Origin of the sequence: Paenibacillus sp. 4624 (assembly GCF_050435065.1) — a bacterium.
Taxonomy (GTDB): Bacteria; Bacillota; Bacilli; order Paenibacillales; family Paenibacillaceae; genus Paenibacillus; species Paenibacillus amylolyticus_D.
Genome location: NZ_JBNDJR010000023.1, coordinates 1 through 49,983 on the forward strand (window position 1 = coordinate 1; position 49,983 = coordinate 49,983).

The window sequence follows — 49,983 nt, forward strand, 5'->3', positions numbered from 1 at the left end:
CTAGCGCCGATGGTACTTGGACCGCAGGGTCCTGGGAGAGTAGGACGCCGCCAAGCAAAGAACCACTGCCGATGATGTTCGGTGGTGGTTTTTATATTTTTAATAAATTAGTGAAGAACATAAAAACCTTCAATCAAGGAATACTTAAACTACATTAACAAAAAAAGCAGGCGTACCGATCTAAATGAAAGGGCGCTTTTTTGTTATATTATCAAGACTTGTCCACGTAAGGAACACAGTTGTGTACAAGGGGAAGCACAACTAATTGTTCCAAGGAGTTTCCCTTGACATTCTAAATATCGCTTTGCTAAGATGGACAATAATATATTTTCAGAAAACGAATTTTCGGCATACAATACAGCCTGGAATCTTCGGGTTTTGGTCGGTAAAGCTGAGCAAACTTAAGGAGGAACACTTGCGTGTGGGAAGATAAATTTGGTAAGGAAGGCTTCACCTTTGATGATGTATTGCTAGTGCCACGGAAATCCGAGACACTGCCTAAAGAAGTAGACGTATCCGTTCGTTTGAGCGATAACGTCAAATTGAACATTCCTCTGATTAGTGCAGGGATGGATACTGTTACTGAAGCGACATTGGCGATTGCGATTGCGCGTGAAGGCGGTATTGGTATTATTCATAAAAATATGTCTGTCGAGCAACAAGCTGAAGAAGTGGATCGGGTTAAACGCTCGGAGAGCGGTGTTATCACCAATCCTTTCTCACTCACAGCTGAACATCTGGTATCTGATGCTGAGGCAGTTATGGCAAAATACCGGATTTCTGGTGTGCCTATCGTTGAAGGAGATCAGAAGCTCGTAGGGATTCTGACAAACCGTGACTTGCGATTTATCCATGATTTCAACATCAAGATTAGTGAAGTCATGACCCGTGAGAATTTGGTTACAGCTCCTGTCGGTACAACACTGCAAGAGGCAGAAGGCATCTTACAGAAGCATAAAATTGAAAAACTCCCATTGGTGGACGAGTCCAACACATTGAAGGGACTTATCACGATTAAAGATATCGAGAAGGCAATTCAGTTCCCGCAAGCTGCGAAGGATGCGCAAGGTCGTCTTTTAGTTGGTGCAGCCATTGGCATCTCGAAAGATACTTTTGAACGTGCAGACGCTCTGGTCAAAGCGGGAGTCGATCTGATTACAGTGGATTCAGCTCACGGTCATCATATTAACATTATTGAAGCGGTTCGCAAGCTGCGCGAACGTTTCCCTGAGCTCACCATCATTGCAGGCAACGTTGCCACAGGTGAAGCCACACGTGATCTGATTGAAGCAGGGGCTTCCGTTGTTAAAGTAGGGATCGGACCTGGTTCCATCTGTACAACTCGTGTTATCGCAGGTATTGGTGTCCCTCAAGTTACAGCAGTATATGATTGTGCAAGCGTGGCGCGTGAATACGGCGTACCTATTATTGCTGACGGCGGTATTAAATACTCTGGCGAGATCACCAAAGCTCTTGCTGCGGGTGCTCATGCCGTAATGCTGGGAAGCCTGTTTGCAGGAACAGCAGAGAGTCCAGGAGAAACGGAAATTTTCCAAGGACGCAGTTATAAAGTATATCGTGGTATGGGTTCGATGGCTGCAATGAAACAAGGCAGTAAAGACCGTTACTTCCAGGATGATGACAAAAAACTGGTTCCTGAAGGCATTGAGGGCCGCGTAGCTTACAAAGGTCCTTTGTCTGATACCATTCATCAGTTGATCGGTGGATTGCGTTCGGGTATGGGATACTGTGGAACGAGCAATCTGGATCAATTGCGGAATGACACAAGTTTTATCCGTATTACAGGCGCTGGTCTTCGTGAGAGCCACCCGCATGATGTACAGATTACGAAAGAAGCACCTAACTACTCGTTGTAATCCGAAGAGAGTTAATGATTTCCAAGGCAAGCTCGGCGATTTTCGCCGGGCTTGTCTTTTTTTGCGGATACCCCTGTGATAGAATAGAACAAGCGGTGGCCGTCCAAGGATGGATCTGGGCGTTGCGGCGATTTTTTGACGTGATCCATGAACTTTTTTATACGATTCAAGGTAAGCTTGTTATGACTTATCCTACTAGAGAATGTTTATTATGTTTTACATAAGATAAGCATTCAGCAAGATGCGAGCGAAGTGACATTTGATCTGAACATTAGAGCAACGAACTTGCTCATTTCGATATAGCGCATTCAGCAGAGAACCACATATCCATTGACACATTGACGGGGATTTATGAAAATAGCAGCTTGAGCTGCACTGAGGCATCATTCAGAAGCTTCAGATCGAAGGGAGTATTCATCATTGAAAGTCAAACACATGAATAAAAAGAAACGTCAGATCCTCAAAAAGAGCGTAGCCTCTGTTATGCTCATTAACATGCTATGCATGTCCGCAGTGATGCCTGTTATGGCAGCAGCAAGCGATTCTGGTCAGGTTTTGACCGCGGCAGCTACAACAACGAAAACGCCGGCAAAGGCCGTCAGTATCCCTTCAGTAGACTCGCTTGGTCTTGATGTAAGATCAGCAGTCCTGATGGAAGCTTCCACAGGCCAGATTTTACTGTCAGTTGATGCGGATAAGGCAATGCCGCCAGCGAGTATGACGAAGATGATGACAGAGTATATTGTTGCAGAACAGGTGAAACAGGGGAAGTTTGGCTGGGATACAGTAGTCACGGTGGGTAAGAACGCAGCTAAAAGTATCGGATCACGCATTTTCCTGGCCGAAGGTGACCAGCATACGGTTAAAGACCTGTATATCGCCATGGCTGTTGGATCGGCCAATGATGCGACAGTTGCCTTGGCTGAATATGTTGCGGGTTCGGAAGCCGAATTTGTGAAATTGATGAATGAAGAAGCGAAACGGATGGGTATGAAGGATACCCATTTCATAAACTCTACTGGTCTTGATCGTGCAGACATGCCAGCTGAATTCCGTCCAGCAGAAGACAAGGAAACGGTAATGTCCGCTTTAGACGCTGCTATTTTGTGCAGATATATCGTCAGAGATCATCCCGACTACAAAGATTTTACAACGATTCAATCCTACAAGTTCCGTCCTAATGACAAAGCACCTATTATCAACTATAACTGGATGCTGGAAGCGAATAAAAATATAACCAACTTCAAAAGCTACGCTTACGAAGGTCTGGATGGGATGAAAACAGGCCATACGAGCAATGCAGGCAATAACTTTACGGGTACGGCTGAACGTAACGGCATGCGTTTGATCAGCGTGGTGATGGGCACGGATTCCGAATCGGCACGTTTTAGAGAAACGAAAAAAGTGCTGGACTATGGCTTTGATAATTTTGAAGTGAAACAGGCTGTTGCAGGAAAAAGTAAAGTGACTGGCTGGGAAACGGTACCTCTGAAAAAAGGGAAAGAGACGACAGTTCCTGTCGTAACTGATAATGCAGTGAGTTTTGTTGTGCCTAAAGGAACTCAAAACCTGAATGTGACATTCAAAGCAAGTGTAACGCAAGCGGATAAACTGGTCGCACCAATCAAAGCGGGTACTAAGGTTGGTACGGTTACTTACACCTATAAAGCAGAGGGAATGGAACCTCAGGAAAAAACGGTAAACCTGATTACAGCCGAAGAAGCTGAGAAGGGCGGTTGGTTCCGCCTATTCTTCCGTGCAATCAAAGACTTCTTCGTGGATCTGTTTGATGGAATCAAAAACTTGTTTTAATCGAAAAATACAAACTAATACTGCATGAGTGGATTGTATATTTGCGCTTTTTCCGGTAAAATATCAAGTTAGAATTCTACGTATTACAGTATAAAAGTCTAAGGTTCTTTCATCTGAATAGAAGCGTTGTTATGCTTATTGAAAAATGGGAGACAACACATACACTACGGGGGGCTTGGAATATGGAAACGGGAACATCACGCGTTAAAAGAGGTATGGCTGAAATGCAAAAAGGCGGCGTAATCATGGATGTCATGAACGCTGAGCAAGCGAAAATTGCGGAAGCAGCAGGTGCAACAGCGGTAATGGCACTTGAGCGTGTTCCTTCCGATATTCGCGCAGCAGGCGGAGTGGCTCGTATGGCTGATCCAACGATTGTGGAAGAAGTAATGAAGGTTGTGACGATCCCTGTTATGGCCAAAGCACGTATTGGTCACTATGTAGAAGCTAAAGTACTTGAGTCATTGGGTGTGGATTACCTGGATGAGAGTGAAGTACTGACTCCTGCGGATGAAGTATTCCATATTGATAAACATGAGTTTACTGTACCGTTTGTATGTGGAGCGAAAGACTTGGGTGAAGCACTTCGCCGGATCGGTGAAGGAGCATCTATGATCCGTACAAAAGGTGAGCCGGGAACTGGTAACATTGTTGAGGCGGTACGTCATATGCGTTTCATCAACGGCCAAATTCGAAAAGTAACCAATATGTCAAAAGACGAGCTGTATGCTGAAGCTAAAAACCTGGGCGTTGCCTATGAGCTTTTGCTTGATGTGCATGAGAACGGGAAATTGCCAGTGGTTAACTTTGCAGCAGGCGGCGTAGCCACTCCAGCAGATGCTGCACTTATGATGCACCTTGGAGCAGACGGCGTATTTGTAGGTTCCGGTATTTTCAAATCGGACAGCCCGGAGAAGTTCGCACGTGCAATCGTTGAAGCAACAACACATTATACCGATTATAAATTGATTGCCGAAGTTTCCAAAAACCTCGGAGCACCAATGAAAGGCATCGAAATTTCCAAACTCGCACCTTCCGAGCGCATGCAGGATCGCGGCTGGTAAGAGAAGGGGAATTCAGACATGAAGATAGGCGTCTTGGCACTTCAGGGTGCTGTTACAGAACATATGCGCAGTATTGAACGTGCTGGAGCTGAAGGCGTAGCCATTAAGCAGGTTCAGCAGTTAGAGGAGCTGGATGGCTTGATTCTGCCGGGTGGAGAGAGCACAACCATCGGAAAGCTCATGCGCAAGTATGGGTTCATGGAAGCCATTCGCGCCTTCGCCGCAGCTGGAAAGCCGGTATTCGGTACCTGTGCAGGTCTGATTGTTATGGCCAAGCATATTCAAGGTCAAGAAGAAGCCCATCTCGAGCTTATGGATATGACCGTTTCCCGTAATGCATTTGGGAGACAGAAAGAGAGCTTTGAGACAGACCTGCCTGTAAAAGGGATTGAAGAGACGGTACGGGCTGTATTTATACGTGCTCCGTTAATTGAGAGCGTTGGCGAACAGGTCGAGGTTCTTTCTACGTATAAAGATGAGATTGTGACAGCACGCCAGGGTCATTTACTGGCTTGTTCCTACCATCCGGAGTTGACGGATGACTACCGTCTACATGCTTACTTTGTAGACATGGCAAGGACATATAAACAATCGGTAGAAGCAAAATAAAGTACGATGTACAACCTATGATCTCCCGGTCATCGGAGCACTCCTCAGTTGTCTGTTCTAGGCTGCTGTGGTAGCTGCATCTGGACGGATGCCTCATGTTGCTTGTAACTGCTGCATAGCGGAATCGCAGCGGAGGTGGCAACCGGGGACATAGGTTGTTTTTTCGGTTATTGGCACATTGTAGGTTATAATAGATATTATTGTGTTTTTAATTGAAAGTATCGAGAACGAGCCTGAGGTGAGGCTCTATAATGTAGGTTTATTAGGAGGGGTACGCAGTGCTTGATGTGAAAATATTGCGGAATGAATATGCACGTGTAGAAGAGGCATTAAATAATCGTGGCAAATCGCTCGATCTGATTGCTGGGTTTACGGAGCTCGATGCAAAGCGACGGGAATTGCTTCAGGAGAGTGAGAATCTGAAGAGCCGTCGTAACACCGTTTCCGCAGAAGTAGCTAGACTGAAGAAGAACCGTGAGAACGCCGATGATTTGATTGTCGAGATGCGTGAGGTCTCCGATCGAATCAAAGCGATGGATGAGGAAGTACGCGAGCTTGAGGTTAAAATTAACGACCTCACGATGGCGATTCCTAACATTCCAAATGAAAGTGTGCCTGTGGGTACATCCGAAGAGGATAATGTTGAAATTCGCCGTTGGGAAGAGCCCAATTCATTCTCTTTCACGCCCAAAGCGCACTGGGAGATTGCACAGGAGCTGGACATCCTTGATTTCGAAGCAGCAGCCAAAGTGACAGGTTCCCGTTTTACCTTTTATAAAGGACTTGGAGCGCGTCTGGAGCGTGCGCTGATTAACTTTATGATGGATTTGCACAGTGATCAGCACGGATACGAAGAAATTCTGCCCCCATATATCGTGAATCGGGACAGCTTGTTTGGAACAGGCCAGTTGCCGAAGTTCGAGGAAGATCTGTTCAAGCTTAGAGATACCGAGTATTATCTAATCCCAACAGCAGAAGTACCTGTAACGAACTACCACCGTGAAGAGATTTTGAATGCCGATGATCTGCCGAAGCATTTTGTCGCGTATAGTTCCTGTTTTCGCTCAGAGGCTGGTTCGGCTGGACGGGATACTCGCGGCTTGATCCGTCAGCATCAGTTCAACAAGGTGGAGTTGCTCAAGCTATCTTCACCAGAGACATCGTATGATGAGCTGGAGAAAATGACACAAAACGCAGAGCGTGTACTGCAACTTCTAGGCTTGCCTTACCGCGTGTTGACGCTCTGTACGGCTGATATGGGTTTCACTTCGGCTAAAACATATGATATTGAAGTGTGGCTGCCTGAGAGCAACACCTACCGTGAGATTTCATCATGCTCTAACTGCGAAGACTTCCAGGCACGTCGTGCCAATATCCGTTTCCGCAGAGAGCCTAAGGCAAAACCTGAATTCGTACACACACTTAACGGTTCTGGACTGGCAGTAGGACGTACGGTAGCAGCCATTCTGGAGAACTACCAGCAGGAAGACGGTACAGTAGTCATTCCTGAAGCATTGCGTTCTTATATGGGCGGAATTGAAGTCATTGCTCGCCGTAAATAGTGTGATGTTTGAGATAGCATAATGAACAAATCATCTTAACTCCATTCGCCATTTGAGGATGGCGGGTGGGATGGATGATGTGTTAAAGTGCTGTAGGTTGTTAAAATCCGGTTTTAGCATAAAATTTAAATAAAAAAAACTTGCATTCAATCATTAATCTATGGTATGATAATTTTCGTGGCAAGTTTATAAAATATTTTTTGGAGAGGTACCGAAGCGGTCATAACGGGGCGGTCTTGAAAACCGTTAGGGTGCAAGCCCACGTGGGTTCGAATCCCACCCTCTCCGCCATAACTTTCAAATGACACGCCGTATAAGGCTTTACGGCGCTTATGATTGAAACGTACTAGACTGTTGAACAGCGGTCTGGTGCGTTTTTTTGTGTTCGTGACCGTTAGAGATAAATCTAACGGGAGGACTCGTAGGCGCATGTTATAAAGATAATAAAAGGCATACCTAGAAAGGTATGCCTTTTAACGAAACCTATGTAGTTTTGGCTTGCTTTTTAGACACTGCTATTTTCTTCTGCAACTCTTTATGTGCAGCAAAACTCATAATAAGGAAGATTAGGTTAACGACCGCAAGGACCGAATAGCCCGGTTCATATGTTATTGCTAATAACAAAGCTATCACTTCTACTATGACTAGAATTGAAAAGGTTGTGAATGGTAGCGTGAAAATAAAAGCCCATGCAATGAACTGAACGAAGATTAGTCCTCCGCTTAAAATACGTCTAGTCTCTCCATCATAATCTAAAGGTTGTGTTGTCAAAAACTTAAAGAATATGAATACAAGCCAAAATGCGAAGATGATACCTGTGGCAACTCTCAATAGATGATTCCCCCCTAACTCTACAATAATGAAATGATTGTACCATGCACAATTAAATTTGTAATCATTTTTCAATGAAATTTATGGGATATGGGTAGAGTTATTCATGCATAAAAACAACGTCTTCTCCGCACGTTATAGAAGTGGAGGTGGTAAAGATGAACCGCGAACTAAACATTGATCAGAACGAACTTGTAGGTGCTTGGCAGGAGCGTTTGCCTCAAGTCTTGAATGTGGGTGACCAGGCACAGGTTATGGCAGACGAAGCAGATCATCAGGCGATTCGAATACACATTGCAACAGCAGGCCACGAAATGTACTCTTTTGATTTTAAATGCCACTATGTTGATTCCCGTGAGGTCAGTGTAGAGCTAGTTGACGTGGAACGAGATGGACGGGCAACGGATGAGCGTACAGAGCCGATTCAGGAACTTGCGCATGATTACACTCGGCACATTCACGAGTGTGCTCAGTCACTGCAATCGATAACGAAATCTTAACACGAACCAAAAGGGGTCGAATGGAATGACTAAAGCCAAATCAGACGTGGATAAAAACCTGCAAAATGTTGTTGAAGATCTCGAACAGACTGTAGTTAACAGCCATCATGCGCAGCAACTACAGCAAGATTCCAATGATCGCCGCCATCAGGATGCATTAAATCATGACAAAACGGAAGATAGAGATCCATCTCATTCCTAACTTATGATGAGGAGGCACTTATATGAGTAAACCAAAAGCAATTCCTGTACCCGAAGCTCAGGATAACCATCAGCAACGTCATTCATCCAAGCGTTCTTCCATGCAGGAACCATTGTCTGGCTCTAAAAAAGTGAAGAATCAGAACCATGTGGATCATCTAAATCCGGAGGGGTAACCTGTAATGTAATGTTATCGTGCATAAAATAAGTATGAAACATAAAAAAATCACTTCATTTCAAAAGTCCCTTGTTACCTAACAGGGGGCTTTTGCGTATTCATACATATGGAAAGACTAGCAGTCAGATCATCCCGTACCTGACATAGGTCTTTCTAGCCATTTTAAAGAGGAAAAATCACAATTTTCCCAAATTAGGTTTCAGTATCGGTCGAGATGGTATATCATTGGTATTGAATTATTTTTTTGGGGTTATCACGAGAGGAGAGAAACAAATGACTAAACGCATGGGGGCGCTTCTTCTTACGTTGTTGTTAACCGTATCTTTGGCTTTAACAGCATGTAGTAGCAAGCAAGAACCAAAAGAGGCATTGAAGACAGCTGCAGCAAATGCTTCTAAATTAACTTCGTACGAAATGAGTTCCAACTTTACGATTAATGAGTTGAGCTATAAACCTGGTGATGCATCGCAGACAGATCCAAGCATCACCCAGTTTATGAGCATGCTGAAAGACGCACAACTGAATGTCACAGGTGTATACCAAAGCGAGCCAATGCAGACAGAGATGACCGTTGGCATCGAGCTTAAAGGCGATATGGGGATGACTTTTAACATTCCTATGGTGATGACGAAAGAGAAATTGTATGTAAAAGTTCCAAACATCCCATTCTTCCCGATTCCGGAAAATATGGTGAACAAATTTATTGAATTTGACTTGAAAAAATTGGCGGAGCAAGAGGGTACTGAATTTAACCCTGATGCACTGGACGCTGCCAAAACACAAAAGCTGAGCAACGAAATCATGGATGCGGTACTGGGTGAGTATGATGAAGCCAAGTTCTTCAAAAACCTCGATACCAAAGATGCAAAGTTGCCTGAAGGTGTAGATGCGAAGCAGGTCGTACAGTTCACTGTAAACAATGACAATGTGAAAGAAGCTGTTACTGTACTGGTAACCAAAGCGCTTCCTAAAGTGATGGATATTGTCTCCAAAGAAGAGTACAGAGATATGTTGCAACTGAGCCAAGCAGATATCGACAAAGCCAAAGAAGATTTGAAAATCTCTGAAACAGATCAAGCTGAAATGGCTAAAGATCTGGATAAATTGAAAGACGTTCTGACAATCAACACATTCAACATCGATTTTGCGTTGGATAAAAACGACTTCCCAGTTTATCAAAAAATGGTCGCTGACATGCTGATCAAACCGGAAGATACCAAAGACGAAATGAAATTGGCCTTCACTGGTTCGAACACATACACTAAGATTAACGAAAAGCCTGAATTCAAAATCAACATCCCGACGGGTGACGATGTAATTACAATGGAAGAGTTTGAGCAACTGATGAACTCCTCTTACGGATATTAAGATCTAAACCTGATCTATGAATAAAACCCGCCTGATACTCAAGCAGAGAATGCTCTTTTCCTGCTAGTATCCAGGCGGGTTTTATTTGTATAAATACCGTACTACTGAGGTTCATAAGGAATGGTGTGGTGTTTATTATTTAGAACAATAACTGAGGCAAGGCAAATGGGCTTAGCGCTGCGATTCATCGTGCAAATCTTCGGCAAGCACAGCGTAGATTTGATGATCCTGGTAGATTCCATTAATTTTCAAATATTTACGAGCGATCCCTTCAGGCTGGAATCCGTTTTTCTCCAGTACCCGCTTAGAACCTCCGTTTGATGGCAGTACAGCGGCCTGCACCCGATTTAACTTCAGAGCACGAAACCCGTAGGCTACAGCCAGCTTCACCGCTGCAGTCATTCGGCCACCGCCTTGATAGTCCGGATGGATGAAGTAACCCATATCTGCATAGTTAGCAACGCCGAGTACGACATTGTTCAGACTAACCTGCCCGATGAGAAGGTCATCCTTAATCGCGAAGATGCCAAACTGGTAACCGGTACCCTCGTCAGCGGCTCGCATGCGATCCTCAATCCTCCGGGTTTGAGCTTCAAGTGTGTAAAAATCATTTTCGCGAACCGGTTCAACCGCTTGGTAAGGGATGCGGGTAAGTTCAATCAGTTCAAGATAGGTTTGTGCATCTTGGGTGGTGATTAAACGAAGACTTATGCCATGAGCTGTATCATATAGTGTGAGTGCCATTGTAGTAAACATCCTTTCTTATACTTTTTTTTATTATTTTTTACGTAAACGTCTAAAAAATTGCGTCAGCATGGAAGAACACTCCGGCCGGAGAACATCAGGGATAACCTCGGTTCTATGGTTGAAGCGTGGTTCTTGGAGTAAATTCATTAGTGTCCCTGCACAGCCTGCTTTGGGATCAGCGGTACCGAAGATCACGCGTGGAACTCTGGATTGCACAATCGCACCGGCACACATTGGACAAGGCTCAAGAGTAACGTACAGTGAACAGTCAAGTAAGCGCCAAGCTCCAATAACCGCACTTGCCTCACGAATGGCTACCATCTCCGCATGGGCAGTAGAATCGAGCGTGGTTTCCCGCAGATTATACCCACGACCGATAATCTCATTGTTACGTACAATTACGGCTCCGATGGGTACCTCACCAAGTGCCTCTGCTTTGTGGGCTTCTGCAATAGCCTGCCTCATCCAATATTCATGCAGTTCTTCCTCAGTCAATGCCGTAAAATCAGGCTGGTGAAAATCATCATTCATAGGTGTAAAACTCCCTTCATTAACGTTTATTCAGCGAACAGACATTCGGGTTGTTAACACGTTGTGTACAGAAATGTGGATAACTATTAGTTAATCACATAGTTATGAACATACTATCCACAACCCTGTGGATTTGTGGACAAATTAAGTGATACATTTCATGTAAAAGTGAACAAACAACAATATTCGATCTATTTAGCCAGAGTGGTAACTTTCGGGCAAAGGGCGATTATCCTTTTCAAATAGTCATACAAGCGTTATGATGGGTATAGGTTTTGCCATATATCGCCAGAGGGCATAAGCCGAGAGGTGAAGAACAAATTTGTCTATTAAAACGAAATTATCCATGATTATGTCGTGCTCGGTGCTTGTTATTTTGGTATTAAATATCGCACTGAGTTATTATACTACAGAAGAGAATCTGAGGCAGGATAGTGAGAACAAGATGGTACTCACAGCGAAGCAAATCGCAATTTCTGTCGAACAGAATCAGTACAGTGCAGATTATGTAAAAAGACAGATCGGAAACAATCTGTGGCTTGCTTCTATTATGGCAGCAGAAGAATTAGATCCAGACATCAAGAACATTACCAATGAAGAACTGGTTCGTTTGAGTAAAAAAGTAGGTGTATCTCATATCTCACTCCTGGAACAGACAGATGATGACATCGTGGTTAACCGGTCCTCTGATCCAAGGGAGATTGGGCTCTCCACGAAATCAATGACGTACTGGTATCAGGCGTTTAAGCAGTTATTTGAGAAGCATCAGGTAACAATTCCCGAAGGGCAGAAGCTGGATCATTTCTGGTCAGATGGTTTCGAGTATTCGACCTCCAGTCCTACAGATATTGATATCTGGGGTTATTACCATGATGGAAAGAGAAATTACATAATCAACCCCTTCTATAATAATACTGAAGTAGATGACTATGTGAAGATCTCTAGCCCGGATGAAATCTTAACTAAAATCCGTGAAGTCAATCCCTCCATTTTGGAGATTACAGGTATTAATCCATTGACGTTTGCGAGCCCGGATATGAGCGATGATGGAAGAGATATCAACTTTAGCAAACTGAACAACAGACCGATCCGTTTTGGTACATATCAGTATGGCTCGGTAGATGAAGACCATCGTGCTGTGGTACGAGCTGTTCGCACAGGGCAGAATGTGTCCTTTGTGAGCGAAACACATGATCAGAAGGTTTTGAAAAGTTTTATTCCAATTTTCACACCGAATGAATCTTCCTATGTGATCAGTATTGTCATGGATTACAAACAAATATCCTCGATGGTATCTGAACAATTGGTCAGCCATGCTTCGATATCTCTGGTTTTGCTGGAGATTGTGATCTTTGGCAGTTACTTGCTTGCTGGTTACATTACACGTCCCATCCAATCAATCTTGGGTAAGGTGAATGATGTGGCGGATGGGCATTTTGATTTCCGTCTGAAGATTAAGCGCAAGGATGAGCTGGGACAGCTTGCCAACCGGATTAATGCGATGATTCGCAATCTCGGTCACTATACAAGTCGTCTGAAACAGATGTATGAAGAGAACCGGGCAGTGAAGGAGCATCTGGAGTCTATCATTAATCAAACAGCAGATGCAATTCATATAACAGACCTTGAAGGAAAAGTGCTACGGGTTAACCGTGCATTTGAGCAATTATATGGTTTCCGCAGCCGTGAGGTGCAAGGACGCTTGCTGAAGATTATTCCTCCTGAGGCGGAAGAGGAAATGAAGCAACAGCATGCACAGCTTATTGAAGGCATGTCGATTACATCTAACGAAACGATCTGGATGAAAAAAGACGGAACCCGTGTTGAAGTCAGTGTGAGTACAGCACCTGTACGCGACGAAGCTGGTGAGATTACAGCGCTCATCAGTGTCTCAAGAGATATTACAAGCCGTAATCGAATGGAAGAGCTACTTAGACGGTCGGAGAAACTGACGACAGTTGGACAGCTGGCCGCCGGAGTAGCCCATGAGATCCGTAATCCACTGACGACACTGCGTGGTTTCTTGCAGTTGCAACAGGAAAGCAACAAGCTAAACCATCGTCATCTCGATCTGATGTTATCCGAGTTAGACCGAATCAACTTAATTGTTGGAGAGTTTCTGATCTTGGCCAAGCCGCAAGCGGTTCATTTTCAAGAACGAGATATTCGTTTCATTCTTGGAGATGTTATTTCACTGCTGGATAGTCAGGCTCATCTGCACGGGGTTGAGTTTGTCCTGCATGCATCATCAGATTCAGCTATGGTACACTGTGAAGAGAATCAGTTAAAGCAAGTATTCATCAATGTCCTCAAAAACGGTATGGAAGCTATGCCGAATGGAGGAAGCATCCATATCAAGCTGAAGGTTAATGAGCAGGCCAACCGGGTTAGAATTGAAATTAAGGATGAAGGCATCGGCATCCCAGAAGAAATGATGCCAAAGCTTGGGGAGCCGTTCTTCACGAATAAAGAATCCGGCACAGGACTCGGCCTCATGGTAAGTCAGCGCATTATTCAATCCCATAAGGGCATGATGGATATTAAGAGTGTTATGAATAGGGGAACCACTGTCATTATTGAACTGCCGGCTTCTGAAGTGCAGACACAGTTACAGGAGGCAGATCCATCAGCGGAAGAACAACAACCAGATGAAGAGAACTAGATGAGGTGAGATGACCTTTTGCGTATTAATAAGTTTATTAGTGAGACAGGTTATTGCTCCCGCCGAGCAGCCGACAAATTGATTGAAAGTGGTCAGGTGACCATTAATGGCATCAAGGCGGAACTCGGCAGTCAAGCAGAAGAAGGCGATGATGTTCGAATTAACGGGAAGCCGATTAGCGAGAAGAAAAAGCATGTGTACATCGCGCTGAACAAACCCGTGGGAATCACAAGTACAACAGAGCAACATATTCAGGGAAATATCGTTGATTTTGTAAATCATCATGAACGAATCTTCCCGATCGGACGTCTAGACAAGGATTCGGAAGGTTTGATTCTGATGACGAATGATGGGGATATCGTGAATCGGATTTTGAGAGCAGAAAATCGTCATGAAAAGGAATATATTGTGACGGTGGATCGCACCATCACACCGAGCTTCCTTAAGGGAATGAGTACGGGTGTTAAAATTCTAGGGGAAATGACGTTGCCTTGCACCGTAACTAGAATGACAGACCGTGTGTTCCGTATTATTCTGACGGAAGGCAAGAACCGTCAGATCCGGCGGATGTGCAGTGCATTCGGATATGAGGTTCGCAAGCTGAAACGGATTCGTATCATGAACATTCATCTTGGAGAGCAAGCAACAGGAACATGGCGGGAGCTTACATCTGCTGAAAAAGCAGAACTGGGCAGTTTACTGGACTATTCGCTGGAATAAGGGATGCTGAGTATGAATGGGGCAAAGGCTTGCCTTAGCGTTGGCGTGAATGAAAAGCATTGTTTCCTTGTAAGAGGAGGCAATGCTTTTTTAGTTTAAATACAGAAGGATACCCGTATGCCCGCGTCTCAAAAAAGAGAAAAACCGCTCTCCTTCAGTTTCATGGAGAACGGTCTTACACTCATTCCGTGCTGAGGACTGCTAGTTGCCGCCACTCACGGATTTTACATTCGTATTGTTACTTTGATACTTCCGGATAATCGACACTTCTACACGCCGATTCTGTGCTCTTCCGATGTTTGTATCATTGCTGGCGATTGGATGATACTCCCCGTATCCGCTAGGTGTGAACTTGGAAGGATCAAGCTGAGGATTCAGCAACAGGATTTTCAGAAAGTTCAGAGCACGATCTGCACTCAAATCCCAGTTATCCTTATATTGGTTATTGGAAATGGGAACATTATCTGTATGACCGGATACGACAACTTCGTACTCAGGGAACTCTTGCAGCATGCTGGAGATCGCCTTGGCCAGTGAACGTGATTCAGGCTTCACGTCTGCTCGCCCAGAGGAGAACAGCGCTTTATCACTGATGGTGATCTTGAGCTCAGACTGGTTAAGCTTCGTGTTTAGCTGGTCTGATAGTCCATTATGAGCAATATACTTGTCGAGTCGCTTCTTGAGCTTCTCTAGATCTTCCTGTTCTTTTTGGGCCATCTGGGCATCTGTAATCTGCGCAGGAGTTTTCTTTGTGATTTCCTTCGGTATATCCTTGTTTTTGCCTAGATCTGTGCTGGAGTCTGTTGGATTCATTGAAGAGTGATCCAGAACGCCGGACCCTCCGTTGAGTGCACTGCTTAGTGCGGAGGCCATTTGCTCGAATTTGGCTGCATCCAGTGAACTCATAGAGAACAGGGTGATAAACAAGGCGAGCAACAAGGTCATTAAGTCGGAATAGGGAAGCAACCAACTCTCATCGATATGCTCTTCGTGCGGTTCGTGTTTTTTACCCTTTTTCACCTGATGATCCCTCCTTCTCCTCCAGTTGTTTACGTTCGGAAGGTGTCAGGAATACAGATAACTTTTGGTTGATGGCAATAGTAGATACGCCAGATTGAATCGACAAGAGTCCTTCAACCATCATCAACTTGATCTCCATCTCTTTTTTGGACATCCGCTTCAGCTTGTTGGACATCGGGTGCCACAACACGTAACCACTGAAGATACCAAGAAGGGTTGCAATAAATGCCGCTGCAATCGCATGAGAGAGCTTCTCCATGTCACTAAGGTCGGCGAGTGCCGCAATCAGACCTACAACGGCCCCGAGAACCCCGAGTGTTGGTGCATACATCCCCGCTTGAGCGAAGATCAGTGCGCCGCCGCGATGTCGTTCTTCGGTTGCATGAATATCTTCCATCAGTACATCACTGACGAATTCCTGATCGTTACCGTCAATAATCATCCGCATGCCGCTGCGAAGGAACTGATCATCGATCTCTTCTACTTTTGATTCCAGAGCGAGCAAACCTTCACGACGGGTAGTGGAAGCCCAGTCCATAAATGTGCCAATCAGAGAAACGCGGTCAATCAGTTGTTGCTTTTTGAAAAGGATACCGAATAACTTCGGAATCTTCTTAACTTCAGACATAGGAAACGCCATAAAGATGGTTCCTGCCGTACCAACGAAGATAATAACGTATGCTGCCGGGTTATTAACGAGGTTGACCAGCGGAGCACCCTTCAGAAACATACCAAGTACAAGGGAGACTAAACCTAAAACTAGTCCGATAATCGTTGAAATTTCCATCATACACCTCATCCATGAGATAAAATTGAATCCTTTCAAGCGGCAGAATTCGGGCTTCCGGACGAACATTGTGCCGCAATCCGTTGCATGTTTGGCAACCTCCATGGTTGCTGAAAACGAATGAAACGGTCATGTATAGTATTTATCGACCAGAGGGGCTTTTTTTTTAAGGGTTATTTTCAGGTATAATAAGATCAAATCCGCCTTTTACAAGGTGAGTGGGAGTGAAAAGTCAATGGGCGTAAAGCATGGACGTGATTATGAAGGAATATTGACAGATTTAACGGTGGCTATTGGACGCATCCCGGATCGCTATGTTTTCTTTGAAATGGATGCAGAAGAGTGGGGGAGACTAGGGGAGCCGGAACAGCTGGAGGTGGACGAAGCGCTGGCTGAGGATTTGTTCTACGCGCTTGGAGAGGAATCCGTCATTCCGGTTGGAAGCGGTGTGGTGATCCATGATAAAGACCAACACCGGATTCATATTTTGATCGGAGAAGAAGAGCTAACCTTTGTACCTCTAATTTAAAAAAAATGTAGCGACGATAAAACCTTGCGCTTCAAGGCACTGAGCCGTCTGTTCTATGGATTTTGGTGCTTTGACGTGGTAAGATGATACTCATGAAAAAGGCGCCGCTGGGCGGTGGCCTGCCTTTAAGGCTGTATGGGCAGCATGCAAAGGTGCCGATGGTCATGTGGATGTAAGTCCGCGATGTCTCATCATATGGGGAGGAAGATAACGCATGGTTTTTACGCAAGAGGAAGTCGAAGCTCATCTGGGAAGGCTGGAAGGCTGGGAACTGGAAGAGGGACGGTGGATTGTCCGCAAATTTGTGTTTTCTAACTATATGAAAGGGATTGCTTTTGTAGATGAAGTCGCTGCGATTTCGGAAGCATTCAATCATCACCCTTTTATTACTATTGATTATACAACGGTTACATTGCGTCTTACGTCTTGGGATGAAGGCGGCATTACATCGGTAGACATCAAAGAAGCTGAGCAGTACAACGAAGCTTTTGAGAAAATGAGAACGTAATAATCTGCTGCAACGTCGTCTGCAGGATGATGTTTGTAATGCATACCAAAAGAGGCTTTTGTCTCCCCAACGGGAGGACAAGAGCCTCTTTGATACATTGGATACCTTACGCGCAGAAATGCTTATTTCTTCTCTGCAAGCCACATTGCAATGTGGGCGATTTCCTCGTCTTGCAGTCTGCCTTTGAATGAAGGCATGCCGCCTTTACCTTTGACAATGGTGGAATAGATTTTCTCCACATCGTCCTTACTGCCAATGTTTGCAAGAGCTGGGCCTACGCCACCTTGAAGCTGATCACCGTGACAGGAGATACAATTGGCTTTCACTAGTGTCTCAGCCTGTCCAGCGTCCATAGCTACTTCAGGCATGGTTGGTTTGGCTTCCTGAGCCACTTCTTCTTTGCCTGGAAGCGTAAACATTAAAACAATAGCTAAAGCACATGCTGCAAAAAATACCCCGCTCATGATCCATTTGTGCATCCCTTATGTCCCCTCCAGAATGAAAGATCATCTAACTCAAACTATCCCTATCATTATAACGGAAGCTGTCGCTACATCATAGCATTTTGTGGTAATTTTTTAAACTAATCACAAAAGAGAGACAAATTGAAGCCGATTAATCGGGGGTTTACTATCTTGGGCCTTCATACACCATGCAATGGAAGGGCTTTAAACCACTTGGGGTTTGACGCTCATATGTATCCTGAATGACGAATCCGCTCTTTAGATATACCTGAATGGCGCGGTTATTCCAAGTCAAAACTTCAAGATCAATCTCATTGGATGGATTCCGGCGGATGGCCTCTTGTACGATCGCAGTAACGAATGCTTTGCCGTGACCTTGACCACAGAGATCAGGGTGCATCCCTAGACCAATACGTGTGACATGCTGGAGCGGAAAATATTGTGCGAATCCATAAACCTGTTCATGTTGATCCAGGATAATGGCATATTGTTCTTGTCTGAGCTGCGCATCGCCAAACTCGACTTCTAGTGCTTTCATTTGTTCCCAAGGCAGCCAGCTGTAGATATTGTATGGCGGATCATATTGCCAGCTACATATGAGTTCAGCTTGATCCTCCTGCATAGGCACCACATGAAACGTCAAAGGGGCTTCATTCTTCATATAACAGTGCATGCTCCTTTCTCCGTTACCCGTTCTTTGTTCACTCTACAAAAGAGCTGTTCATTTGGCAAGTCTGCCAATGGTCAGAAAAAAATTGAAACAAAAGTCTGGATCATTCCGTTTATATTATAACGGTCTGGGTAAAAACATGATAAGGGCACGGACAAACGAAAGAAGACGAATCTGTTGGTTCACATATACACCATGACTTACAGCATGAGGAACCACACAGATTCAGAATGCATTAAAAAAACCGCCGGATACATTCCTGCGGAGAATGTACCGGGCGGTTCTGTTTATACTTCGTATTTCGTTACAGTATAGTTACATGGTTCCAACATCATGTTGATTACAGCTTGTACCTATTCAAGGGCCAGTGACTCATAATCGTCCGTGCTCATGATCCGTTTAGCGCCAACGTAGCGGTTAGCCCAGTAGTTCTCACTCAAAGAGCTGATCGTTACACCTTTGGAAGAAGAAGAATGTGCAAACTTGCCACTTCCTACAAAAATGCCTACGTGTGATACACCTTTACCGGTTGTGTTGAAGAACACCAGATCTCCAGGTCTCATCTCCATGCGAGATACGGAATCCCCCATGTCGTATTGGGAGCTAGATTGACGAGCCAAATCAATACCTAATTTGTCGAATACATACCGTGTGAATCCGGAGCAGTCAAAACCGTCAAGCGTTGTTCCTCCGCTTTTGTATGTAGTTCCCATTGCTGAATCGATAACTTTATCCATCTTAGAATCTGCAAATGCGCTGCCTGCTCCAAGTGATAATGCAAATGTGATACTAAGTACTGCTGCGGTCAGTTTCTTCTTAAACAAGTGATATACCCCTTCCAACGCCTGCGAGGTTAGCTTAAGGATTCGGTTGAAGGTCCCCTATGATCCCTCTGTTTCAAGATCAATTCACCCATAACTGGTTCCCCCGCTTCCCAGGTGCCAGGAATTTGGCTATGCTAGTTATGCACCTGAAAAATGAAAAGAAAATTTAATTTTAAGGATTTAATTTTAAGTTGTTACAAATAAGAATTTAAAGATTACAAAGTTGTTACTAAAAACTCACTGCGCTTATTGTACCAGAGGCTTAGTGCTTTGGCAACGTTTAGCAGTAAAATTAGCAAAAAAAACCTCGACCTTTGACGGGGAAAGGTCGAGGTTTGCGTATTTATACGCAATAACGAATGAAATGTTTCACATGAGATGGTAACATTTTTTTATTTTTGAAAGCGATCTCAGCTTGTGTGTAACATCTTAGTTCAACGTATATGATTTTCATTTCGGGTGGATGTGGACTGCCATAAACGGAAATGACTACATACTTTCCACATACTAAGTACGCTTCGGGCAAGCGGGTACGATTGCTGCAGGATCAGTCCGGATAGTCCTGTCAGGAACCATGAGGCAGAAGTGAATGCACCAAAGACAAACAAATGAACAACTCCCAACACCACCGTAATGCCGATGACAGCGAAGATGCGGCGTACAGCAATCCATAGTCCCTTGAGCGTTCCGTGGATTCGCCCTTCTGCTTCCGGGTCAGAAATGCCAAACTGCATGTAGAGCACTGCATGGTGTACAACCCAGCCATAGATAACCCAGCCTACTGCATACGGAAGACCGGGAAGTAATAAATGGAGAGAATGGAAGCTGTCCATTATTGTAGAATACAATTTGGGTAGGAGCCAGTACGCAGGCAAGAACATGAGAACGGTGCGTATGGTGTGCAGCAGCAGCATCGGTTTCCATAACTTTTTGATGCCCCGAACAAAAGGAATGCGTTCTTCTGTAGAATGATAATGTTGCAGGGAGTAGAGCAACCCAGCCTGAATAAGTGGACTGATCAGCAGGCGAAGCAATAACATGCCACCCAGAATCCACAGATAGCGCTGGACCTCCGGACCAGACAGGCTGAGCTGGCTTTCCATTTTGAATAAAAGTGTGCTTAGCTCGCCGACATCATCCGTTGGATAACGTAGCAATAGAGGAACGACGGCGGATTGAACCAATCGATAGATGAAGTAACCCCAAATTAATTGATAGATAAACAAGAGTGCCGCAATAAACATATGCTGACGGACGAGAAACCAACCTTCACGAATTTTTGCTTTCACTGTCTCCACCTCACCATGACAGACCTCCGAATACGGCTTCAATTAGTTTCGTAGCACTCATGTTCCAGCGGGATTTGACTTGCTCGTCCAGTCCGGTTCTCAGGAAATTGTTCATATGGCGATTTTCGAGCACGATGTCATACAAAGGGTCGGTCATGGCCCAGGTGACAGGAGATGTATACGTGAGCTTGTAGGTGATGCGCTCCTCGCGGCCATCCCAGTGTTTGGTTACGGTATGGCCGTCCTCAAACGCAATCCGAACAGGGACCTTGGGGAAGTCACTCCCTTTTTTGGCAATGGTGACAGAGGACTCGTACATTTTTTTGCCGTCCTTCTCTATAGTAGAAACGTTGATCTTCTCCACAGCAAAATCGGCCATGCCATTGCGGTAGACGTACTGGTCAAAGTAATCCGCCCAGGAGGTGCGGGTGACTTGTTCAACCACCTTTTGAAAATCACCGGTTGCGGGATGTTTAAAACGATATTTTTTTACATACGTCGAAAGGATTCGTTCCATGGTCTTTGCTCCGACTTGCTGTTCAATGCCGAGCAGCACCAGTTTGCCCCTCGTGTATACGTTGGAAGCATATTGATTCTGCGAATCAAACTTCCACGAGGGCTGTGTCAGAGGAGCTGGAGATGTGATCAGACCTGATTGTACCGGCAGGTTCGGAATCAATCCGTATTCTTGCTCCATCAGCTTATCTTCTGCGTAAGAGGTGAACCCTTCATCCAGCCAGGCCTCCTCAAATTCATTGCTCGCAACCATACCGTAGAAGTATTGATGTCCAATTTCATGTACAATGGTGCGCTCCAGATCGTAACCGGGCGTTGTATCATCGGCTCCAAAAGCCGTAATGAGTGTCGGGTACTCCATACCGCCAGCGCCATTTGCAGCTTTTGGCGGGACAACGATAGATAAGGTGGCATAAGGATAAGGACCAAACCACTTGCTGTAGTTCGTTAATGCGGCTTTGGCAGCAAAGAGATAACGTTCCTTCAAATCTTGATGTGCGGGATCAAGGTAGAGTTTGATGCGTACGCCGGGTACGTTGGGGGCAGAAAAGGGTTCCTCCGCATACACAAAATCAGGTGATGCTGCCCAAGCGAAATCATGCACATCATCGGCATAAAATTGATATACCTTCTCACCGTTCTTCAAGGCCGCCTGCTGCGTTGGGAATCCAGTTGCTGCCACCTTGTATGTTTCGGGCACTCGAATACGCACACTGTAGATACCGAAGTCAGCATAGAACTCGGAGTTTCCGTGATACTGATGCAGGTTCCAGCCTTCTATGGTACGGCCCCGTCTTCCAACAGGCTCGTAAGCACTGAGTTTAGGGAACCACTGGCCTGCCATGACAAAATCATCCGTTTTGCCCATCCTTGCGAAAATTTTAGGCAAACTGACTTCAAACGTTGTGCGGATGGTGATGCTTTCACCACCCTTGACGGGTTTGGGCAGACGAACCTTGATCAGCGTTTTGTCTTTGATGTTCCCGTCATCCGGCTGTACATACTGCATCCGGTGTAGCAGAGAGAGCCCATCCTCCGTCTGCATGTCAGTAAATTTCATGGAGCCATAACCATCTGTGGGCATGACATCGCCGCGAAGCTTACCGCCCGATTCTTTCATAAATGTGGTATCCGCAGAGGAGAATGCATTAGGGTACATATGAAAATAAAGTTCGTTCACCGTTTTTTTGCCCGGATGAGTCCATGTTATGGTCTGTGTGCCTTGCAGTTTGTTCCCCTCGTTCAGCTTCACATCCATGTGGTATTCAACCACACGTTTGCTGTAGACCTCGGCTGTAGGAGATTGTACACTTTCCGGGGGAGCAGGGGCTCCTGTTTTGGCTGGAGGTTTGCCCGATTCTGGAGCGAGTACGGGTAACTCAGATGAAATGGAGCGATTGTAACCGAGTGTGATCCATACCCCTCCGGCAAACAGGCATAGGGCCAGGGATATTATGAGCCAGCTCTTGGCGCGTCGTGGAATCATCGTTAAATACCTCCCGTTGACAAGCATCTACAGCATGTATATGTTTGCAATGGGCCGATTATTAGTTAAAATATTTATATCAACTCTTGGAGGCTATGAACATGGACCAAAATGAGCAAAACGGCAAGAAACAGATTGCCTTGAATATCGTGAGTGCTAAAAGCAAACATAAAGGTTTCGGTGCAGGTTCCATTGACCTGAACAACCTTTCACCGGTCATCATTGATCAGGGCGAAGCCAAAATCGACGTTGGTGCCATGCACGCGAAGAGTAAAGTGGAACGAGGCATTAAATTTTCAACGAATCGAGAAGACGTTCCGAATGGACGTCAGGTATGGCTGGTATGGGTTGCTGTGGATCGTACAGAGCAAGGGCAGTTGTATGGCGGGGCAACGGCATGTGAGATGTGGATTGACACGGAAGCCAAACGGGGGTGGAAGCTGCTCGCAGATCACGTTAACCGGATGGATTATGCGATGAAACGCCGATTTATGCTGGATGAGCTGGGACCGGAAGACAAAGCGGCACTGAAGACTCTTCTGATCTCTCATAATGAAGAATGGTGGAATGCTTCCCCGGATGAATTGAAAGAGGCACTTGCCTGAGGATAAAAAAACAAAAGCAAGAAGCCTCGAACCGGAATATCCGGTTTCGGGGCTTCTTGCTTTATTTCTGTGATGAAGATGTAGCGAAGGCTCCATACAGTCATCTGCATATTTATGAAGACTCCATGAAAGAATGCAGTCTGTTAAATCGGCAATCTTCGTGACGCAATCAAGTCATTACGGATATGCGTCATTCTACCCACCAGCGTTTAAAATCACTCCACCAGGAATGCTTCTGCTCTTGGATTCCTTTTTGATTTTCTGCCGCACGTTCTTTTTCATCCTGTGAAGCATCCATTTTCTCCGCATCGCCAAGGCAGACCTCTGTAGGTTCTGTTCCTTGAATAAACACTTCCAGCCGCTTCTCCTCACAGCCATTGCCTGCAAGTTTCCCGGTCTCCGGATTAATGTATACACTCACAACCTGATCAGGTACGGAGAAGATTTTGGGTGGTACACTTGCAAGGGCTTGTTCCGTAAACTGAGCAAAGATCGGGGCTGCGCGGCGGCCATCAGATGTCGAGATCGCTTTGCCTTGATCATAGCCCACCCATACAGCGGTTGACAGCTCTGGGGTAAACCCAACCAACCAGGCATCCGTATTTGTTGTTCCTGTTTTGCCAGCTACCGGACGTTTGATGGTGGCGGATACCCGATTGCCTGTGCCTCCGTTCTCAAAGACACTCTCCATCAGACGTGTCAATACGTAGGCGGCTGCCGGTTCAACCACTGTTTCTGCTTTGGTCTGCGGAGATTCGTACAACACCCGTCCTGCCGCATCCGTCACTTGTAAAATAGCTACGGGTGGTGTCCGTTGTCCTCCGGCAGCAATAACGGAGAAGGCGGAGGCCATCTCGAGTGGGCTGACAGGTGAAGTACCCAGTGCCAGTGATGGCACAGGGCTCAGCTTGCTTGTGATACCCAGATTCTGAGCCATGCTTACGACCTTCTCAGGGCCAACCTTCATGATGGTGTTCACGGCATAGATATTATCGGACGCAGCAATGGCTTGGCGAAGATCAATCTCGCCCAGATATTTATCGCCGAAGTTGCCCGGTTTGTAGGTTTTGCGATCATTGTCATAATGGAACAGGGTAGGCTGACTGTTGAAAATGGATGCACTGGTAAGTTGCTTCGATTCGAGGGCAGCGAGATACATAATCGGCTTAAAGGCTGATCCCGGCTGGCGTGTTGTCGTCAGCACATGGTTGATCTGATTGGTACGATAGTTTTTGCCACCAACCATAGCTTTAATGTAACCGGTGCGCGGGTCAATGGACACGAGTGCCGTTTCCAGCTCGCTTTTCGCATCCATTCCTTTGGCAACCGCCATTTCCGCAGCCTTCTGCACACGTAAATCCAGTGTTGTGTAGATGTTCAGCCCGCCGTGATCCAGCATCGCTTCACTGATGCCGAGCTCCTTCACGGCGAGATTTCGGATATAGTCACGGAAATAAGGCGCGTTCTCTACCGTTTTGCGCTCGCTCTCCGGTTTAAATTTCAACATTTCTTCGTAGGCGGAGTCCGCTTGTTTTTGTGTAATCTTACCCGTTTCGATCATGGCTTTCAGCACGATCTTCTGTCGATCCTTGGCATTCTTCATATGATTGTAGGGGGAATAATAAGTCGGCCCCTTCGGAATACCCGCAAGCATAGCGCTCTCGGCCAGATCAAGTTTCTTTGCAGATTTGCCGAAATACATCTGGGCAGCCGCTTCAATGCCATAAGCACCGTGCCCGTAATAGATTTCATTCAGGTACATCTGCAAAATTTCATCTTTGCTATATTTCATCTCAAGCTGAGCGGTGTACATTGCTTCCTTGGCTTTGCGTGTCCAGGTTTTCTCATGGGATAGGTAGAGGTTACGCGCAAGCTGCTGTGTTAACGTACTGGCTCCCTGAGACATTCGCATATGCTGGATGTTGACAAGGACTGCTCTTCCCATGCCTTGAATGTCGAATCCGAAATGCTGCCTGAATTTACGATCCTCTACGGCTAGCGTAGCATTCACCAAATCAGGAGCAATATCCTGAAGTTGAACGGGAATCGAATCTTTGCCGCCAGCAGAGAAGGTGGCGATGACCTCACCCTGACTGTCGAGTAATCTGGAGTTGCGATCCGAGTCAGCCAGCGGCAGGCTGGTTGCGTATAGATATACCAGAATAGCAGCTGAGGCAATCAGGCCAAGCGCCATCAATATGGATACATATTTGATAAATTGGAGTACACGGAACCCGCGTTTGCGGGTCTTGACATTCGGCTTGTTCATGGAACGGGCTCCTCTCTTTTCTTTCCAGTATGGGACGGGAATAACCGGGATATTCAATTCGTCTGTGAAGTGCATAAATTATAAGTCAATTTCGGCCTGAAAACCGTTTTACAGTTGAATCATCTATCGCGTATAATGCAAAAGGGTAATGAAAAGGTAGGGTTCGGCACAACATACTACAGTGTGTTTGGGCGAACAGACCAGTGATTATGTATTTAAAGTGATCACTCATTACTTTTATAGAAAGAAGGTAACGATCATGGAATTGTGGTTTACAGAGAAGCAGACCCCTGTGTTCGGCATTACCGCAAAGATTAAACAGACTTACGTCACAGAACAAACGGATTTTCAAGACCTCGCAATGGTTGAAACTGAAGAGTTCGGTAACATGCTAGTATTGGACGGCATGGTGATGACGACGGTTAAGGACGAGTTTGTCTATCATGAGATGGCTGCACATCCGGCCTTGAACACTCACCCTAATCCGAAAAAAGTACTGGTGGTTGGCGGTGGTGATGGTGGTGTGATCCGTGAAGTCATCAAACATGCGTCTGTAGAAAAAGCGGTTCTCGTCGAAATTGACAGTAAAGTGATCGAATATTCCAAAACGTATCTACCTGAAATCGCTGGCAAGTTGGATGAGCCGAACGTTGAAGTGCTCGTTAACGATGGTTACATGCATATTATTGAACATAAAAATGAGTACGACGTCATTATCGTAGACTCTACAGAACCTGTAGGCCCAGCCGCTCCGCTCTTTGAGCGCGGTTTCTACCAGGGGATCTATGAAGCGCTCAAAGAAGACGGAATCTTCGTCGCCCAGACGGACAACCCTTGGTTCAAGGCAGACCTGATCCAGAAGGTGAACAAAGACGTCAAAGAAATCTTCCCGATCGTACATGTGTACGGCTGTAATATTCCAACCTACCCAAGTGGTCTATGGACATTTACTATGGGTAGCAAAACGCATAACCCACTTGCGGTGGACGAGACTCAAATCCCGGAGATGGATACGAAGTATTATTCTCCGCGTCTGCACAAAGCAGCATTTGTACTTCCAAAATTCGTGGAAGATTTAACGAAATAAAGGGGAAATGAAGAATGAAACTGGATCAAGCTTATTCAGGAAACGTATTTATTTGCAGTTCTGAGGATTATGAAAACTCCAAAGCGGTCATCTATGGTATGCCGATGGACTATACTGTCAGCTTCCGTCCCGGTTCCCGTTTCGGCCCGGCTCATATCCGTCAGGCTTCGGTTGGACTCGAAGAGTACAGCCCGTATCTCGATAAAAGTATCGTGGACATGACCTATTTTGATGCGGGAGATTTGTTGTTGCCATTCGGTAACGCAGGACGCAGTCTTGAGGTTATCCATGAGTACATTGGCAGCCTGCTGGCAGATGACAAGTTCCCGATTGGCCTGGGCGGCGAGCATTTGGTGACATGGCCTGTCATCCAACAGATGTACAAGAAATACCCGGATCTCATTCTGATCCATATTGATGCACACGCAGACCTTCGTGAACACTATGAAGGCGAGCCCCTGTCTCACTCCACACCTGTACGTAAAGCTGCTGAATTGATGGGCGGTCAAAATATATATCAATTCGGTATCCGTTCTGGCTCCCGTGAGGAGTTCCAGTATGGCCGTGAGAATATTAACTTCTACCCGTTTGAAGTAGCGGCTCCAATGAAGGAAGCTTTGCCGAAAATGGGCAACCGTCCAGTCTATGTGACGATCGACATCGACGTGCTTGATCCTTCTGCTGCACCAGGAACTGGAACAGCAGAAGCTGGCGGAATTACATCCAAAGAACTGCTTGAAGCAGTTCACATGATCGCTGGATCGGATGTGAATGTCGTGGGCTGTGACTTGGTTGAAGTAGCCCCAATCTATGATCCGACACAACAGACACAGATCGTAGCTGCCAAGTTGATTCGTGAAATGTTGCTTGGGTTCGTGAAGTAAGTGAACTTAACTTCTGTTTCGGCCTATGTTATACTGGACACATAAGAGTTTAGTAATATATTAATCGATATATTACAGTCGTGAAGTATAGGGTGTGCGGGTTCGACCATATACTAAATAAAGAGCCATTACCGCGCCAACGGTAATGACTCTTAGGACCCGAAAGGCTGTGGATTGCCACGGCGTGCAAGAATTAAATAGTGCTATTCAAGCAAAACCCACCGTAGGCGGCTAACCTTATGAGGTGGGTTTTCGCTTGTTCCGAAGCTTTTTGCGTAACCAACGATACAGCTTTCGTCCGCTCAGCACAATACTGAGGATCGCAGCAATCCACCGGATTACATCAAGCCACGCCACAAGTTTGACCATCGACGTCACCCTCTCTCGGAAAGCAGCGCCGTGATCAGAAAACATCCACACTCAATCATAAGTCCATACCTCTAATTATAGCACATATGTTCCTGTTGCTCTATGATTTGTTAATTGATTTAAGATTTTGGACCATCCATTTTCATCATAGATGGTAAATTAATAATGAGAGTTTTACTTTTTGAATAAAAATGAATGCACCACTTTTAACCAGATGGACACCGTCATGGGTAAAGGTGGTTTTTTTCTTGCAAAATTGTCATCTGCTTTCACCCGATTTGTTACGTTATATTGTGCGATTTGGGGTAAAACGATAGAAGGAGGTGTTACCAATGAGAATCAAGACAACTAAGAACACCAAGACATGGAAACGAGCAAGCGTGATAACTTTAGCGCTCACACTATTATGGGGAATTGGACAGGCGCATACATTACCTAATGCGAGTGCAGCGCCTTCAACCGCAACATGCGGCACAGGAGATCATGGACTGACACCAGAATTGAAAAAAGGCAGTGGTGTCGAAGGGCAGCAGTTGCAATTTACGGATATTGATTTTCTGAATCAAACTACAGGACGGGCGGCAGGTAAAGGTTTCTTGATTGGAACTTCGAATGCAGGCTGTACTTGGCAATCCATATACAGGGGGCAGTGGCAGTTTGAACAATTAAACTTCCCCAATAACGTTACAGGGTATGCCCTGGCAGGCGTGAAGGGCCCCTCACTAACGTATCTCATCCGTACTGACGATGGGGGTTCACACTGGAAGAGGCTTGACACGCCGGGTGTTCCGCAATTTAAGCGGATTGATTTCAGTGATAAAAATAACGGCTACGGATACAGCTATAACGGTGCATATCGAACGTCCAATGGCGGTGTAACGTGGAGTAAAATGAATACGCCAGCCAACACCAGAGCCACTAGTTTTACTACAGATAAGCAGGGATATGCTGTTGTAGTTGTACCGGGAACAGGCTATAAGCTTGAGAAGACAAGTGATGGAGGTAAGAGTTGGAGTACAGCTCTTCGGGTGAAATCAGATACATGGAATGGAGCAGACCTGTATGCGCATGGATCTCAGGTGTGGGCTATCCTATATGGAGATGCGGGCATGTCCCAGCAATCCTACTCACTCTATGCGAGTAGTGATCAAGGAGAGAACTGGAGACAGGTTTTCGCTCAATCGACAGCAGGCGCAGGGCCAGCACCTGGTTCCAATCAAGAAGGCAAAGGAAGCGGCCCGGCTAATCCTGGTGGACATCCAGGCAATATGGCACTGGTTGGTAACCAGACTGCATATCTCTCTGCTGGATCACCGGCAACGGACAAGGTTGGAATCGGACGATCCTTTGATGCAGGTTCCACGTGGAAAAACGTTGATCTGAAAACGGAAGGTTATAGTTCGCGTATCTCGTTCCCGACAACGAAGATCGGCTGGCTTGTTGTCACAAGCGAGAACAGACCTGCCGTCTATGAGACAACGGACGGTGGAATAACCTGGTCTGAAAAAATTTCAGTCCGCTCAGAACAGAATTAACAAGCTTTGAAATGAATTTATGTATTAGCTAATTCAAACTAAAGCTAATCTATATGAAATTTTGGTTGGGTTGAATAGATGTCATATCAAATATGCTCTTTTCCTGAAAATTAACTTGGGAAAGGGCTTTTTGTTTAGGCAATAAAAGGGTTGAAACCTGTCTCCAAACAGGTTATTGTAAGCGTTGACAATACATTTCAAGGGGGTTGAAATAATGGTTAATGTTATTTTAAAGTCTGATTCAGATAAAGGATTAATAAATCGCAATATATATGGTCACTTTTCCGAGCACTTGGGACGCTGTATTTATGAAGGTCTTTGGGTGGGGGAAGATTCACCTATTCCGAATACTGAAGGCATTCGGAACGATGTACTTGCGGCACTTCAGAAGTTGAACATTCCGGTGCTTCGCTGGCCAGGTGGTTGTTTTGCTGATGAATATCACTGGAAGGATGGTGTAGGGCCAAAAAGTGAACGAGCACGCATGATTAATACCCACTGGGGCGGCGTGGAGGAGAATAACCATTTTGGTACACATGAATTCATGAGGCTGTGTGAGCTGCTTGGTGCAGAACCTTATATCAGCGGTAACCTGGGTAGCGGAACGGTACAGGAAATGCAGGAATGGGTAGAATACATTACGTTTGACGGTGAGTCTCCTATGGCGAACTGGCGGAAGCAAAACGGTCGTGACGAGCCGTGGAAGCTGAAATATTTTGGTGTGGGCAATGAGAACTGGGGCTGCGGCGGCAACATGCGTCCAGAGTATTATGCAGATGAATATCGTCGTTACGCTACATATGTACGTAATTATTCCGGAAATCAGATCTATAAAATTGCTTGTGGACCGAACGACAGCAACTATGAGTGGATGGAAGTGTTGATGCGGGAAGCGGCCCGTTTCATGGATGGCATTAGCCTTCATTACTACACGATTCCGACAGGCGTATGGGAAGACAAAGGGAATGCTACCGGTTTTGGAGAGGCTGAATGGTTCACTACATTGAAGAAAACGCTGTTTATGGATGAATTGCTTATAAAGCACTCCGAAATTATGGATAAATATGATCCGGAAGGCCGAGTAGGGATCATCGTAGATGAGTGGGGAACGTGGTACAACGTTGAGCCAGGAACCAATCCGGGATTCCTTTACCAACAGAATACAATGCGGGATGCAGTGCTTGCAGCGGTGAACCTGAACATCTTCAATCAGCATAACAAACGGGTGCATATGGCGAATCTGGCTCAGATCGTTAATGTACTGCAATCACTCGTACTCACTGAAGGGGATAAAATGCTCCTGACGCCAACGTATCACGTGTTCGACATGTATCAAGTCCATATGGATGCACAACGTCTGGATCTTAACTATGAGAGCCCGGGATATACATTTGGTGAGGAGACGATTCCGCAGCTTAGCCTGTCTGCATCACGGAACAAAGATGGCGTTATTCATGCGACAGCATGTAATCTCAGTCATACGGATGAGCTTGAAGTAGTCGTGCAACTGGAGGCAGGTCAAGCGGCAAGCGTATCGGGGCAGTTGCTCCATAACACTGACTTTGGATCGTTTAATACGTTCGAGCAGCCAGATCTGGTGAAACCTGTAGCTTGGGAAGGGCTTGTTTTGGAGAATAATACATTGCGTTTTGTGTTGCCTCCGGCTTCCGTTGGTCTGGTCGCTGTTCAGGGTTAAAGTATGAAGGCCAGCAATCACCAATACCAACACCAGTCCCGTGAGGGAAGAAACGAACCCTGTAAAGGGTGTGACAGCCAGTATGATATTCATATCAGTGATGCCAAAATGGCCCGTCTGGTGGAGATCGCTTCACGCTCACGCGTAGCGGTAGAAGATGAGGAGTATGAGCGTCGCCTTGCGATCTGCTCAGGCTGCCCTGATCTGCAATATGGAACAACGTGCCGGCATTGCGGCTGCCTTGTACAAGTACGTGCGAAACTGGCTGATTCCACCTGTCCTTATCCGTATGCATCGCAGTGGTTATGAATGGAGTACAATGCACCATTTCCACTGTGAAAACGGGTAAGTTACGTATTTCCTTGAATATTGCCTAAACACGTTTCATTATAATGAAGTAAGAGAGCAAGCTTAGGGAATCAAGATAACAGAATGTATGAAGTATGATGGCCAAATAAATGAATTGAGATAACGGGATAGATGTGAACTGAGGGAGGGGCTGCACGGTACGGTGCGGCTCTTCTTTTTGATGTATAACAAAAAAACTCTGAATTTGGATTTGAATTGAGCGGGTGAACTGGATATAGTTATACAGTAGAGTGTAGGAGAGCAAGTTATTCGGAATATGAGCGTGTATAGCGACACATCCATTCAGGAAGGGCTGTTCTCACCAGCTGTCCTGATTTTGCGTCGCCTCGAATATAATGGAGGTTAACATTCATGTCGAAGATGCGACCGGTTCAGATCCGGCTGCACAGCCGTTATGAAGGGGAAGATGTACTGCAGGAAATGCAGGGAGAAGCTGTGGTCAAGGGGGCATACTTGTATGTCCGTTACGAAGAGCCACAGGCTGGGCCCGAGGGAGGCATAACCCGTACAACATTAAAGCTGGGCGGACAATCCATTAAGATTATACGTCATGGTGAGGTGGAGTCGGAGCAGGCGTTCGAATTGAACCGTAAGATTCCGGGTTTCTACCGTTCACCATATATGTCGTTTGCCCTGTCTACGCATACACAGAAGCTGGAACTTTCCATTCAGGGATTGAGCGCACGCGCAGCGTGGAGCTACGACTTTTACCACTTTGATGAAGAAGCCGGACATTTTGCGATTAGTTTGCATATACAGGAGGAACCAAATTCATGACACGTAATCCACTAGATACGATTAACGAACGGGTAAGTACAGCCATCGGCAATGCGATTGTTGCTGCTGGCATCGTAACACAGGAAGAGCTTCCAGCTATTACGCTTGAAGTGCCTCGCGAGAAGTCCCACGGTGATCTGGCTACCAATGCAGCGATGCAGTTGACCAAGATTGCTAAACGGAACCCTCGTCAGATTGCCGAGGAGATCATTGCCAACCTGAATCTTGAAGATGCAGGTATTGAGAAGGCAGAGATTGCAGGGCCGGGATTCATCAACTTCAAATTGGACAAGAGTTACCTCTATCCTGTGCTTAACTTGGTGCATGAGCAAGGCGAAAACTACGGAAGAATCGATGTTGGAGCGGGGAAAAAGGTGGAGATGGAATTTGTCAGCGCCAACCCGACAGGCAGTCTGCATCTGGGTCATGCCCGCGGAGCGGCTGTAGGGGATGCGCTGTGCAATATTCTCGATTACGCAGGTTACGATGTAACTCGTGAGTATTACATTAATGATGCGGGTAACCAGGTATTTAATCTGGCCCGTTCTATTGAAGCGCGTTACTTGCAAGAGTTGGGTCAAGATGCTGAAATGCCGGAAGATGGGTACCATGGTGAAGACATCAAAGGTTTTGCGAAGGAACTGGTTGCGGAAAAAGGAGACAGCTTGCTGTCCATGCATCCGGGAGATCGCGCAGCATACTTCCGTGATTATGGACTGGAGAAAGAACTCGACAAGATCAAACGTGACCTGAACCGCTTCCGTGTCAATTTTGATATCTGGTTCAGCGAAACGTCACTGTATGATAACGGTGAAGTGCTTCGCGTACTGGACGAGCTGCGTGACCGTAACGAAATTTATGAAAAAGATGGCGCAACCTGGCTCAAAACGATGCAATATGGTGACGACAAGGAACGGGTGCTGATCAAAAATGACGGTACGTACACCTACCTGACGCCGGATATTGCATATCACCGTGATAAGTATTCCCGTGGTTATGACACAATGATCAACATTTGGGGAGCCGATCACCATGGATACATTCCTCGGATGAAAGCAGCTATGCAGGCACTGGGCAACGATCCGGATAAGCTGGTTGTTTTGATTGCACAGATGGTTAGCTTGTTCCAGAATGGCGAGAAAGTAAAAATGTCCAAACGTACAGGTAAAGCTGTAACGATGGAAGACCTGATGGATGAGGTTGGCATTGATGCTATTCGTTATTTCTTCACGATGCGCAGCATGGATTCCCATCTGGACTTTGACATGGATTTGGCGATTTCGACATCCAATGAAAATCCGGTATTCTACGTACAATATGCACACGCGCGTGTGTGCAGTGTGTATCGTCAAGCCGAAGAGCAAGGTATCGAGTTGTTGCCACTGGCGCAGATCGATCTCTCCAAGCTGAACACCGAGCACGAGTATGACCTTCTTCGTAAAATGGGAGAATTGCCTGAAGAGATCGCTGCAGCGGCTACAGGTTATGCGCCGCATCGCATCATTCGTTATGTGTACGAACTGGCATCCCTGTTCCACAGTTACTACCGGGCTGATCGCGTCATTACCGAAGACGCGCAGCAGACCCAGGCGCGCCTGGCGCTGATCGGTGCCGTTCGCACCGTCATCGCGACAGCGCTCCGTCTGGTGGGCGTATCCGCACCAGACAAAATGTAGTCTCTTCGGCCAAGCGGCGAGCAGCATCCTGCCGCTCGGCCGAAGGCAAAGTCTCCATGCCCCGCGCGAGCAGTTGCTAACGCGCGGGGCGTGGAGACTTTTTTGTGCCCGTGGCTGGCGGTGGCCAGCACCTGGCTCTTGCGGGTACTGGCGATGCTCGCCAAGTACCCGCAAGGGCACAGGTTTGCCGCCAGCCGCGGGCACCCAGCAGTGCCCTGCCATCGGCACAGCCGCAGGGCACTGCTTCAAGAGCAGGCTCGGTTGTGCCTGCTCTCGCTCTTGCCTGCTGCGCAAGGCGTGCCCGGCAGTGGCCGGCATCCGTTGCTGCGCAGCACAGGTGCGGCGGCTCGCAGCATGCGCCGCCGGGTTACCCATCGCCCTCTTGCATCAGCTTGAGGGCGTCTAGCTCGCCACCGCGGATTTTACTCTTCGCGGTGGTGCTTTTGCGCGCGCGCAGCGGAACCGTCGCGCGCTTCACAAGCGTCTTGATCTCGGCTGGAGACAGGCCGGGATGTTTGGCGAGCAGCAGCGCGATTGCGCCGCTTACATGGGAGGTTGCCATGGATGTACCGCTCATCTCGTGATGCTTGCCATGCACCCAGGAGGACACAATTTTATCCCCGGGGGCATAGACATCTACATAAGCACCACGATTGCTGAATGAAGCAATACGTCTGTTTTTGTCGGTAGCACCAACCGAGATGGTCTGCGGATATCGGGCAGGATAATCGATGCTGCGACGCTTGCCGTCATTTCCTGACGAAGCCACAATGACGATTCCTGCATGATACGCTCGGTTGACCACATCAAGCAAAGATTTACTTCGTGTTTTCATACCAAAACTCATATTGATAATATCCACCTTGTTGCGTACACACCAGTCGATGCCGAGTACAATGTCCGAGACATAAGCAGAGCCGTTGTGATCGAAGGCTTTGACGGGGTAGATTAATGAACGCGGGGCAACGCCGATCATGCCTTCGGTACTGTTCGCTGCGGCAATAGTTCCTGCAATATGGGTACCGTGACCGTTGTCATCATGGGGAAGCAAGCTTCGGTTCAACAGATTAATGCCACGGGCAAGGGAGTATCGTAGATCAGGATGGTGGTAATCTGCTCCTGTATCAATAACACCAATTTTGATCCGGTGTCCTGTCGAAACAGACCATACTTTAGGGGCTCGAATCTGTTTCACACCCCACGGTATACCTTGAGGAGTGCTTGGTTTGTTGTGGAGTGCAGTAGAGTGAAGCGAGATAGGAGTATCCTCCTCTATCGTAATGTCGTCCCCGTATCGATATAACACGTCCGGGCTCTGAACAGGAGCGATGAGAGTTCTGGCAAGCCTTGAGGTTCGAACGCCTCCCAGATCGGTGAATTCATTGCGCATTCGGGATAATTCAACGAGACAGGCCTCGTACTGCTGCGGTTTGGCGAATCGAATCAGATAACGTCCCCCGTGTTCAGGCTCGGGGCATCTCATTCCGTCAATCAACTGATGCAATAAACCGGTATAGTCCATTATGGGCTGCCCCCTTCGGGATGAACATGCTGAGGTATTCTATGAATGCGTTCATCCCGGCGCATGGGGAACTTGCCCTTTTTTTATAAAAACACATTCTCTCCGTGTCAAAACGGGCGCAGGTACATATGATGGATGGAGGGCTAGAGGGCTCTTGCGGGGAACCTGGTGAGGAGCAATCCTACGAGGGTATACAGTCAGAAGGCGGAGGGGACTCCGTCTTTTACATATCATTTTTGCTTTGTTCCTGGTGGCAGCGGCCATGGTGTTTATTCGTTACTTATTCATTCTGTTCATCCAAATGAGGAGATCGGGATATGGATCAAAGGATGAAAGTGTAAATATGGGACATGCTTACATAAAAACTTGCTTTTTAACGCTAAATAGGTTTTACTTAGGTTTGTTAATGGATATGTTATACGTAACGATCCAGTTTGCAGGGGATATAATGCGAATTATGTGTGAGAGGAAGTGTCTTTAGTGAGTACCTCGCTCAATTTGAAAATTGATAAAGAAAAGGTAAGAGAGATCCCTTTGGTGGATCTGGCCTTTATGGTGCTGAAAGCGGCTAATACGCCGTATTACTACCGGGATTTGATGAATGAGGTAGCGAAACAGCGCGGAATGACAGATGAAGAGATCAACGAGTATATCGCCCAGCTTTATACCGAAATTAATATCGATGGCCGTTTTGCTTGCGTCGGTACGAGTCTGTGGGGATTGAAACGCTGGTATCCGGTTGCTGGATCGGAAGATTCCATGACAGGTGCGAAGCGTCCGCGTATCATCAACGATGAAGATGATGATCTGGAAGACGAAGACTTCGGTGAAGAGGACGATAGCTACAACAGTGACGAAGACTTCGACAGCACAGATGATGATCAAGACGAAGATGAAGACGAAGATGAAGATGATGATGACATCTTTGATGAAGATGACAGTGAAGAAGAAGTGCTGGTTGAAGATGACGATCTGGAAGATGAAGACCTCGATGAAGACGATGAAGAGTCCGAAGACGAGGATGAATTTGACGACGATTCCGATAATCGGTAATCCTTTTTGCTGACGAAAAATTGCCCGGTTTTTCCCCGATAGTCAGCCTTGACAGCAGACGGGGTAACGGGTAAACTATTGCATGGGCTTATGAATGAGCGACAATATATTTATGTTTTTTAGAGAAAGTGCCCCGTCCTGCGGGAGTACTTTCTTTTTGTATTTTTAGAGGCAGAATGATGCCAAACGATTACTTTTCCGACTGCTCCCGGCCAAACCTTTTCGGCCTGTTTTTTTGTATGTTCAAACAACGAAACTGGAACTACCGACGAGGTTTAGAGTGGGACAAGCGTGGATGAAGGCTCCCGGAAAGTTTGCATTATTTTTTGCCAGGAATGATGTGTTAGTGAAAACCGTCTTCGCTGGAAAGAGCAGTTCGCAGATGCAGTTAATTTCTGCCATTGCTCTTTTTAACGATGATTACCTGGGAAACGGGTTACGATAACACCATATATCGCCTGAATTTCTGTACTTATATTAGGAGGGTAATAACAGTGACAAAGTATATTTTCGTGACGGGCGGAGTTGTGTCCTCCCTGGGCAAAGGGATTACGGCAGCCTCGCTGGGCAGATTGCTGAAGAACAGAGGACTCAAAGTAACGATCCAAAAATTCGATCCATACATCAACATTGACCCGGGAACCATGAGTCCTTATCAACATGGTGAGGTATTCGTAACGGATGATGGCGCAGAGACGGACTTGGACCTGGGCCACTACGAACGTTTTATCGACATCAATCTTTCCAAAAACAGCAATGTCACGACAGGTAAAGTGTACTCTTCTGTAATCAGCAAAGAGCGTCGCGGAGAGTATCTGGGCGGTACAGTTCAAGTCATTCCACATATTACAAACGAGATTAAAGAGCGTGTGTTCCGAGCTGGACGTGAAGCGGGTTCAGATGTCGTTATTACCGAGATTGGCGGTACGGTGGGTGACATCGAGAGTTTGCCATTCCTGGAAGCAATTCGTCAGATCAAGAGTGATGTAGGCCGTGACAACGTGATGTACATTCACGTTACACTGATTCCATATATCAAAGCAGCGGGTGAAGTCAAAACAAAACCGACACAACACAGTGTGAAGGAATTGCGCAGCATTGGTATTCAACCAAACGTTATCGTTTGCCGTACGGAATATGAGTTGTCCAAAGATATGAAAGCCAAAATCGCACTTTTCTGTGATATCGACGAGAACGCAGTCGTGGAATGCCGCGATGCGAGCACGCTGTATGAAGTACCGCTTAACCTTCGTGAAGAAGGTCTGGATGAGATCGTGGTTAACCATCTGAAACTGACTACTCCTGCACCGGATATGAGCGAGTGGGAAGGTCTGGTGAACCGGATCAGCAAGCTGGAGCGTACGGTTGAGATTGCGATCGTTGGTAAATATGTTGCATTGCATGATGCGTACCTGAGTGTTGTAGAGTCCCTGTCCCATGCAGGATTTGCATCCAATGCCGATGTGAAGATTCGCTGGGTTCCTTCTGAAGATATTACCGATGAGAATGTAGGCGATATGCTGCATGGCGTTGGTGGTATTCTCGTTCCTGGCGGCTTCGGTGATCGCGGTATTGAAGGTAAAGTATCAGCAATCCGTTATGCCCGTGAGAAAAATATTCCGTTCTTCGGAATTTGCCTTGGTATGCAGGTTTCTGTCATTGAATATGCACGCTCCATTGTTGGGTTGAACGGTGCGAACAGTTCGGAGATTAATCCGGCTACCGAGTTTCCGGTAATCGATCTGTTGCCTGAGCAAAAAGATATCGAAAATCTGGGCGGTACGATGCGTCTGGGTCTGTACCCTTGTAAGCTGCAGGAAGGTTCTTTGGCAATGTCTTGTTACGACGATGAGTTGGTATATGAAAGACACCGTCACCGGTATGAGTTTAACAATGAATACCGTGAAGCCATTGAAAAAGCAGGTCTTGTTATTTCCGGTACATCACCGGATGGACGCCTGGTTGAAATTGTGGAACTTCCTGGACACCCTTGGTTCTTGGCAGTACAGTTCCATCCGGAATTCACTTCCCGTCCGAACCGTCCGCAACCATTGTTCCGTGAGTTCGTGAAAGCTTCTCTGGAGAATGCGGAGAAATAATAAATTGAATCGTTGAAAATACCTAGTATTACAAGGATGTTTCTGGCTGCTATTATAGCGCGGAAGCGTCCTTTTCTTTTTAGTAAAGACCTAGATTGATTTACTCTTTGTCAATTTGAGATAATGGAAGGATTTATGTGGAAGAGGTTTGAGATAGTAGAAGGATTTTACTGGAAGAGGTAGAATACTTATCATGACGACTATGGGATAGTTATCCAGATGTAATGTGTATATGCTTTCCTAATTCTAGGAGGTTACAGCGTGGAAGAGAAAAAAGTTCTGATTGTCGATGACCAAAACGGTATTCGTATTCTACTGATGGAAGTGTTCAGCAGCGAAGGGTATAACACATTTCAGGCGGCGAACGGCAAAATTGCGCTCGAAATCGTCAATAAAGACAAGCCGGACCTGGTTTTGCTGGACATGAAAATTCCAGGAATGGATGGGCTTGAAATACTGAAGCATATCAAAGAGATTGACCCTGACATCAAGGTTATTATGATGACGGCGTATGGAGAACTTGACATGATTAAGGAAGCTACCGATCTTGGCGCACTCATGCATTTTACGAAACCGTTTGATATTGATGAGATGCGTGTGGCCGTCAATATGCAACTTCGCAATGGTGCTGCGAACAAGTGCAGCTAAATCCTGTTGATACAGGATTTTTTTGCGTCAGCCTAACAGCTGCATGTCATCATGAGAAAATGGGGTATTTCACCTGTTTGTGTAGGGAATATTGGAAATGGTAACGCCATCATCCCTTGTCTGTGAAAACTGTGCTGCAAAGCACAGCATTTTTGCAAAAGCTTGTTTAGTATTTGACATGGGATGTGGTATAATAAGCCCGTATGTGATTTCGGCTAAAAACCATAGACACAACCCAAACCCCTAGGAGGATTGAAACCATGCCATTAGTATCTATGACAGACATGTTGAACAAAGCACTTGAAGGAAAATACGCAGTTGGTCAATACAACATCAACAACCTTGAGTGGACTCAAGCGATTCTTGCTGCCGCTGAAGAAGAGAAATCCCCAGTAATTCTGGGCGTATCCGAAGGTGCAGCGCGTCACATGGGCGGCTTTACTACTGTAGTTAAAATGGTAGAAGGACTCTTGATTGACATGAAAATTTCCGTACCAGTTGCAATTCACCTGGATCACGGTTCAAGCTTCGACAAATGTAAAGAAGCAATCGATGCTGGCTTTACATCCGTTATGATCGACGGTTCCCATCACCCAATCGATGAGAACATCGAAATGACTAAAAAAGTAGTTGAATATGCACACGCTAAAGGCGTTTCTGTAGAAGCTGAAGTTGGTACTGTAGGCGGACAAGAAGACGACGTTATCGGTGGTATTCAATACGCTGACCTGAACGAATGTATCCGCATCGTTAAAGAAACAGGTATCGATACTTTGGCACCAGCTCTGGGTTCCGTTCACGGTCCTTACCAAGGCGAGCCAAACCTCGGTTTCAAAGAAATGGAAGAAGTTCGTGACGCGGTACAAGTTCCACTGGTATTGCACGGTGGTACAGGTATTCCTAAGCACGATATCGATAAAGCAATCTCCCTGGGTACTTCCAAAATCAACGTGAACACAGAGAACCAAATCTCGTTCACAAAAGCAGTTCGTGAAGTGCTTGCAGCAAAACCAAACGCTTACGATCCACGTACGTTCATCGTACCAGGCCGTGAAGCAATCAAAGAAACAGTTAAAGGTAAAATCCGTGAGTTTGGTTCCAACAACAAAGCGTAATTTATCTTTAAAAGTTCCATACTGTGAAATGGAAGAACACCGCCTAGCCGGTGTCTTTCCATTTTCACACCTTATTTCTACATCGTTAGCCATCAGCACGTATTGCCGTTCATCGGCTGCAAAACACGTAGGGGGACATTAAGCTTTATGGAAAAATTAATGATTAGTGGCGGACGTCCGTTACAGGGAACTGTAACTATAAGCGGCGCCAAAAACAGCGCCATTGCGCTTATTCCTGCAGCATTGCTTGCCGAGTCAGAGGTCGTGCTCGATAACTTGCCATTACTCAGTGACGTGGCTGTATATGCAGAAATTTTGGAGGAACTCGGAGCGCGTGTGACTTGGGAAGGCAGTCAGATGAAAATTGATCCTTCCGATATTAAATCAATTCCTATGCCAAACGGTCCTGTGAAGAAGCTTCGTGCTTCATATTATATGATGGGAGCACTGCTTGGACGTTTTAAAGAAGCAACAATAGGTTTGCCCGGAGGTTGTAATTTTGAACCTCGTCCAATTGATCAACATATCAAAGGGTTTGAAGCGCTTGGCGCAACCGTAACAAATGAGCACGGCTCTATCCATTTGTATGCCAAAGAGCTACGCGGAGCTAAAATATATCTTGATGTAAGCAGTGTTGGTGCAACCATCAACATTATGCTGGCGGCCACTCGTGCCAAAGGCTCTACAATTATTGAAAATGCGGCTAAAGAGCCTGAGATTATAGATGTAGCAACACTTTTGAATTCTATGGGGGCCAGCATCAAAGGTGCAGGTACAGAAACGATTCGAATCGAAGGAGTTTCGGAGCTAAAGGGTTGTCGTCACTCCATTATCCCGGATCGGATTCAAGCGGGCACGTATATGATCGCTGCGGCGGCCACACGCGGAGATGTACTCATTGATAATGTCATTCCCAAACATCTGGAGGCTTTAACAGCCAAGTTGCTGGAGATGGGAGTGGGTATCGAGGAACTGGACGAAAGTATTCGGGTCATTGGACAGCCAAAGTACAGCCATGTCGATGTGAAGGCATTGGTATATCCGGGCTTCCCAACCGATCTGCAGTCCCCGATGACCAGTGTATTAACACAAGCGAACGGTGTAAGTGTACTGAGCGACTTTGTATACAGCAATCGGTTCAAACATGTGCCTGAGCTGGTTCGTATGGGTGCCAAAATTCGTGTGGAAGGGCGATCAGCCATTATTGAAGGTAGTGCACTGAACGCGGCTAAAGTAAAAGCGTCAGATCTTCGTGCTGGTGCAGCATTAGTCATAGCGGGACTCACCGTCAGTGAAGGAGTTACTGAGGTGACGGGGGTTGAGTTTATTGATCGAGGATACGATCATTTGGTGACCAATTTACGTTTGCTTGGTGCAGACGTGTGGAGGGAAACCGAATAAGGATTTCAACTAGGCAGCATCGTAAATATTCCGCTTGAAGCGTGTTTTATAGCGATGCTGCATAACCTATAGTAGAATGGGGTAAACTATTCTAATAGATTTTGCATTTTCTTCCGGATATGATGAACTGTAACAGGTTCTTGTTCCGGAGGGTCTTTTTTTGAAATAAACATCATAAGGCTTTATGAACACATCATTCCTTATATTGTTTTTGAAAATCATTCCCTTTCTCCAATCCCCGGATTTGTTTGAACCTGCGCTTCATAGCCGGTCTTCCCGGATCGATCGCCCCATGTTTGGAGTTCACTCATTAAGGATTATGCCATGTAATGGCCATTCCACCCGGAAAATTACACACCAAGACAGGTATTTGCATTATAACGGTTACATTCCGTACAATGGATAGAAGAGATTGTGGTTAGAACTGCTTTCTATAGCTTGAATTAGCTAACGAAACTATCCATTTCACGGACTCATTAATTGAATAGGTGGTTATTATATGGATCTGCAAATTTCCGATTTGGAAGAAATGAAATTAACGGACCTCTATAAGCTGGCGAAAAAATACCAGATTCCTTATTACGGGACCCTTAAAAAGAAAGAATTAATCTTTGCTATACTCCGTGCACAAGCGGAACAAAGTGGTTTGATGTTTATGCAGGGTGTGCTCGAGATTTTACCTGAAGGTTACGGCTTTTTGAGGCCAATCAACTATTTACCAAGTACAGAAGATATTTATATCTCGGCTTCACAGATTCGCAAGTTTGATTTACGGACGGGTGACCTTGTATCAGGTAAGTGTCGCACGCCAAAAGAAAATGAGAGATATTTCGGTTTATTGCAAGTTAACGCTGTAAATGGTGAGAATCCATCGGCGGCTGCGGAGAGACTTCACTTCCCGGCATTAACCCCACTGTATCCGCAGAAGAAACTGGTTCTTGAAACATCCCCGAGCCATTTATCCACACGTATTATGGATGTGCTTGCCCCTGTAGGGTTGGGACAACGTGGATTGATCGTAGCACCTCCCAAAGCCGGTAAAACGCTTCTCCTCAAAGAAATTGCCAACAGCATCTCAACTAACAATCCAGAAATTGAACTTTTTGTCCTGTTGATTGATGAACGTCCAGAAGAAGTAACGGATATGTCTCGTTCGGTAAAAGGGGAAGTTGTTGCTTCCACGTTTGATGAGCTGCCCGAGAATCATATTAAAGTAGCGGAACTGGTGCTGGAGCGTGCACTGCGTTTGGTCGAAGCCAAAAAGGATGTCGTTATTTTGCTGGATAGTATTACACGTCTGGCCCGTGCGTATAACCTGGTGATTCCGCCATCTGGACGTACACTAAGTGGTGGTATTGATCCAGCAGCATTCCATCGTCCAAAGCGTTTCTTTGGTTCTGCTCGTAATGTAGAGGAAGGCGGCAGTTTGACCATTTTGGCAACAGCGTTGATTGATACGGGATCACGTATGGATGACATCATTTATGAAGAATTTAAAGGTACGGGTAATATGGAGCTTCATCTGGATCGCAAATTGGCTGAACGCCGTATTTTCCCTGCCATCGATATTCGCCGTTCCGGTACACGCCGTGAAGAGGTACTGCTTAGCAAGGAAGAGCTGGATACGATCTGGGCTATTCGTAAAAATATGAATGATTCCCATGACTTCGTTGAAGGTTTCCTGAAGAAACTACGCAACAGTAAAACGAATGCCGAGTTCCTGGCTGCGTTTGATGCGGCTGGAAATGCGCCCTCCAGCAATGCTGGAACGACGACAACTCGCCGTTCCCCAAGACAAACGGCTACATCAGGAACATCGAATTAACATTTGAATTGCAGTTTGGATTCGTATAACGTAGCCATAATCGTTGTAAGATAATGATGTGGGTGACTATACTATGTACTGACTGCAATATAATATACTCGTCGTCAGGTTTAACCCAATAGATGTGAGGAGAACATCATGTATTTAGTATACGCAGATGAAAAAGGCAATGTTTTTGATCATCCTTCCCTGTACGGACTCGCCCGCAGCGGAGATATGATTGTGGAGATAATGGAGGATGAGTTGATTCCTCTGCCGGATGGTGCAACATTGGTTGGTCTTCCAAGCACCCGTCCTATTGGTATGGACCCGGATACAGGCGAGATGTTGCCTTTGCCGAGTGATACACAAGCCGTAGGTGCACTATTGCCGCAAGGTTTTACGCGTCTTTGTTTGCCGGGTTATGTAAAAACGGATAAGGAATACAAGCTGCCGTTGTTTGGATACTCGGCTGTCGTTTGGAAAGATGGCGGTTTCTACGTTACGGCTTCCCAGTCCGATATTCCGGAGAAGTGGAATCCGATGAACTGTGATCGTGACGATGTGCGCTCCGGTGTTAAACGGTTTACGGAGAAGTATCCAGAGAACCGATTGTACACCCACCTGTCCAACTGTGCATTGGGTTATGAGTGTCTGACGTCTTCCAACACATTCTTGAATCGCTGGGAAGGTGGCGTTCCTGTATCGTACTCATGTAATGCTGGCTGTTTTGGTTGTATCTCTGAACAGCCGGATGACAGTGGTTTTGTATCACCGCAGACACGGATGAATTTCCGTCCTCGTGTGGACGAGATCGTTGAAGTGATGCTGGAACATCTGAAAACACCTGAATCAATTATTAGCTTCGGACAGGGATGTGAGGGGGAACCTTCCACACAAGCCAAGCTGATTATCGAAGCTATTCGCGAAGTGCGCTCCATTACGGATATGGGGTATATCAACATCAATACCAATGCTGGCTTGAATGATCATATTCGCGGCATTGTGGATGCAGGGCTGGATCTGATGCGTGTGAGTACGATCAGTGCACTGGATGACCATTACAACGCATATTACAAACCTCGTGGATATACACTGGCTAATGTGGAAAAGTCCATGAAGTACGCTGCAGAGCAGGGAGTATATACTTCCATTAACTATTTAATCTTCCCGGGTGTAACGGATCGTGAGGAAGAGATTGAGGCAATGATTGAATTTGCACGCCGCACCAACCTGCGATTGATTCAGATGCGTAACCTGAATATAGACCCGGAGAGCTATTTGGAGTTAATTCCACCGGCACAGGGCGATATTTTGGGAATGAAGCAGATGCTGGAGATTTTTGCGGAAGAGTTGCCGGATGTTGTCATCGGGTCGTATACGCATGTTCCACCAGCAGGGATGGCTCGCCCTAAAAAGCTGATTACCTCTTGAATGAATTAGATTGCAACCGGGTTTAGGCCGTGTTATAATCTGCTGTGTTGTGCCATTTACTCTGGGTCCGCTTGAGGCTCAGGGCGGAAAGAGGTGAAAGGTAATGAAAGAAGCAATTCATCCTAAATACACGATTGGTCAAGTATCCTGCGCATGCGGTAATACTTTTGAGACTGGTTCGGTTAAAGACGGACTTCGTGTAGAGATTTGCTCCGCGTGCCACCCGTTCTTCACAGGTAAACAGAAGTTTATCGATGCTGGCGGCCGTGTGGATCGTTTCAAAAAGAAATACGGAATCTAATCGTACAATTCCTTGTGAATTGTCTAATTATTGTATCCCAATCACCCCTGCTATTTTGGCAGGGGTTTTTAGTTACTTATGCAGAGAAGCAAGTGGTTTCCATTTTCCAGCCGGTTGCATTTTGGACTACCTTGCGTTATACTATTTCTTACCGTGCTAGATGGGGAGGTAGCGGTGCCCTGTAACTCGCAATCCGCTATAGCGAGGTTGAATTCCTGTTAGAGGTTTTGTCGATGTGAGGTTTGGTCCCTGAACGTGGTGTTGACGGTTGGGTCCTCCGCAATGAGTACTCATGAACCTGGTCAGGTCCGGAAGGAAGCAGCCATAAGTGAGACCACTCTTGTGCCGGAGGGTTGCCTAGCCCGAGCTATTGTTCAGGGGTGCCGCTTGGATCGCAAATATCGATAGCAGGTGCACGGCTTAACTTTTTAAATGTAGAGACCTTTGCATCAGTATGAATGCAGGGGTCTTTTTTTGATATGTTGAAAAAAACTGCGCATGAAATGAGTCAGATAAAGTTTGGATTCACTCTGGAATATAGTATAATGGGGTGACGACAACGGACTCGAATGCGAAGTGGAAGGAAGGTAACGCATCATGGAGCATATCGCGTTATACCGGGCGTGGCGTCCTCAGTCGTTCCAGGATATGGTGGGACAACAACATATTATTCAGACCTTGCAGAACGCGATTCGTGAACAGCGGACCTCCCATGCTTATTTGTTTAGCGGTCCCCGAGGGACGGGGAAGACAAGTGCGGCCAAAATATTGGCCAAAGCTGTAAACTGTGAACGCGGACCTGCAACTGAGCCTTGTAACGAATGTGAGGCTTGCCGCCGAATTACGAACGGCGCTGTTATGGATGTACAGGAGATTGATGCTGCATCCAATCGAGGCGTCGAGGAGATCCGCGATCTTCGGGAAAAGGTGAAATATGCCCCTACCGAAGTCCGGCAGAAGGTTTATATTATTGATGAAGTGCACATGTTGACGACAGAGGCGTTCAATGCTTTGCTCAAAACACTGGAAGAGCCGCCGCCACATGTGATGTTTATTTTGGCAACGACAGAACCGCATCGTCTGCCTGCTACCATTATATCGCGCTGTCAGCGATTTGATTTTCGCCGTGTATCTCTGGAAGAACAGACAGCCAGATTGGCTTTGATCTGTGAACAGGAAGGGATGGAAGCGGATCAAGATGCGCTTCAGTACATTGCCCGTCTATCTGATGGCGGGATGAGGGATGCACTTAGTGTGCTGGATCAAATCTCATCATTTACCGATGGGCGAGTAACGTACCAGCAGGTTATGGATATGACAGGCGGTATTCCTTCAGAACAATTTGCTAAGCTCGCATCCTCCTTGCTCAAAGGGGATGTCGGTCATATTTTGCAGATGATCGAAGGCTTTATGCATGAAGGCAAGAGTGCAGACAAATGTATGGAGAATCTGCTCTATTATTTCCGGGATTTGCTGATGATCAAAATGGTGCCAGATGCGGACAAACTGACGGATCGGGTGTTGAACCCGGAATCGTTTCGAGATATGGCGGAATCGTTTACGAAGGAACAGTTGTTTCAGATGATCGATACGCTGAATCGGTACCAGAGTGAGATGAAATATGCGGTTCAGCCCCAGACATTATTTGAAGTGGCTTTGCTTAAACTGTGTAGTATCCCGGCTTCGGGAGGAGTGGCTTCATCGGCTGGGGTGCCTTCTCCTTCAGCACCTGCTGATGCTGGAGAGATCAACCGATTGAAACAGCAACTTGCTGAGTTGGAGAAAAAGCTTGATCGGGCGCTCAAGAGTGGTCTTTCGGGTGGGGATGCGGCTTCAAATGCTCCTGCACGACCGGCAACACGTGCGCCAATGTCAAGGGCTAACGCCCCGGTGAAGCTTCCAGCAAATTTGGATCAATATATTGCTCGCAAAGGATCTCCCGAATTCGCCGAAATCAGTAAAAAGTGGAGCCAGATTTTGCAACGTGTCAAAGAGGAGAAGGTTACGGTTCATGCCTGGTTTATGGATGGAGAGCCAGTTTCGCTTCTCGAAGATAATGTGCTGGTTGCTTTTAAGAACAACATCCACCGTGAAACGACGGAGAAACAGGCGAATCGTGATGTCATTGAGCGGGTACTTTCCGAACAGCTTGGGCGTCCGGCTCGACTTGTGACGATGATGCTTAGAGACTGGACGGGTGCGATGGAAGGAGCTTCTGAAACGCCAAAGGAGGATTTTAAGCTTGAACCGGAGCATGAAGACGGTGGTTCAGGCGATAAACAGCCTTGGATTGATGAAGCTATTCAGTTATTTGGGGAAGATCTCGTAGTCATTAAAGAGTAGTACATTACGAAGTGATGTGTATAATTTGAGATAACTATATTAAAGGAGATGACGGATATGAATAACATGAACCAAATGATGAAACAAGTGAAGAAAATGCAGGAGCAAATGCTGAAGGCGCAGGAAGAACTCGCGGACAAAACGGTTCAAGGAACTTCTGGCGGCGGAGTGGTAACTGCTGAAGTTAACGGACATAAAAAACTGCTTTCCATTACGATCAAGCCTGAAGCCGTAGACCCGGATGACGTTGAAATGCTTCAAGACCTTGTCATGACTGCTGTGAATGATGCTTTAACCAAAGCAGATGAAATTGCGAATCAGGATATGGGTAAATTCACGGGCGGCATGAAAATTCCGGGGTTATTTTAATATAAACTGATCCTGTCAAAAGGAGACTCAACCGATTGTATTATCCTGAACCGATAGCCAAGCTTATTGATGCCTTTACCCGTCTTCCTGGGGTGGGGCCAAAGACAGCGGCGCGTTTAGCTTTTCATGTGCTTAACATGAAGGAAGATGACGTTATTGATTTTGCCAAAGCGCTCGTGAGCGTGAAGCGTAATCTCCATTACTGTTCTGTATGCTGTAATATTACAGATACGGACCCTTGCCGGATATGTCAGGATAAGTCGAGAGATGTGTCTGTCATCTGTGTAGTCCAAGATTCGAAAGATCTGGTAGCTATGGAGCGGACTAAGGAATTCGATGGGTACTACCATGTGTTGCAGGGGGCGATTTCTCCAATGGAGGGAATTGGTCCGGATGATATACGCTTGAAAGAGCTGTTGACTCGTTTGAGTGATGAGCGGGTAAAAGAATTGATTTTGGCCACAAACCCCAATATTGAGGGCGAGGCTACGGCAATGTATATTTCCCGCCTAGTGCGTCCGTTTGAAATTAGTGTTACCCGTATTGCCCATGGATTACCCGTAGGTGGGGATCTGGAGTATGCAGATGAAGTTACCCTTTCAAAGGCACTGGAAGGACGCAGGGAGATGCGCTAATGTATCTTGTTGCTTGTGAATTTGATAAGAGTGACGTTCTTATAGAAGGCAATCCGATAAGTTGATTATATTGCAAGAGAGAGCCGTGGGCTCTCTCTTTTTTATTTTAAAAGTAAATGTCCAAGTTCTAAGTTTGTCCCTTCCTTGATATGTATGAGAGTGTGCTATACGCATGGAAAAGGGAGGGTGTTTATGTTGATATGGCGAAAAAAACGTAGCTTGGAGGATGGAAGAAAGAGAGAACTGGCGGAACTAGAGGCGGAGTTGGTTTATGCGGATGTGCAGAAGGCTAAACAAGAGTGGGAACGTGCGATGAGACAGTTTGAGGACGCTCTGGGAGAGGATGAGATCGATTATGCCATCTATGTGCTTGAAGCGGCCGAGAGGAAATACCAAATTCATTTGAAGCGGGCCAAACGGTTGAGCGGTATAGATATGGCTGCTACTGATCGAGAACTTAGTGTGTAATTAAATTAAGGTGGCTGAGTATACAGGTGATTTTATATATAGCTGGAGGTGGAGTGTATGAAGAGTGTTATTCTGGGAAGCATATTGGTTGCCTCTATGTTGGCGCTGCTATTTGTTTTGTTTAGAAAGCGCTTAGGGTTATCAATCTTTGCATCAATCGGAATTCATGTGGTGCTTGCCGCCGCTGGGATATATATCGTAAATTACTCAGGTTGGATAACAGGAGTTTATATCCCGTTAAACCCTGCAACAATAGGTACTGTTACTGTTCTGGGACTCCCGGGGGTCGGTCTGTTATTGGGGTTAAAAATTTCTTTATTTGGGTAGTTGACTATATAGCGAGATATATGGTACATTATATCTCGTTGCTTTGCTTGCTTGGTTACACACTTTGCTTGAAACAAATGAAGTTAATTATGAACTTCAAAAATAATTTCAAAAAAAGCTTGACCAAAACAAACGAAGTATGATATATTATAAAAGTCGCCGCTGAGACAAATTGGTGACAAAAAAACAAGTTTGATCTTTGAAAACTGAACAACGAGTGAGTAAACATTCTGCTTGCAGAATGGTGTGAAGGTTTTTGGTACATGCCATCTGGCTGTATGGAAACTGGAGCACAATGAGATTTTTAATCTCGTCAGATTCAAAATGAGCTTATCGCTCTTTTCAATACTTTATTGGAGAGTTTGATCCTGGCTCAGGACGAACGCTGGCGGCATGCCTAATACATGCAAGTCGAGCGGACTTGAAGAGAAGCTTGCTTCTC

General features: G+C 46.0%; 48 protein-coding genes, 1 tRNA gene, 1 rRNA gene, 1 other RNA gene and 1 riboswitch. Of the genes, 38 read left to right on the forward strand and 13 right to left on the reverse strand.

Translation table 11 applies throughout. The features are described 5' to 3' along the window. Nucleotides 1-419 precede the first annotated feature (419 nt). The 6 genes from guaB to ABIE27_RS29810 all read left to right on the forward strand — a co-directional run bounded on the left by guaB (nucleotide 420) and on the right by ABIE27_RS29810 (nucleotide 7,215). On the forward strand, nucleotides 420-1,877 hold the full coding sequence (guaB, locus tag ABIE27_RS29785) for an IMP dehydrogenase (RefSeq protein ID WP_090924897.1): 1,458 nt from the start codon (nucleotides 420-422) through the stop codon (nucleotides 1,875-1,877). A gap of 435 nt (nucleotides 1,878-2,312) precedes the next feature. Next, nucleotides 2,313-3,689, forward strand: coding sequence for a D-alanyl-D-alanine carboxypeptidase family protein (locus ABIE27_RS29790; RefSeq protein ID WP_429352159.1), 1,377 nt, complete (start codon nucleotides 2,313-2,315; stop codon nucleotides 3,687-3,689). Between the two features lie 182 nt (nucleotides 3,690-3,871). Further along, a complete protein-coding gene (gene pdxS, locus ABIE27_RS29795; protein WP_024628815.1) occupies nucleotides 3,872-4,753 on the forward strand; it encodes a pyridoxal 5'-phosphate synthase lyase subunit PdxS in 882 nt (293 codons plus the stop codon). A gap of 18 nt (nucleotides 4,754-4,771) precedes the next feature. Then, a complete protein-coding gene (pdxT, locus tag ABIE27_RS29800) occupies nucleotides 4,772-5,362 on the forward strand; it encodes a pyridoxal 5'-phosphate synthase glutaminase subunit PdxT (RefSeq protein WP_429352152.1) in 591 nt (196 codons plus the stop codon). A gap of 278 nt (nucleotides 5,363-5,640) precedes the next feature. Then, nucleotides 5,641-6,924, forward strand: coding sequence for a serine--tRNA ligase (gene serS / locus ABIE27_RS29805; RefSeq protein ID WP_429352153.1), 1,284 nt, complete (start codon nucleotides 5,641-5,643; stop codon nucleotides 6,922-6,924). Nucleotides 6,925-7,126: 202 nt separating this feature from the next. Continuing rightward, nucleotides 7,127-7,215, forward strand: a tRNA-Ser gene (locus ABIE27_RS29810). Between the two features lie 192 nt (nucleotides 7,216-7,407). On the opposite strand, the gene ABIE27_RS29815 is transcribed toward ABIE27_RS29810, so the two are convergent. Continuing rightward, nucleotides 7,408-7,755 (reverse strand): hypothetical protein, encoded by a 348-nt coding sequence (locus ABIE27_RS29815; RefSeq protein WP_123067171.1) that lies wholly within the window; start codon nucleotides 7,753-7,755, stop codon nucleotides 7,408-7,410. A 158-nt stretch (nucleotides 7,756-7,913) separates the two neighbouring features. Between ABIE27_RS29815 and ABIE27_RS29820 the strand changes: the two genes are divergently transcribed. The 4 genes from ABIE27_RS29820 (at nucleotide 7,914) to ABIE27_RS29835 (ending at nucleotide 10,002) form a co-directional block, all read left to right on the forward strand. Beyond that, complete coding sequence (locus ABIE27_RS29820) at nucleotides 7,914-8,255, forward strand: hypothetical protein (protein ID WP_123067170.1); 342 nt, start codon at nucleotides 7,914-7,916, stop codon at nucleotides 8,253-8,255. A 25-nt stretch (nucleotides 8,256-8,280) separates the two neighbouring features. After that, nucleotides 8,281-8,457: a hypothetical protein gene (locus ABIE27_RS29825; RefSeq protein WP_192895168.1), complete on the forward strand. Its 177-nt coding sequence runs from the start codon at nucleotides 8,281-8,283 to the stop codon at nucleotides 8,455-8,457. A 22-nt stretch (nucleotides 8,458-8,479) separates the two neighbouring features. Continuing rightward, nucleotides 8,480-8,632 carry a small acid-soluble spore protein P gene (locus ABIE27_RS29830; protein ID WP_123067169.1) on the forward strand — a complete coding sequence of 51 codons (153 nt, stop codon included), beginning with the start codon at nucleotides 8,480-8,482 and terminating at the stop codon, nucleotides 8,630-8,632. 275 nt (nucleotides 8,633-8,907) lie between these two features. Further along, a complete protein-coding gene (locus ABIE27_RS29835) occupies nucleotides 8,908-10,002 on the forward strand; it encodes a hypothetical protein (protein WP_429352154.1) in 1,095 nt (364 codons plus the stop codon). Nucleotides 10,003-10,173: 171 nt separating this feature from the next. Here ABIE27_RS29835 and ABIE27_RS29840 read toward each other — a convergent pair whose 3' ends face one another. Both ABIE27_RS29840 and tadA read right to left on the reverse strand, forming a co-directional pair. Further along, a complete protein-coding gene (locus ABIE27_RS29840) occupies nucleotides 10,174-10,746 on the reverse strand; it encodes a GNAT family N-acetyltransferase (protein WP_429352155.1) in 573 nt (190 codons plus the stop codon). 33 nt (nucleotides 10,747-10,779) lie between these two features. Then, the gene (gene tadA / locus ABIE27_RS29845; protein ID WP_123067166.1) at nucleotides 10,780-11,280 is read right to left on the reverse strand and encodes a tRNA adenosine(34) deaminase TadA; all 501 of its coding nucleotides are present in this window, start codon (nucleotides 11,278-11,280) and stop codon (nucleotides 10,780-10,782) included. Between the two features lie 322 nt (nucleotides 11,281-11,602). On the opposite strand from tadA, the gene ABIE27_RS29850 reads away from it, so the two are divergent. Next, nucleotides 11,603-13,942 carry an ATP-binding protein gene (locus ABIE27_RS29850; RefSeq protein WP_123067165.1) on the forward strand — a complete coding sequence of 780 codons (2,340 nt, stop codon included), beginning with the start codon at nucleotides 11,603-11,605 and terminating at the stop codon, nucleotides 13,940-13,942. 18 nt (nucleotides 13,943-13,960) lie between these two features. Then, nucleotides 13,961-14,662, forward strand: a complete 702-nt coding sequence (gene rluF, locus ABIE27_RS29855; protein ID WP_123067164.1) for a 23S rRNA pseudouridine(2604) synthase RluF — start codon at nucleotides 13,961-13,963, stop codon at nucleotides 14,660-14,662. 201 nt (nucleotides 14,663-14,863) lie between these two features. On the opposite strand, the gene motB is transcribed toward rluF, so the two are convergent. Together motB and motA are read right to left on the reverse strand one after the other, a co-directional pair. Continuing rightward, nucleotides 14,864-15,682, reverse strand: a complete 819-nt coding sequence (motB, locus tag ABIE27_RS29860) for a flagellar motor protein MotB (RefSeq protein ID WP_123067163.1) — start codon at nucleotides 15,680-15,682, stop codon at nucleotides 14,864-14,866. Further along, nucleotides 15,669-16,469: a flagellar motor stator protein MotA gene (motA, locus tag ABIE27_RS29865; protein WP_123067162.1), complete on the reverse strand. Its 801-nt coding sequence runs from the start codon at nucleotides 16,467-16,469 to the stop codon at nucleotides 15,669-15,671. The genes motB and motA overlap by 14 nt, the downstream gene beginning before the upstream one ends. 235 nt (nucleotides 16,470-16,704) lie before the next feature. Here motA and ABIE27_RS29870 point away from each other — a divergent pair, with 235 nt between their 5' ends. Further along, nucleotides 16,705-16,998, forward strand: a complete 294-nt coding sequence (locus ABIE27_RS29870) for a hypothetical protein (protein WP_090924883.1) — start codon at nucleotides 16,705-16,707, stop codon at nucleotides 16,996-16,998. Nucleotides 16,999-17,212: 214 nt separating this feature from the next. After that, complete coding sequence (locus tag ABIE27_RS29875) at nucleotides 17,213-17,506, forward strand: 4a-hydroxytetrahydrobiopterin dehydratase (RefSeq protein ID WP_123067161.1); 294 nt, start codon at nucleotides 17,213-17,215, stop codon at nucleotides 17,504-17,506. Nucleotides 17,507-17,628: 122 nt separating this feature from the next. On the opposite strand, the gene ABIE27_RS29880 is transcribed toward ABIE27_RS29875, so the two are convergent. The 5 genes from ABIE27_RS29880 to ABIE27_RS29900 form a co-directional block, all read right to left on the reverse strand. Next, nucleotides 17,629-17,985, reverse strand: a complete 357-nt coding sequence (locus ABIE27_RS29880) for a c-type cytochrome (RefSeq protein ID WP_110899512.1) — start codon at nucleotides 17,983-17,985, stop codon at nucleotides 17,629-17,631. Between the two features lie 151 nt (nucleotides 17,986-18,136). After that, nucleotides 18,137-18,631 carry a GNAT family N-acetyltransferase gene (locus ABIE27_RS29885; RefSeq protein WP_123067160.1) on the reverse strand — a complete coding sequence of 165 codons (495 nt, stop codon included), beginning with the start codon at nucleotides 18,629-18,631 and terminating at the stop codon, nucleotides 18,137-18,139. Between the two features lie 362 nt (nucleotides 18,632-18,993). Continuing rightward, nucleotides 18,994-19,464 (reverse strand): C40 family peptidase, encoded by a 471-nt coding sequence (locus ABIE27_RS29890; RefSeq protein WP_123067159.1) that lies wholly within the window; start codon nucleotides 19,462-19,464, stop codon nucleotides 18,994-18,996. 3 nt (nucleotides 19,465-19,467) lie between these two features. Continuing rightward, a riboswitch (cyclic di-AMP (ydaO/yuaA leader) is annotated at nucleotides 19,468-19,605 on the reverse strand. Nucleotides 19,606-19,898: 293 nt separating this feature from the next. Beyond that, a complete protein-coding gene (locus ABIE27_RS29895) occupies nucleotides 19,899-20,753 on the reverse strand; it encodes a hypothetical protein (protein ID WP_151458127.1) in 855 nt (284 codons plus the stop codon). Between the two features lie 10 nt (nucleotides 20,754-20,763). After that, nucleotides 20,764-22,755 carry a M1 family metallopeptidase gene (locus tag ABIE27_RS29900; RefSeq protein ID WP_123067157.1) on the reverse strand — a complete coding sequence of 664 codons (1,992 nt, stop codon included), beginning with the start codon at nucleotides 22,753-22,755 and terminating at the stop codon, nucleotides 20,764-20,766. Nucleotides 22,756-22,856: 101 nt separating this feature from the next. Here ABIE27_RS29900 and ABIE27_RS29905 point away from each other — a divergent pair, with 101 nt between their 5' ends. After that, a complete protein-coding gene (locus ABIE27_RS29905; RefSeq protein ID WP_123067156.1) occupies nucleotides 22,857-23,360 on the forward strand; it encodes a YwhD family protein in 504 nt (167 codons plus the stop codon). Nucleotides 23,361-23,550: 190 nt separating this feature from the next. On the opposite strand, the gene ABIE27_RS29910 is transcribed toward ABIE27_RS29905, so the two are convergent. Further along, nucleotides 23,551-25,629 (reverse strand): transglycosylase domain-containing protein, encoded by a 2,079-nt coding sequence (locus ABIE27_RS29910; RefSeq protein ID WP_123067155.1) that lies wholly within the window; start codon nucleotides 25,627-25,629, stop codon nucleotides 23,551-23,553. A 259-nt stretch (nucleotides 25,630-25,888) separates the two neighbouring features. On the opposite strand from ABIE27_RS29910, the gene speE reads away from it, so the two are divergent. Beyond that, the gene (speE, locus tag ABIE27_RS29915; protein ID WP_123067154.1) at nucleotides 25,889-26,716 is read left to right on the forward strand and encodes a polyamine aminopropyltransferase; all 828 of its coding nucleotides are present in this window, start codon (nucleotides 25,889-25,891) and stop codon (nucleotides 26,714-26,716) included. Between the two features lie 14 nt (nucleotides 26,717-26,730). Next, nucleotides 26,731-27,600, forward strand: coding sequence for an agmatinase (gene speB / locus ABIE27_RS29920; RefSeq protein WP_123067153.1), 870 nt, complete (start codon nucleotides 26,731-26,733; stop codon nucleotides 27,598-27,600). Nucleotides 27,601-27,837: 237 nt separating this feature from the next. Here the strand turns inward: speB and ABIE27_RS29925 are convergent, their stop codons facing one another. After that, nucleotides 27,838-27,969 carry a hypothetical protein gene (locus ABIE27_RS29925; RefSeq protein WP_275670057.1) on the reverse strand — a complete coding sequence of 44 codons (132 nt, stop codon included), beginning with the start codon at nucleotides 27,967-27,969 and terminating at the stop codon, nucleotides 27,838-27,840. 332 nt (nucleotides 27,970-28,301) lie between these two features. On the opposite strand from ABIE27_RS29925, the gene ABIE27_RS29930 reads away from it, so the two are divergent. The 6 genes from ABIE27_RS29930 to ABIE27_RS29955 all read left to right on the forward strand — a co-directional run bounded on the left by ABIE27_RS29930 (nucleotide 28,302) and on the right by ABIE27_RS29955 (nucleotide 34,418). Further along, nucleotides 28,302-29,504: a WD40/YVTN/BNR-like repeat-containing protein gene (locus tag ABIE27_RS29930; RefSeq protein WP_429352156.1), complete on the forward strand. Its 1,203-nt coding sequence runs from the start codon at nucleotides 28,302-28,304 to the stop codon at nucleotides 29,502-29,504. Nucleotides 29,505-29,718: 214 nt separating this feature from the next. Continuing rightward, entirely contained in the window at nucleotides 29,719-31,200 is a 1,482-nt protein-coding gene (locus ABIE27_RS29935) for an alpha-N-arabinofuranosidase (protein ID WP_123067151.1), read from the forward strand. A 3-nt stretch (nucleotides 31,201-31,203) separates the two neighbouring features. Continuing rightward, complete coding sequence (locus ABIE27_RS29940; RefSeq protein ID WP_192895167.1) at nucleotides 31,204-31,509, forward strand: DUF6171 family protein; 306 nt, start codon at nucleotides 31,204-31,206, stop codon at nucleotides 31,507-31,509. A 411-nt stretch (nucleotides 31,510-31,920) separates the two neighbouring features. After that, the gene (locus ABIE27_RS29945) at nucleotides 31,921-32,346 is read left to right on the forward strand and encodes a DUF1934 domain-containing protein (protein WP_429352157.1); all 426 of its coding nucleotides are present in this window, start codon (nucleotides 31,921-31,923) and stop codon (nucleotides 32,344-32,346) included. Then, a complete protein-coding gene (gene argS / locus ABIE27_RS29950) occupies nucleotides 32,343-34,022 on the forward strand; it encodes an arginine--tRNA ligase (RefSeq protein ID WP_123067149.1) in 1,680 nt (559 codons plus the stop codon). Before ABIE27_RS29945 ends, argS begins: the two co-directional genes overlap by 4 nt. Before the next feature lie 210 nt (nucleotides 34,023-34,232). Next, nucleotides 34,233-34,418 carry a hypothetical protein gene (locus ABIE27_RS29955; protein ID WP_151458126.1) on the forward strand — a complete coding sequence of 62 codons (186 nt, stop codon included), beginning with the start codon at nucleotides 34,233-34,235 and terminating at the stop codon, nucleotides 34,416-34,418. On the opposite strand, the gene ABIE27_RS29960 is transcribed toward ABIE27_RS29955, so the two are convergent. Then, nucleotides 34,390-35,544 (reverse strand): S8 family peptidase, encoded by a 1,155-nt coding sequence (locus ABIE27_RS29960; RefSeq protein ID WP_123067148.1) that lies wholly within the window; start codon nucleotides 35,542-35,544, stop codon nucleotides 34,390-34,392. The two genes, ABIE27_RS29955 and ABIE27_RS29960, sit on opposite strands and share 29 nt — an antisense overlap. A gap of 480 nt (nucleotides 35,545-36,024) precedes the next feature. On the opposite strand from ABIE27_RS29960, the gene rpoE reads away from it, so the two are divergent. From rpoE to ABIE27_RS30035, 15 genes are all read left to right on the forward strand, one after another. Then, nucleotides 36,025-36,597 (forward strand): DNA-directed RNA polymerase subunit delta, encoded by a 573-nt coding sequence (rpoE, locus tag ABIE27_RS29965; RefSeq protein WP_123067146.1) that lies wholly within the window; start codon nucleotides 36,025-36,027, stop codon nucleotides 36,595-36,597. A 494-nt stretch (nucleotides 36,598-37,091) separates the two neighbouring features. After that, nucleotides 37,092-38,696 carry a CTP synthase gene (locus ABIE27_RS29970; RefSeq protein ID WP_123067145.1) on the forward strand — a complete coding sequence of 535 codons (1,605 nt, stop codon included), beginning with the start codon at nucleotides 37,092-37,094 and terminating at the stop codon, nucleotides 38,694-38,696. Nucleotides 38,697-38,957: 261 nt separating this feature from the next. Further along, complete coding sequence (locus ABIE27_RS29975) at nucleotides 38,958-39,344, forward strand: response regulator (protein ID WP_090924863.1); 387 nt, start codon at nucleotides 38,958-38,960, stop codon at nucleotides 39,342-39,344. A 260-nt stretch (nucleotides 39,345-39,604) separates the two neighbouring features. After that, nucleotides 39,605-40,459: a class II fructose-1,6-bisphosphate aldolase gene (fba, locus tag ABIE27_RS29980; protein ID WP_123067144.1), complete on the forward strand. Its 855-nt coding sequence runs from the start codon at nucleotides 39,605-39,607 to the stop codon at nucleotides 40,457-40,459. A gap of 147 nt (nucleotides 40,460-40,606) precedes the next feature. Then, a complete protein-coding gene (locus ABIE27_RS29985; RefSeq protein WP_123067143.1) occupies nucleotides 40,607-41,860 on the forward strand; it encodes a UDP-N-acetylglucosamine 1-carboxyvinyltransferase in 1,254 nt (417 codons plus the stop codon). Between the two features lie 499 nt (nucleotides 41,861-42,359). Further along, nucleotides 42,360-43,685, forward strand: coding sequence for a transcription termination factor Rho (rho, locus tag ABIE27_RS29990; RefSeq protein ID WP_090924861.1), 1,326 nt, complete (start codon nucleotides 42,360-42,362; stop codon nucleotides 43,683-43,685). Between the two features lie 138 nt (nucleotides 43,686-43,823). Continuing rightward, a complete protein-coding gene (locus ABIE27_RS29995) occupies nucleotides 43,824-45,098 on the forward strand; it encodes a radical SAM protein (RefSeq protein WP_429352158.1) in 1,275 nt (424 codons plus the stop codon). A gap of 103 nt (nucleotides 45,099-45,201) precedes the next feature. Further along, nucleotides 45,202-45,399, forward strand: coding sequence for a 50S ribosomal protein L31 (gene rpmE / locus ABIE27_RS30000; protein ID WP_056698168.1), 198 nt, complete (start codon nucleotides 45,202-45,204; stop codon nucleotides 45,397-45,399). Between the two features lie 151 nt (nucleotides 45,400-45,550). Continuing rightward, nucleotides 45,551-45,818: signal recognition particle sRNA large type (gene ffs / locus ABIE27_RS30005), an RNA gene on the forward strand. Between the two features lie 178 nt (nucleotides 45,819-45,996). After that, a complete protein-coding gene (gene dnaX, locus ABIE27_RS30010; RefSeq protein WP_123067141.1) occupies nucleotides 45,997-47,742 on the forward strand; it encodes a DNA polymerase III subunit gamma/tau in 1,746 nt (581 codons plus the stop codon). A 57-nt stretch (nucleotides 47,743-47,799) separates the two neighbouring features. Next, complete coding sequence (locus ABIE27_RS30015; protein WP_111273525.1) at nucleotides 47,800-48,111, forward strand: YbaB/EbfC family nucleoid-associated protein; 312 nt, start codon at nucleotides 47,800-47,802, stop codon at nucleotides 48,109-48,111. A gap of 35 nt (nucleotides 48,112-48,146) precedes the next feature. After that, nucleotides 48,147-48,746 carry a recombination mediator RecR gene (gene recR / locus ABIE27_RS30020; protein ID WP_062329683.1) on the forward strand — a complete coding sequence of 200 codons (600 nt, stop codon included), beginning with the start codon at nucleotides 48,147-48,149 and terminating at the stop codon, nucleotides 48,744-48,746. 192 nt (nucleotides 48,747-48,938) lie between these two features. Beyond that, nucleotides 48,939-49,214: a DUF2508 family protein gene (locus ABIE27_RS30025; protein WP_123067140.1), complete on the forward strand. Its 276-nt coding sequence runs from the start codon at nucleotides 48,939-48,941 to the stop codon at nucleotides 49,212-49,214. Between the two features lie 57 nt (nucleotides 49,215-49,271). Continuing rightward, nucleotides 49,272-49,541, forward strand: coding sequence for a pro-sigmaK processing inhibitor BofA family protein (locus ABIE27_RS30030; RefSeq protein ID WP_123067139.1), 270 nt, complete (start codon nucleotides 49,272-49,274; stop codon nucleotides 49,539-49,541). Nucleotides 49,542-49,891: 350 nt separating this feature from the next. After that, nucleotides 49,892-49,983, forward strand: a 16S ribosomal RNA gene (locus tag ABIE27_RS30035); the annotation flags it as partial.

Coding starts and splice junctions, on each gene's coding strand:
- speE (WP_123067154.1), top strand. CDS start 25,889: ATGGAATTGTGGTTTACAGAGAAGCAGACCCCTGTGTTCGGCATTACC.
- ABIE27_RS29790 (WP_429352159.1), top strand. CDS start 2,313: ATGAATAAAAAGAAACGTCAGATCCTCAAAAAGAGCGTAGCCTCTGTT.
- ABIE27_RS29995 (WP_429352158.1), top strand. CDS start 43,824: ATGTATTTAGTATACGCAGATGAAAAAGGCAATGTTTTTGATCATCCT.
- speB (WP_123067153.1), top strand. CDS start 26,731: ATGAAACTGGATCAAGCTTATTCAGGAAACGTATTTATTTGCAGTTCT.
- ABIE27_RS29960 (WP_123067148.1), bottom strand. CDS start 35,544: ATGGACTATACCGGTTTATTGCATCAGTTGATTGACGGAATGAGATGC.
- ABIE27_RS29945 (WP_429352157.1), top strand. CDS start 31,921: ATGTCGAAGATGCGACCGGTTCAGATCCGGCTGCACAGCCGTTATGAA.
- ABIE27_RS29820 (WP_123067170.1), top strand. CDS start 7,914: ATGAACCGCGAACTAAACATTGATCAGAACGAACTTGTAGGTGCTTGG.
- ABIE27_RS29925 (WP_275670057.1), bottom strand. CDS start 27,969: ATGGTCAAACTTGTGGCGTGGCTTGATGTAATCCGGTGGATTGCTGCG.
- ABIE27_RS29900 (WP_123067157.1), bottom strand. CDS start 22,755: ATGATTCCACGACGCGCCAAGAGCTGGCTCATAATATCCCTGGCCCTA.
- ABIE27_RS30030 (WP_123067139.1), top strand. CDS start 49,272: ATGAAGAGTGTTATTCTGGGAAGCATATTGGTTGCCTCTATGTTGGCG.
- ABIE27_RS29835 (WP_429352154.1), top strand. CDS start 8,908: ATGACTAAACGCATGGGGGCGCTTCTTCTTACGTTGTTGTTAACCGTA.
- rho (WP_090924861.1), top strand. CDS start 42,360: ATGGATCTGCAAATTTCCGATTTGGAAGAAATGAAATTAACGGACCTC.
- ABIE27_RS29985 (WP_123067143.1), top strand. CDS start 40,607: ATGGAAAAATTAATGATTAGTGGCGGACGTCCGTTACAGGGAACTGTA.
- pdxT (WP_429352152.1), top strand. CDS start 4,772: ATGAAGATAGGCGTCTTGGCACTTCAGGGTGCTGTTACAGAACATATG.
- ABIE27_RS29825 (WP_192895168.1), top strand. CDS start 8,281: ATGACTAAAGCCAAATCAGACGTGGATAAAAACCTGCAAAATGTTGTT.
- dnaX (WP_123067141.1), top strand. CDS start 45,997: ATGGAGCATATCGCGTTATACCGGGCGTGGCGTCCTCAGTCGTTCCAG.
- tadA (WP_123067166.1), bottom strand. CDS start 11,280: ATGAATGATGATTTTCACCAGCCTGATTTTACGGCATTGACTGAGGAA.
- ABIE27_RS30025 (WP_123067140.1), top strand. CDS start 48,939: ATGTTGATATGGCGAAAAAAACGTAGCTTGGAGGATGGAAGAAAGAGA.
- argS (WP_123067149.1), top strand. CDS start 32,343: ATGACACGTAATCCACTAGATACGATTAACGAACGGGTAAGTACAGCC.
- ABIE27_RS29940 (WP_192895167.1), top strand. CDS start 31,204: ATGAAGGCCAGCAATCACCAATACCAACACCAGTCCCGTGAGGGAAGA.
- ABIE27_RS30015 (WP_111273525.1), top strand. CDS start 47,800: ATGAATAACATGAACCAAATGATGAAACAAGTGAAGAAAATGCAGGAG.
- ABIE27_RS29905 (WP_123067156.1), top strand. CDS start 22,857: ATGGACCAAAATGAGCAAAACGGCAAGAAACAGATTGCCTTGAATATC.
- ABIE27_RS29935 (WP_123067151.1), top strand. CDS start 29,719: ATGGTTAATGTTATTTTAAAGTCTGATTCAGATAAAGGATTAATAAAT.
- ABIE27_RS29885 (WP_123067160.1), bottom strand. CDS start 18,631: ATGAAGAATGAAGCCCCTTTGACGTTTCATGTGGTGCCTATGCAGGAG.
- rpmE (WP_056698168.1), top strand. CDS start 45,202: ATGAAAGAAGCAATTCATCCTAAATACACGATTGGTCAAGTATCCTGC.
- ABIE27_RS29830 (WP_123067169.1), top strand. CDS start 8,480: ATGAGTAAACCAAAAGCAATTCCTGTACCCGAAGCTCAGGATAACCAT.
- fba (WP_123067144.1), top strand. CDS start 39,605: ATGCCATTAGTATCTATGACAGACATGTTGAACAAAGCACTTGAAGGA.
- ABIE27_RS29870 (WP_090924883.1), top strand. CDS start 16,705: ATGGGCGTAAAGCATGGACGTGATTATGAAGGAATATTGACAGATTTA.
- motA (WP_123067162.1), bottom strand. CDS start 16,469: ATGGAAATTTCAACGATTATCGGACTAGTTTTAGGTTTAGTCTCCCTT.
- ABIE27_RS29910 (WP_123067155.1), bottom strand. CDS start 25,629: ATGAACAAGCCGAATGTCAAGACCCGCAAACGCGGGTTCCGTGTACTC.
- ABIE27_RS29875 (WP_123067161.1), top strand. CDS start 17,213: ATGGTTTTTACGCAAGAGGAAGTCGAAGCTCATCTGGGAAGGCTGGAA.
- pdxS (WP_024628815.1), top strand. CDS start 3,872: ATGGAAACGGGAACATCACGCGTTAAAAGAGGTATGGCTGAAATGCAA.
- ABIE27_RS29840 (WP_429352155.1), bottom strand. CDS start 10,746: ATGGCACTCACACTATATGATACAGCTCATGGCATAAGTCTTCGTTTA.
- ABIE27_RS29930 (WP_429352156.1), top strand. CDS start 28,302: ATGAGAATCAAGACAACTAAGAACACCAAGACATGGAAACGAGCAAGC.
- ABIE27_RS29880 (WP_110899512.1), bottom strand. CDS start 17,985: ATGCACAAATGGATCATGAGCGGGGTATTTTTTGCAGCATGTGCTTTA.